This window comes from Mycobacterium sp. IS-1590, assembly GCF_001500025.1.
Classification (GTDB): Bacteria; Actinomycetota; Actinomycetes; order Mycobacteriales; family Mycobacteriaceae; genus Mycobacterium.
This window is the reverse complement of record NZ_LQIW01000045.1, coordinates 228,921-285,692: the sequence shown is the minus strand read 5'-3', so window position 1 is coordinate 285,692 and position 56,772 is coordinate 228,921. Positions and strand designations below refer to the sequence as shown.

Below are 56,772 nucleotides of genomic sequence, written 5' to 3'. Positions count from 1 at the left end.
GGTCAGGGTCTTTCCCCTGAGCAACTGGACCGAACTCGACGTGTGGCGCTATATCGAGTTGGAAGACCTCGAACTTCCGTCGATCTACTTCGCCCACGAACGTGAGGTTTTCGAGCGCGACGGCATCCTTCTCGCGGTGTCCGAGTACTCCAGACCCGTCGACGGCGAGACAGCATCCGTCGAGAGAGTCCGTTATCGGACTGTGGGCGATCTGACCATCACGGGTGCGGTGCGCTCACAAGCTGTCGACATCGAGGGTGTCATCGCCGAGATCTCAGCTGCCACGGTGTCGGAGCGCGGCGAGACGCGAGCCGACGATCGGACCTCGGCAGCCGCCATGGAAGACCGCAAGCGCGAAGGGTATTTCTGATGAGCGAATGCGCGAAAAAGCAAGGAAACCGTCGATGACGCGCCAACTCCTCCGCATCACCACCGCCGGTTCGGTCGACGACGGTAAGAGCACGCTGATCGGTCGGCTCTTGCACGACACCGACAGCCTTCCGACCGACCACCTCGACGCCGTCACCGACGAGGAGGGCATTGCCGACCTGGCGGCCCTGTCCGACGGTTTGCGCGCCGAACGCGAACAGGGCATCACGATCGACGTGGCCTACCGGTTCTTCTCGACGGAGACCCGAAGCTACATCCTCGCCGACACCCCGGGTCATGAGCGTTATACCCGCAATATGTTCACGGGAGCCTCGAACGCCCATGTCGCCGTCCTGCTCGTCGACGCCCGCGCAGGCGTGCTGCGTCAAACCAACCGACACGCGCGCATCGCGAAGTTGTTGGGAATCAAGCACTTCGTCGCAACGGTCAACAAGATCGACCTCGTCGAGTTCGACCAGTCGCGGTTCGCCGAGGTGCATACGCAGCTTCAACGGCTCTCGGCACGCCTCGGCAACATCGACATCACGGTGGTTCCGATCGCCGCCAAGCACGGCGACAACGTGGTCCACCGATCCCGCAACACACCGTGGTACGACGGGCCGACGTTGCTTGAATACCTCGACGGCATCGAACTGAGCGCACCGCACGCGCAATCGAACAAATTGCGCCTGCCCGTGCAGTGGGTGTCCCGCCCCTCTGTCGACCAACGGCGGCGCTATACCGGAAGGATCTCCGGTGGAACGCTCCAGGCGGGTGATTCGGTCGTCAGCCTGCCTGCCGGCACCCGATCGACCGTGACACTCGTCGACACTCTCGATGACGAGCGCACCGTTGCCGTTGCGCCGCTGTCCGTTTCGGTGGAGCTGGCGGACGACATCGATGTCGGACGCGGAGACGTCCTCGTCAGCGGATCCGACGACGCCGTCCTGCCCGTCCTTGCCCGCGAGCTCGATGCGACAGTGTGCTGGTTCCGGGAAACTCCGATGCGCGCGGGTGACCGGCTGGCACTCAAACAAGGTACGAAGACGGTCCGCGCGACAGTTCAGTCGCTGCACAGCCGCCTGAATCCAGAGACGCTCGATGACCTGGACAGCCCGGTCGAGTTGGTGCTCAACGACGTCGGTGAGATCACGCTTCGCACGAGCTCGGTCGTGATCGTCGACCCTTACGCCGACAACAAGGACAGCGGCGCGTTCATCCTCATCGATGAGGCCACCAACGACACCGTCGGCGCGGGCACGATCATCGAACCGCGCGCGGTCAAGCCGGGTGAGCAGACACGCAACGACATCCGATGGCACCCCTCCTCCCTGGACCGGGACTATCGGTGGTCCTCGACCGGTCAACGCGGAGCGACGATCTGGTTCACCGGCCTTCCCGCCTCGGGCAAGTCGACAATCGCGGTCGCCGTCGAACGCGCGCTCGTCGAATCCGGCGATGTGGCCTACCTTCTCGACGGTGACAACATCCGGCACGGGCTCTCCGACGACCTCGGGTTCTCTGCCGGTGATCGCGCCGAAAACATCCGCCGGGTCGGCCACCTCACAAGACTGTTCGCCGACGCCGGTGTGGTGGCGCTGGCGTCGTTGGTGTCGCCGCTGAAGTCGGATCGCGACACCGCCCGCGCCCTCAACGATGCCGCCAAACTGCCCTTCATCGAGGTGCACGTGGCCACCCCGGTCGACGAGTGCGAACGTCGTGATCCCAAGGGCCTCTACGCCCGGGCCCGCGCGGGTGAGCTCAAGGGCCTGACCGGCATCGACGCACCGTACGAACCACCCGAGAATCCCGACCTGGTGCTCGACACCACTGAAGCGAACCTCGACGACCTGGTCAAGCAGGTGATCGATTTGCTCAAGGCCAAGCGGGACGCTCAGTTCACCTGAGCCACCACGAAAACACGCCGGAACGGGAAGAACGTCGTGCCGTTCTTCCGCTTCGGATACGCCGCGTCCAGCAGCGGGATCAACTCCGCACGGAACTCGTTCCACTCGGCGTCGGTGAGCCTACTGCGCACCGGGCGTAGCGCGGTTCCCGCGATCCAGTCCAGCACCGGGTTCTCACCGGTCAACACGTGCAGGTAGGTGGTCTCCCACGCGTCAACCGTGTTGCAGCCGGCGTCGGTGAGCAGGTCTGCGTATTCGACCGGATTCTTCACCGGTGACTCCCGAAATGGAAAGTCGTGCAGTCGTTCCGCCCAGCGGTCCCGTCGGACGAGTTCTCCCACCGTGCGGTGTGACGGCGCGTCGAAGTTTCCCGGTACCTGCATCGCGATCCATGACCGTGCCGGCAACTCTGCGGCCCACCTGAGGATTAAGCGTGGATGGTCGGGAACCCAGTGCAGGGTGGCGTTGCTGATCACCACGTCGGTATCGGATTTCGGTGCCCAGTCGCCGACATCACCGACGTTCGCGTCGATTCCCCTGTCCCGCGCGGCTCGCACCATTTCCGGCGAGCTGTCCAACGCCTCTATGCGCGCCTGCGGCCAACGCCGGGCCAGGGATGCCGTCAGATTGCCCGGCCCACAACCCAGATCCGCCACCCGCCGCGGCGCATCGGCGCCGACCCTGGACAACAATTCGAAGTACGGGCGTCCACGCTCGTCGGCGAATGTCAGATATGTGTCGGGGTTCCACATGTCGACAGTTTGACATCGCCCGATCGGGATACCATGCGGAAGTGAGCCAAACGGAGGCGAACCCGGTTGATCCGCCGATACCCGTACCCGATGTCCCGGGGGCAGATGCCGGCGCAGGTCTGCCGCGACGCGCCGACCTGACTCTGCGCCAGCGGTTCATCGTCGACTCGTCGGCCGTGGCCGACCTCGCCTTGCGCACCGCGATCGCATCGCTGCTCGCGACGACGATGCTGCCGACCCTGGCCGGCGGGCTGCGCCGCTCGCAGTCGCGCGCAGAACGCGAACAGCTGCAGTTCTACGCCGAATTGGCCTCGGCGAAGGATCCCGCGCAGTCCTTCCCGGCGCCCACTTCGCCGCCGCGGGTCGCATCGCGGGCGGCCAACCCGCTGGCCGAATGGATCGCGAAGGGTCAGGTTCAGAACATTCGCTTCGACAGCAGCTTCGAAGCGGTCAATCCGGCCTTACGCAAGCAGTGCGGCGGATTCGAACGCAACAACGTCGTACATGCCCAGCACTGGCGACACGATGACGGGCCGCACCCGACGCTGTGCCTGATCCACGGATTCATGGGTTCGCCGTATCTGTTCAACGGCTTGTTCTTCTCGCTGCCGTGGTTCTTTCGTTCGGGCTACGACGTCTTGCTGTACACCTTGCCCTTTCACGGTGCCCGCGCCGAGAAGGGTTCGCCCTTCAGCGGTTACGGGTTCTTCGCCAACGGGTTCTCAGGCTTCGCCGAGGCGATGGCACAGGCGGTCCACGACTTCCGCTCGGTGATCGACTATCTGGAGTTCACCGGCGTCGACCGCATCGCGCTGACCGGGATGTCGCTCGGTGGATACACGTCGGCGCTGATCGCGGCCGTCGACGACCGCATCCAGGCCGTGATCCCCAATGTCCCTGTCGTCGCGCCCGATCAAACGGTGGACGAATGGTTCCCCGCCAACAAAGTGGTCGGACTGCGAAACCTGCTGACGGGCACCGACGCGGAACTCACCGGCGGCGCCACGCTGTTCTCCTCACCGCTGAACTACACCCCGCTGGTTCCGAAGGACCGCCGGTTGATCATCACGGGTCTCGGCGACCGCCTGGCGCCGCCGGAGCAGGCCGAGATGCTGTGGGAACACTGGGACCGCTGCGCGTTCCACTGGTTCCCCGGCAATCACATCCTGCATGTCAGTCAGCCGGACTATCTGCGCAGGATGACCCGATTCATGAAGGGTTTCATGTTCGACTGAGTTCGGCCTGGCGGCCCGCCGGCCAGCGGAGACGGGCCAGCAGATCGGCGGCTACCGGCTTACCCGGAACAGCCAGCCTGCCAACGGACTTGGGATCCAAGGCCGTCAGCAATGGTCTCTGGATCCCGCGATGCGGTGTCAGACCCGACACGGGCACCCCGCGTACCGGCTCCGGCGTCCGGAACGCGCACACGGCCGCGACCGTCGGGGTCGCCGCGCAACCACTGAACTCGACGGCGGTCCACGTCTCTGACGATTGGGACCACACCTCGTCGAGGCGTTCACCCAACCGCTCGTCGACGGGAATCCCGTAGGCGGACACGAATCCGTCATCGTCTTGGACACCGCGCCACTTCTCGCGGCCCTTTCCGGTCAACGGCGCGTCCGTGTCGTCGACGGGCACCGCATCGAGGCCCGCCTCCCGCAGGTGGTCGGCGAGCCGACGGCCGGCGATCTCAGCGGTCTCGCGCAGCGGCAACTCTGGTGAACGTGCCTGCAGAGCAGCCAGATTCGTCTCAGCATCCAGGGTCAGGGTGATCCACGTGGTAGCAACACCATCCACGTCCCGGTTCGTCACGCGAACCTTCTCGCTACGGACACCGAACCTTTCGACGTAGCCCGCCACCAGGGGCAGCGGCACACCGAATCCCGACGGGTCGTCGACCCGCAACACCACGGTGACCTGCTTCGCGCTCTGCGGCTTCGGCTTCGAGTGGTTGCGTCGAAACACCGCCAACCGCCGACCGATCATGTTCGTGACGAACTGGCCCCGCCACCAGGCGAACACGATGACAACCACGGCGACTGCGATCCCGAAGATCCACCAGTCCGTGTTCGTCTCCCACGGGTACGCCATTGCCGCCAGGACGACGGCCAACGACGCCAACGCAATTCGAACGGTCACGGTGCCTCCGCTTGGTTGTCTAGGTTCCTTCGCCGGTGGACCGCGACCGCGGCCGTGACGGCTGCAATGAGCGCCAGCACACCGGTTCCCGCGAACGCGACCACCTTCGGGGTCGCGTCGGGGGCGGCCGGTCGCGGCGGTGCGGCGACGGGTTGGGGTTCCGGTTCCCCGTTACCGGCGACGGCCGCCGTCACATCCCATGTCAAGGCGGCGACGGGGTCGACCAGTCCGGCACCGGTCAGGTTCGACGGTGCTCTCGCCGCACCCTGCGCGCCGGCAGTGAGCCGATCCCGGACCTGTTCGGCGGTCAGCTCGGGAAAACGGCTGCGCACCAGGGCCGCAACACCGGACACATACGCGGCCGCGAAACTCGAGCCGTTCAGTGGATACAGCCTGCCCCGCTCGTCGGGCAGCCCGTTGGCCAGTCCGCCGCCGTCACCGTTACCCACCGAGACGATGTCCTGGCCGGGCGCGGCTATCCCCACCCACGGCCCAGCCATGGTGAAATCCGATGGCCGTCCTGCAGTGTCGAGCGAACCGACCGAAAGCACGTATGGCTGCCACGACGACGGTATCGACACCGACGTCACACCGGCCCAGTTGCGCGGGTCCTCCGGGCGGCTGGGATCCGACAGCGGGTTGGATGGACATGCCGACCCCGGGTTCAGCCCCATCTTGTTGTTGCCCGCCGCGGCGACGATCACCGCGTCCTTGTCCACGGCGGCGTAGCGCAGGGCCGCACCGAGTTCGTTCTGGTCGACGTTCTCCGTCGCGGGCAGGCAGGTCACGGCGGAGATGTTGATGACCCTCGCGCCCAGGTCTGCCGCACGGACAACCGCACGGGCCAGGGTCGCCACGTCGAGCGCGACGCGTGCGGTGGCCGGATTACCGCCGGTCTCGCGCGGGGAGAAGCGCGACGACGTCGACCGGATCGCGAGCACGCGCGCACCGGGTGCCACCCCGGAGAATCCGTCGGCGCCCGGCTGGCCCGCGATCAGCCCGGCCACCAACGTTCCGTGGCCGTCACAATCGCTCAGACCATCGGTCGACTCGACGAAGTCTCCGCCGGGGTCCACGTTGGGCAGCCGGGGCCCGGGTGCGACGCCGGTGTCGATGACCGCCACGACCTGTCCCTCACCGCGGCTGTACTCCCACGCGCCCTCGAGGTTGAGCAGCTTCTGATTGGCGCTGGATACACGGGGTTCGCTACCGGGCAACACACCGGCGCTGACACACGGTCCACGTTGCGACTGCGGCTGGACGGGCCCGGCGGCACCCGACGGGGGCCGCACCGCCGGATCCACCTGAGGTGGCGTCATCGCCTGTGCGACCGGGGAACTCACACCGACGACGGCCACCGACGTCGTGACGGCCAGTACAGTGCGCAGCCGGTCGCGCATCACCGATGCCTCATCGGTTGAGCACCCACGCGAACAGCCCGACGAGATAGGCCAGCACCGGGATCAGCGATGCGTCGATACCGGAGGCCAGGAACCCGGTGAGGCGACGCATGGGCAGCGAGTAGGTGTCCGGCGAAGCGACTCGCGGGAACGACGCGACGATCACCCACGCCACCGTCAAGCCGACGAGCGCCACCAGCGCCCACCATGCCGCGCTGATGCGGTCATCGACGCCGAACACGACCATGAACGAGACCGCGAGCAGGAACGGCTGGCTCAACAACCACGCCTTGCACGGAGCCGAATCCCACACGCGGGCCCGCAGCACCGATCCGAGCGCCACGGCGCCCACCACGTACCACGCCCACGGCGAAACACCCTGTGGGGCAGCCAGTGTCAAGGCTCCTGCGGTGGACAGCAGCACACCTCCCGCGATGAAGCCGGTCTGGTGCGAATCGCTGATCCGAACGCGGCGCGGCAGGTCGGCGAGCACTTTCATCGGGTGCGGCGCCGGGGTCGGGTCACCGGGAGCCGGGATGACCGGCATCGGCAACCGTGCCCACAGGGCCGAAAGCTGGGCCGCCTGAACCGTGACCACCAGGGCGAGCACCACGAGGATGGACCCGACGACGAGGTGGTTCAGGTGCCAGATCGTCGCGGCGCCCGCGGTGATCAGCGCGCCGGCGCCGACGACGGTGGCGGCGGTGAACACCGCGATGGCCCGTTGGGCGACGACGATGCTGACGATGGACCAGGCTGTCACGCCCGCCGCGGCGAGCAGCACGTGTGACGGCCCGAAGTCGCCGGGCACGCCGAGCGCGAGAGCCACCGCGATGGGCGCGAGGGCCGTCACGGCCAGCGCGGTGCCGAGCCCGGGTGAACGGCCCCACGTGAGCAGTGCGGCCAGCACCGTGAGTATCGCCGCACCGCTGGCCACGGCAAGCCCGGCGAAGCCGCCGACGATTTCGCTGTGCACCGCGGCGAACGCGGTGGCGGTCACGATGAGCGCGATCACGGCAGCCGCTGCGCCTCTCGCAATATGCGCAGCGCCCCACGGCTTCTCGCGGGCGGCCGAGAAGATGACGGCTGCGTCGCCGATGTCCTCGACGATCCGCGGCGCCGCGGGCCCGGCCGGAAGTGGTTGCAGCGCCAGAAGATCACCATCGACGACACCGACGGTGTCCAGCGTCGCGTCGAGACTGAAAGGCGCACCGCCGACCGGTGCCAGCGACAGCACCACCGGGGTCGCGTCGCCGTACTCCTCGTCGGCGGGCATCGCCATCCGCCGCACGGCGGGCAGGATCTCGCGCAGGGGGAGTTCGGTCGGCAACGCCATGTCCGTGACGCGACCGCCCGCCTCACCCGCGGCGAGCACCGCGACACGAACGATCGGCATCGACCGCGACGGGGCCGGGTCGGCCAAAGACGCTGTCGCGCCGCTCAAACTGTCTGCCATTGGTGTTCCGTTCTCTGGTTGGAGTCGAAGTCTCGGGTCAATTTCAGGTCGGGGAACCAGGCCCCGTCGGGCAGCGTTGCGGTCAGCCGCTCCACCGCAGTGGCGATGGCCATCGGCGTGCCGGGCGTGAAGGTCGAGACCCATTCACCGTCGAACGCCTTCGTCGGGTGCACGAGCACCCTGCCCTCCCGGGTGTCGACGACGCTGACGCCGACATCGGTGCTCACGCGGTGGCCGTCTCGATGGTCGCCGGCCACGATCTCGACATAGCTGCGGTCCGTCGCGTAGGCCGCTTCGACGACTGCTCGAGCGCTCGGCGGGATGCCGAGGAACTCGATCACGTCGTCCAGCGTCGCGCCGTTGCGCAGTTGTTCGTCCGCGCGCGCCCCGATGCGCGCCGGAATCGCGAACTCGTCGAACTTGGCCGGCGGGCGCCCCGACAGGCCGGCGGTCAGGATGGGAACCAAGGCCTGCGGATGGTCCACCTCCAACCTGCTGAGCGTGACGAGGCCGCCGCCGCGCAGCGCGACGACGGTTTCGTCGTCGCGGCGCGCGACGTGACCGCGCAGCATCTTGCCCGAGCCGCGAACGAACCGGAGTTCGAGCCACCGCCGGGGCCGGCATGTCGCCATAACCCATTGCCGAACATGGGGTTCGACGATGCGGTCGGTGGTCATCACGCCCATCTCGACCAGTTCGGCCGACAGCCTGGCCTCAACCGCCGCCCGCTGCGCGTGGTCGCTGTAGGGCGGGATGATGGCCAGCACCCAGGGGTAGTTGCCGGCTCCTGACGCGTCGGCGACGAACCAGGCCTGCTCCGCGGTCAGCTCGACTGCGTTAACTGCCACCGTCGGTTAGCCACCCCATTTGGCGCCTTCGGCCTGGTCCCGGGCGCTCATCGTCATGGTGTTCTGCTCGTGGGTGGCGGCCATCGCACGGTATGCGCGCACGAGTTCCTCGAGAGCGAGGTTCCACTGCGCCTGCCACGCCTGGTAGGTCGTGCCGGTGTCGCCCTGCCACGCGCCGGCCAGAGCCGCCTGCTCACTGGCGATGTCGGCGCCGACGGCGTGCAGTGCGCCCGCATATCCGGCCATCTCACCCGAATGGGCCAGCATCGCCGGGTAGTTGTACATGATCTGAGACATCAGGTTCTCCCTTTTGGTTCTAGGTCAGTTCGAAGTTCAGATACCGGTGTAGGTGCTGGCCGCCGCGGCGTCCTGCGCCACGTAGGTGCCCGCCGCGTCGCCCAGGTTGACCTGCGCGATGTCGAGGAGCACGTTGACCTTCGCGGAGACCTCGAGGAAGCGCGCGTGCGCTGCCTGGAAGGCGGCGGAGGATTCGCCCATGTGGAAAGCCTGTGCCGACTGTGCTGCCTGTTCGGCCTGCGCCATGGTGCTGCGCATCAGCGCGGCCTTCGCCGAGAACGCGGCCTCGGATGACACGAGCTGGGGGATGTGAGCGTCCAGGAGGCTCATGGATGTTCCTTTCGGATTGTCGTTCGGCGGAATGTATTTCGGTCAGTTCGGTTCAGTCGTTTTCTCCCCCCTCGCGATCCCAGTCGCTGGGCAACATGGGTTCGGTGGGTCCGCCGCCGAAGGAATCACCGGCGAGTTCGGTCAGCCCACTGGCCTGCTCGGCTTCGGACTGGTTCGCTGCTCCGGTGAAACCCACTGCGCCCGCGCCCTTCTCCGATGCGGCGACATGCGGGCGCCGGACCGTTTCGCGCGGCGGGGCGGCATCCTCCGGCTCATCGGGTTCGTAATCCATGTAGGCATCGGCGTACTGACGTTGGTGGATCGGCTGCGGCTTCTTGCGGCGGGCCTTGCGTTTGGCCAGCGACGACGCGGCCGCGGCCGCGGCGGCGGACGCCGCGATGTCCGATGCGGGCGCCTTCAAGCCGGTGCCCTCGCGGAAGGTCGGGGAGACACCGTCTTCGGGGTCTGGGCCGGCGACCGCGTACGGAACCACCGGAGCCGCGGCGGGTGCCGGGGCGGCGCCGGCGGGCGCTGCGCCCGCAGCCACCGACGCGGCGGGAGCGGCCGGAGCCGCCGGAACCGTCGGCGCCACTGTGGCTATCGGCGGAAGCGACTCCGCGCGCGGCTCGGCGACGGGCCGCAGGGGCGCAGGTGCGGGGGCGGGCGCAGGCTCGGGGGCGGCGGCCGGAACCGGCTCCGGTGTCTGCGACTGGACGATGAGACCGATCAACAGCGGCAACCAGATCGGCGCGCTGAAGATCAACGACCACGTGGTCCAGCCGAGCGGCTGCGTGATCGCCTGATAGAGAACGAACAACAGGATCAGTCCCGACGACGGGTTGAAGAGCCACCCGAAGAAGCCGTTCAGGAAGTCGCTGAGGACATCCAGGACGTTGCCGAAGAACTGGCGCGCGAAGTTGAGGATCGATTCGAAGAAGTCCTCGAAGAACCTCATGATCTCGCGCAACAGGTCCGCGATGGAGTCGGCGACGTTGCGCGCCCCGCCGGAGTCGGCGGCGGTGGCCATCGCGGCTGCCTGCTGCACGTCGGCGGCCGCGGATCCCGCCTCACCCACCCCCGGCTTCAACACAAACGGCGCCGGCGGCGTGACCGGCGTCGCGGCCACCGCGGCACCCGACACCGCCTGATAAGTACTCATCGTGGTCGCGGCCTGGATCCACATCCGCACGTAGTCGGCCTCGTTCAACGCGATCGGAATCGTGTTGATACCCAGGAAGTTCGTGGCGAGCAACACAGCGTGGGTGGACTTGTTGAGCGCCAGCTCGGCCATCGTCGGCATGGTCGCCACCGCGGTGGTGTACGCCGCGGCGGCGGCGCCGTGCTGCGCCGCTGCGGCCGCGCTGTTCGCGCTGGCCTGCGCCAACCACGCGAGGTACGGCGTATGCGCGGCCGCGTACTGGGCGGCACTCGGCCCTTCCCATGCGCCGCCCTGCACCGAACCCAGCACAGCGGTCAACTCGGCTGCCGCAGAGGAGTATTCAGCCGCCAGCGACTGCCATGCCCCCGCCGCCGCCAGCAGCGAACCCGGACCGGGTCCGCTGCTCAGCATCGCCGAGTGGACCTCCGGGGGGAGAGCCATCCAGATGGGAGCCGTCACGAGTCAGCCTCCGGCGACCAGGTAACTCGCCGCGGCGGCCGCGTCACCGGTGGCATAGCTCGTACCGGACTGGCCGACGCCCACTCCGGAACGACCCAGCTCCTCCACCCCGAGGGCGGCCATCGTGTTGTGTTGTGCGCCATGGGCACTCAAGCTGACGGCGGTCTGAATCGACACCGCGTCGACGGCGGGCGGTATCACGGCGGTGACCGCGGGTGCGGCCGCGGCGTGGGCCGCCGCCAACCGGGCCGTCAACGCTTCGACGGCGGACGCCGCCGCGGCGAGGCCTTCGGGAACGACGCGAAGAGTCATCAGTTGAACTCCCTTCCACTGTTGCCGTTGTTTCCGGTATGTCCCGCCACCGCGTCCGCGAACGGGTTGACGAGTTGCAGGAACGTGGGGGCATCGCCATCGTCCAGCAGCATCGCGCGACCCGCAGGCAGACGACGGAAGCGATGTCCCCGGATCTTTCCGCTGTCCTGCGGGTTGCCCGAAAGCATGAGGATTGCCGCCTGCAACTCGTTGAGTCGCCGCAGCAGAGGTGCGGTCATCAGTGCGTGCGCAGAACCGGTGGCCCGTGCGGTCACGATGACACGCAGGCCCAGCTCGCTTGCCTGCGACAGCAATCCGATGATCCCGGTCCACGGCCGCTGGCCGACGAATGGCCCACTGACCGCGGGCGCGTCCGGAATCTGGTCGACGTCGTCGATGATCAGGTAGTGGGTGTGGCCATCCTCGCCGGACCGGTAGTTCCATCTGCTCAGCTCCTGCGGCGACAGGTCGGCAGGTGGGCGGCGCTTCTCCAGCAGGGCGGTCAGCCCCAGCATCGCCGGGGTGATCCGGTCGATGTTCGGGGTGTACTCGTTGTCCGGGAACAACGGCTCGTCGACCAGATGCAGGCGCCGGTCGATCACCGTGAACGCGACGCGGTCCGGGGTGGAGTTCTCCCGGATGGTGCGAATCACGTGACGCAGCAGCGTCGACTTGCCCGACTTGGCGTCACCGAACACCATCAACAACGGGTTCTGGTCGAACGCCATCGCCACGGACGCGAGGTCCTCCTCGCGTTGGCCGATGACCACCCGCTCCGGTGCCGGATACAGCGGGGCCACCACACTGGGAGCGAGGTCGTGCGGCAACAACCGCACCGGCGGTGCGGTGACACCGCGATGGCGGGCGTTGATCACCCTGATGTCGCGTAGCGCCGGCTCGGCGAACAGGAAGTGCTCGGCGGACATGGTCAGGCCGCGGCCGGGCTGATCGGCGGGCACCGCTTCGGCGGGCCGGCGCAGCGCGCCGGTGACCCGCACATTGCTGTCCCGTGGATCCGACAACTTCAGTTCGAGACGCAGCCCCAGGCCGTCGCGCATGGCCAACGGAACCTCGAGCCAGTTCGGTGTCGTGACGACCACGTGGATGCCGTAGGACATACCGGTGTTCACCAGCTCGGTGACCTTCGACAGCAACGGGTTTCGGGTGTTGAAGGTGTCGGTGTTGTCCCGGCTGAACGCGTAGAGGTTGTCGATGACCAGGAACACTTCGCCGTATTCGTCGCGTTGACCGTTGCCCGAGTGCCCCCGCGCCTGGCGTGCGCGGAGCAACTGCTCGAGCTCACCGAAGGTGCGCCGGATGCGCTCGGGCTCCAGCGGAGAGGCAATGCTGCCGACGTGGGCCAGGTCTTCGAGCGGGCGCAGCTGACCGCCGCCGTAATCCAGGCAGTAGAACGTCACATCGCGCGGTGAGTGCAGAGCGGCCGCGGACAGGATGAACGTCTGCAGCGCCGTGGTCTTGCCCGACTTCGGTCCACCGTGGATCAGCAGATTGGCACCGGCGGACCTGGCGTCGAAGATCAACGGATCGCGCCGCATCGAGAACGGACGGTCGATCTCGCCGAGCGGCCAACGCCATTCGCGTTCGGCCACGTCGGCACGGGCGAGCAGCTCGTCGAGTGGGATCGGCTCGTCCAGCGGGGGCAGCCACAGCGGCGGCGCCTTCGGACCATAATGGGCCAGCTGGTCACCGATGGTGGCGACGAGTTTGCGCGGCGGACGCTCCTCGTGAGCGGCGGGATCGGAAACGACGACCGTGTCGGCAGGCGCTTCGACGTGACCCGCGGTGAACGGTTGCGGCACCGGAACCGATTGCACCACAACCGACCTCTCCGCCCGAGGCGGATCGTAGATGCCGTCGACGTAGGTGCTGCGGAACTTGACCGGCATGGCGCCCGGCGCGGGCACCAGGAATCCCTCGCCCTTGTGCTCGGGTCCGGCCTCGATGTGGAACGCGTCCTCCACACCGATGATCTGGCGACTGATGGACGGGCTGGCCACCTTGAGGCCGATCCGGTACGAGGTGTTCTTGTCGATGTCCTTGATCCGGCCGACATCCAGCGTCTGCGACGCGAACAGAATGTGGATGCGGAACGAACGGCCCTTGCGCGCAACATAGTCGAACAGGTCGGCGTACTCGGGATGATCGGAGAGCATCAGCGAGAACTCGTCGGCGACCACCAGCAGCGTGGGCAGCGGCGGCAGGTCGTGACCGGCCGCGATGGCCAGCTCGTATTCGAGCACCGAGTTGAACGCACTGCCCTGGACCCGGCGGCCGGCCTCCATCAGCAGTTGCTCGCGTCGTGCCACCTCGCCGCGCAGCGTGTCGGCGAATCGGTCGGCAAGCGAGCGCTTCTCGGCCATGTTCGAGATGACGGCCACCACCTGCGGGAAGTCACGGAAGATGTCGGCTCCCGCCTCACCCTTGAAGTCGGCGTAGATCACGATCAGCCTGTCGGCCGAGTGGGTCGTCAACAGCGACAACAGGATCGACATCAACGTCTGCGACTTGCCCGAGCCGGTCATACCGATCATCAGGCCGTGCGGACCCATACCGCCTTCGGCCTCGTCCTTGAGGTCGAAGATCAGCGGCTCACCGGTGGCGGTGACGCCGATGGGCACCCGCAGTTCGTCGGCGCGTGCCCGCGGCGCCCACAGGCTCGCCACGTCCAGCGCCGCGGCGTCCGGAATGCCGAGCAGCGTTGAGAAGGTCGCGACACCGGTGCTGCCGGTGCGCGCATGGCTCGGGTTCGAATCCCACTTCGACAAGCGGCGGGCGATGTGGCGCGCGGTCGCGACGTCGAGCTGATCGGCGGCGTCGACGTAGGGCTGCCAGCCCCCGGTCTGCCAGCGCTGCAGTTTTCCGTCGGTCAGCTGCAGGGCCGGCCGTTCCGGATCGGGGTACTGCTCACGGTGCGGCGGCTCGGCGACGCGTTGGACCAGCGTCACACCGGCCAAACCGCCGCGCGGGACCAGCGCGGTGGTGTCCACGTCGGGATCGTCGACGACGATGAGCAGGTGCTTGACCTCGGCGTCGTCGTCGCTGCCGAACGGGGACCGGTCATCGAGCGCGGAGGCCAGCTGCGAGCGCAGTTCAACGATGTCGGACGACAGGTAGCGGGCGGGGCCGGCACCGTCGACCGCACCGGGAATGTCGTTGTGCGGCAGCCACTTCAGCCACGACCAGTCGTCGCTCTCGATGTCCGGCGCCAGCAGCGCGACGCCGAGCACGGCGGGGTCGTGCCAGGTGACGGCCTGGGCGATCCAGGCCCGCAGCGCGCCGCGAACCTCGTCGGGCTCGCCGAGCACCGTGATGCGCGAGACCTTGCCCAGGTCGATACCGGTCGGCGCGGCCCGCACCGTCCGCTGCACGTCGAGCAGGGCGCGTAACGCGCTGTGCGACACCGGTTCCAGGTCGACCTCGTCGGCGCTGTCCTTCACCCGCAGCGCGGCGTTCAGCGGGGCGTCGTGCAGTCCGGTGCGCACGACCAGGAAGTCGGGGTCGTGCGGATCGCGCTCCCACTGCCTGCGGGTGCCGGGCACATCGATGAGCAGGCCCGGATCCGGATGCGACCACTCCAACGACGCGCGCTGTTCGGCGGCATGTGCGCGCACGTTGTCCCGCACCACCGAGAGGTAGCGCAGATAGTCGGCCCGTTCGGCGTCGACCTCCTCGGTACGCATCTTGTTGTCGGTGCCGCGGTAGAGCGCGGTCGCGGCCAGCAACAGGACGAACGGAAAGAACAGCGTCGTCGGCGAGATCAGCCGCATTCCGGTGGCGAACAACGCCACGATCATGCCGACGATCAGGATGACGATCAGAAACGGCAGCACCCGGCGCAGCAGCGACGGCGGTATCACCCGCGGCAGCTCCGGCGGCGGTTCGATGGTGATGGTGCCTTTGCGCGTCGTCGGCACCGGGATGCGGCGGCGCGCCTCGAATATGAGCCGACTCATTACGGCGTCTCCCTCACGACAGCGGGGCGGGGGTCGGCGGCCAGGGCGTCATGGGCCAGCAACGCATCGCCTCGCGACAGCGTCGGGCCGGGCGCGAACTGGCTCAGCATCGACCATGGAATCGGAAGGGCGGGTGGGGTGAGACCCAGCGCGGAGATGGCGTTCTCGTCACCGTCGGTGTCGAGGCCGTAGCGGACCCCCACGTCGCTGAGCCAGAAGGTGGCGCCACCCACGGGTGACGTCGACGCACCGCCGCCGTCCTGCCCGACGGTCTGGACCAGGTAGCCGCGCCCGGGAGTCAGCACGACCTGGTTCGCCGTCGTGCCGGAACCCGCTCCGACCAGCGGCACGGGGCGCAGCTGATCGGGCACCGGCAACGTGACACCCGAACGCAGATCCAGTGTCGCGCTCGTGGCATCGGCGGGACGCTTCCACTGGGCGCACGTCAACGGCGCGTCCGCGGCGTCGACGAGCGAAATCGGTTCCGCGGGATAGGCATCGGTGTCGATGACGTCCGCGATGGGCAGCCGTGCGATGTCGTCGGCGCCCAATCGCGGCGGTTGGTCGAGCCCGTACGAGTTCGCATTGCGCATGATCGCGGCGATGACCGGCGAAACCGGCTGCAGCCCCTCACTGAGCACCGCGTAGTGGCGCAGGGTGTTGTCGGTGGCGAATGCGGTGACAACCGCGCCGACCGGCGCGGGCGTCGGCAAGGGGTATCGCGGTGGTTCGCCGGCGCCCGGGATGACCGGCGGGATCAGCGCGGGAGCTTCGGGTACCGCATTGAACAAGCCCGGCGCGATGGGGCGCGCGTCGGCACCTGAGGTACCCAGGCCGAGTGCACTGGTGACCGCGCGGTCGTTCATGTCGATCGAGCTTCGGCGACCGTTCCACAACAGCCAGGTGCCCGCATTGGGACCGCTCGGGTTGGAGACCAGGATCGCCTTGTCGTCGGGCAGCTGCGCCGCGCGCTCGCCGCCGTTGCTCAGCGGACCCGCGATCATCGTGACGCCGACGGCAGGACCCGAAACCCCGTCGCACACCGTCCAATCGGCGTCACGGGCGGTGTTCTGCACCATGCGCTCGGGTGCACCTGGGATCCCGATCAGGTTGCCCCGGGGGAACTGGTCGATCTCGCTGGTCTTGACCTGCGACGGGTTGTCCGCCCGGCCGGCGATCAGGCGAGCGGACGTCAGGTTCAGCACCGGGTGCAGCTGCTCACCGAGGCGGACGTAGAGCGCCGAGGTGGTGCGATCGGCCAGTATCGCGTCGTTGCCGGCGACACCACCGGGCCGGATCAGCGAGAACACGAAACAGCCTGCCATGACGGTGATCAACACCAGCGCGCCCACGAGCACCGAACGGGCTTGGGTGCGAAGCGGATCGACGAGCATGCGGGTGTCGTGCAACGCGACGCCTGATGCGATGCGCCGCATGATGAAGCGCCATCCGGTCACCTGATGGCGGGTGACGAACCCGCGGCGGTACACGACCCGGTCGGGGTTCTCGTTGTCCGGTGTGCGCGAGGCGAACGCGCGGCGATCCGAGTTGTCCGGTGTGCTCATTCGGGCACCGTCAGACCGAGGCCACGCAGCAGCGGAATGGCGGATTTGGTGACGTCTTCGTCGGTGATGGTCATCAGCTCGTCATCTGTGAAGTCTTCGGTGTCGGAGTGATCGAGTCGGTACTCGCGCTCCTCCTCGGAACGCTCGACCAGGTTGCGGACGAAACGGCCGTTGCCGGCGATGTCGAGGTTGCGCCTCTCCACGCCGGCAGCGTCCGGCGTCGTCGCCGCCGCCAATTGAGCGAACAGCGATTCCATGTGGGCGAGCGCCGCCGGTTCGAAGACGCTGTCGCGCTTCTCGGCCATCCGGACCGCGATCTCGACGAGTTCATGCGATGTGTACGAAGGGAATTCAATACTGCGCGTGAAGCGGGACCGCAGACCCTCGTTGGTGTCGAGGAACGCGTCGAGATCCTTGCGGTAGCCGGCGACGATGACGACCAACCGCTCGCGGTCGTTCTCCATGCGCGCCAGTAGCGTGTCGATCGCGACCAGGCCGAAGTCGTTCTTGGCGCCGGTCGAGACCAGCGCATAGGCCTCGTCGAGGAACAGCACACCGTCGAGCGCGCTGTCGATGATCGCGTTGGTCTTGGCCTCGGTCTCGCCGATGTGCTGACCGATCAGGTCGGCCCGGTGCACCTCGCGGACCGTCTCCTTCTTGAGAATGCCCAGACCGCAATAGATTTTGGCGACGACGCGCGCGATGGTCGTCTTACCGGTACCGGGCGGGCCCGCGAACACCAGGTGGTTGGTGCGCTGCGCCACGGTCAGGCCACGTTCTTGGCGCCGGATCGCCATCGCGACCGAACTCTTCAGTCGCGCAACCTGATACTTGACCTCTTCCAAGCCGATGAACTCGGCGAGCTCGGCCTCGGCTTCGATCAGCAGGTGCGCCTTGCGCTCCTTGGCGCCGGGGTCGACGAACTCGGACTCGCTCGGCTCGGTGGCGGGATCCCACGGATCGGAGCGGCCTTCGATGCGCGCGGCGGTGGTCGTCACGATGCCGTACGAAGTGTCCGACAGGGCGATCTCGACCTGCTCGTTTTCCGGGTTGGCGGCGTATAGCTCGGCGAGCACGTCGGCCGCGTCGAGCTCTTCACCCTGCGCGCGCAGGCACAGTGCCTTGACGAGCGTGCCGTCGACGGTGGCGACATCGACTGGGCCGGAGGGGTCTTCAAGGTACGACAGTGCGGGTGCGTACATGCCCAGGCGGGCCAGCGACGTGCCGAGCGCGACGCGTGCCGCGTGTGCGTAGGTCTGGTCCAGCCGCGTGTCGTTGACGATCGGAGTGATCAGTCGAACCACGTCCGACCAGCGCTCGGCACGGTAGTACATCGCGATCCGCACCCACCGCGCGTCCAACCAGCTGGGGCGGCGGGTGATCAACGGCTCGACGAGTTCGTCCGCGCCGACGTAGTCGCCGGCATCGCACAGCGTGACGGCGTAGGCCAGCTGGAAGTCGTCGGGTGTCGACGCCGAGAACTTCAAGTAGAGCCCGGTGTCGTAGGTGAAGGCCAGGTCACCTTCGGTCAGCTGTACGTGGCGCTGCAGGACGCCCGCCGTGGCGACGGTCTGCCAAACGGCCTCGAGCACCCTGGCGCTGGTGTCCCCCGCAGCGGCCAGGCCTGTCCACGCATCGCACTGTTCGCGAGCGATGCGAGTCAGTTCGGTGAAACCGGAGCGGGCCGCCGCCGGATCCGGCGGGCGTCGACGATCGTGCACCGAGAGCCCGAGGGCCCGGCAACACGTGGCGAACCGACTCACCACGTCGTGGTCGACGCGCGAAGTCGCAGCAAAATCGGTTTGTAGCGGCACGCGCCGTGATCTCCCCGTAGTGATGGCAGGCTAACTTTCCGCCCGAAGTTAGCATTGACTAAGCTAACTTGTACAGACGCACCGTTACCGCCCAGCGGGTGAACAAGCTCACGCCTTGACGGCGCTCACCAGGCTTATAGTCCCCGTCATCGTCGCCGCCTCCGACCCCCGCTCGGGCACCGGTCGGCCGTTTCTGCGCAACCAGTCCTCGAGGGTGACGGCCTCGGCGCGCCAGCCGCGTGCGCCGAACCACTGGGCGGCAGGTGCGTGCTGTTGGTTGTAGACGAGATTGAAGAACGCGTCCTCGTCCCCGGAGGACCGCTCTTCTTCCCTCTTCGCCTCGAAGGCAGCCGCGTCCATCGGTGCCGCCTCCTCCACGGCGGCGTGGCTGCCGGCGGCGGCCAGCGAGTCGATTCCGGTGAACAGCTCGCGCTGGGCGCCGGCCGGCAAGTAGATCAATAGGCCCTCGGCGATCCAGGCGGATGGCTCGTTCGGGTCGAACCCGTTGGCGCGCAGTGCTCGGGGCCAGTCATCACGCAGATCGACCGGGACCTCGCGGCGTTCGGCCCGCGGGATGTGCGCGTTGAGGGCCTGCCGTTTGAACTCGAGCACCCGCGGCTGGTCCAACTCGAACACCACGGTGCCGTCGGGCCAGTTCAAGCGGTACGCCCGCGAATCCAAGCCCGCGGCCAGCAGCGCGATTTGCCGGACTCCGGCGTCGGCGGCGGCGCGAACGTAGTCGTCGAAGTACTTGGTGCGGACAGCCTGGAAGTCGACGAAGGCCGCGCCGAAGTCGTCGGTTCGCAGGGGATGGTCGGGCGCCGCCCCGTCGAGCAGGTCCGCCCAGTCACCCCCCACCGCGCGACAGAAGGTCTCGGCGAAGGGGTCGACAGCGATCGGGTCGGGCTTCTGCGCCTCCAGCGCACGGGCAGCGGCGACGAACAACGCGGTGGAGCCGACACTGGTGGTGATGTCCCAGGTGTCGTCGTCGCTACGCATGCACCTCTTTGTACGCCGCGATTCTGACAGCACGCTGACAGGCCACCCCAACATTCGACGGCCTCTAGTGTGCGGTCAGATCGTCTTTTCGGTGCCTACCGCGCTGTTCTCCGATCTGAGTGCACACTAGAGCGCAATAGCCGGACTGACTACACCAGCGGGCGACCCGTGCGTACGCGCCAGTCGAGGTCTTTGAGCAGCACGTTGAACGGGAACTGCCGGACGAACCGCGGCATCACGTTGTTGATGCGGCCCAGCACGGTCATCACCCGGTTGAATCGGCGCTGTTTCGTCGCGTCCCACGGCAGTCGCATCTCGTCCCGGAATCGCTGGGGCAGGAAGCCGGTCGTGATGAAGAGGTTGAGCGCGTCGGTGCGCTTCTGCAGCCAAGCCGGAACCTTCAAATTGCCGAGCCGGCCTGCCGCGATGGGCCAGAGGTACTCCCGCACCGCGTCGTCGATGTGGACCTTGTCCAGCGACTGCTGCCAGTACTCGTCGAAGGCCTTGCGGTCGGCGGGCCACATCTGGGCAGGCACCTGCAGCGTGGTGCCCAGCGCCGCACCGTCGCGGTAGTGGCGGTCGGCCGATTCGTCGTCCATCTCGCCGACGAAGACCCGGTACACGTCGACGAAGCCCTTGTACAGGCAGGCCGCCACCCACAGCTGCAGGTCCTTGTCGAAGGCGTTGTACTCGACCGGGCTGTCCGGCAGCGAGTACACCTCGCGGTGTGACCGGTTGACCGCACGCCGGTACGTGGCCTTCTGTTCGTCGGTGCCCGCGAGGGCGACGGCGAGGTATGTGAACGTCGTGCGCGCCCGCTTGATCGGGTGTCGGTCCGCGCGGCCACTTTCGACGCGGCTGTCCTTGACGCCGTATCCGACACCGGGCCGCGAGAGTTCCATGATCACGTTGGCCGGTCCTGACAGCAGGCCGATCCCGAGCATGGCGTCCTGGGGCGCGACGTTTCGACGCAGCTTGTGCCCCGGCAGGGGTGCGTCGTTGACCGGTCTTCCGACGTGGTCGATCGCCTGGGAAGCCATCGGGGAACCCCTATCGCAAATGTGAGAACGGATGTTTCCTGATATTGCCCCCGCTCGGCGCGGGGTGTCAAGATGGCGGTCATGGCACAGGTCCGCCCCTACCGCGGCGTCGACGCGGCCCAACGCCTGGCACAGCGCCGGCTGCGCCTGCTCGACGCGGGACTCGAGCTGCTCGGCGCGGGCCCGGAGGACCTCGCGGAGTTGACGGTGCGGGCCATCTGCGCCAAGGCTGGCCTCGGTGTCCGCTACTTCTACGAGACGTTTCACGACAAGGACGACTTCGCCGCCCAGGTCTATGACTGGGTGATCGCCGATATCGCGGCGACAACCCAGGCGGCGGTCGCGGCGGCGCCACCCCGCGAGCAGCCCCGTGCGGCGATGGCGAACATCGTGCACACCATCGCCGCAGATCAGCGCGTGGGTCGCCTGGTGTTCAGCGTTCAGCTGTCGAATACGGTCATCATGCGCAAGCGTGTGGAGTCCACGGCCCTGTTCGCACAGTTGCTGCTGCAGCACGTGGGTGCGGTGGGTCCGTATGCCGCCGAACTCGACGAAGCGACGGCGCATTTCGCAGTCGGCGGCGTGGGCCAGACGATCAGCACCTGGCTGGCGGGCCGCTTGGATCTAAACGCCGACCAACTCATCGACCGACTCGCGGCCAACATCAACGCGATCTCGGGAGCGCCGACGAATGACGTCTGAGCTGCTCAGACGGTCACCCTCGGTCGGCGATCTGCTGCGGTTCTCGGCGTAGCCCTCGTGTCACTCTCGCCAAATTCCTTTGTCCAGCAGGCGAATTCGAGTGTGATGCCATCCGGGTCGAGGAAGTAGAACGACCTGACATACACACCGGGGTGCACCGTCGGCGAAACCTGGGCCTCGCTGTCGTCGTGATTGAGCACCGGACCGACCCGCACACCCTTGGCCTTGAGTCGCTGCCGGTATTCGTCGAATTTCTCGGCGGGCACGTGAAAAGCCAGATGGTTCATCGTGCTGACGGCGCTGACGATGTCCCCGATTCCCGGAATGGCCTCGGGCGAGGAGATACCCGCGACCCGGTCCGGTGCGTCGGCGAACCAGAAGAACGCGACGCAGTCGCCGTTGCCGGCGTCGAAGAAGAAGTGCTGGCCCATGCCTCCCGGCAGATCGAGCGACTTGATCAACGGCATGCCGAGGATGTTGCTGTAGAAATCGACGGTTTTCGCCATATCCGAGCACACCAGCGCGACGTGGTTGATGCCGCCGAGTTCGAACTCGGTGTTGGGATTGTCGGGCCTGATCATGGGGCGCCTCCTAGCGCGAATCTCTGGCCAGAAACGCAAATCGAATTTAGCATCAGGGGCAATCGCGAGCAATGACGAACGGACCGGCACCGCTATGACGATCGTCCCGCACGTCCCGCTGCCGGTCAGACCGATCATCAAGATCGCTGAACATCCTGCAGCCCTTACACTTTGGGCGGATGGGGGGCAGCTCGAATGAGCAGGACACCGTCGACCACCGCAACGCCGGGTGTCACTCGTGAGTTCGTCGGCCTCGACTCCCCCACGGCCCGGCGGGCGGGTGCGGGCGGACATCCGTGCCAGGGCCTCTATCACCGCGGGGTCGGTCGCAAACCGAAGATCGCGATGATCGCCGCGCACTACCAGATCGACTTCTCCGAGCATTATCTCGCCGATTACATGGCCACCCGAGGTATCGGCTTCCTCGGCTGGAACACCCGCTATCGCGGGTTCGAGAGCAGCTTCCTGCTCGACCACGCGCTGGTGGACATTGGCGTCGGGGTGCGGTGGCTGCGCGAGGTTCAGGACGTGGAAACCGTTGTGCTGTTGGGAAACTCTGGAGGTGGTTCGCTGATGGCGGCGTACCAGGCGCAGGCCGTGGACCCACACGTCACACCGCTTCCGGGAATGCGTCCCGCGGCGGGCCTGACCGACCTGCCCGCCGCCGACGGGTATGTCTCGACCGCAGCGCATCCCGGCCGCCCCGACGTGCTCACCGCCTGGATGGACGCGTCGGTTGTCGACGAAACCGACGCCGTCGCATGCGATCCCGATCTCGATCTCTTCGACGAGAAGAACGGCCCACCGTTCTCGGCCGAGTTCGTCGAACGGTACCGGGCCGCCCAGATCGCACGAAACCACGCGATCACAGACTGGGCCGAGGCCGAACTCGAACATGTGCGCAAGGCGGGTTTCTCCGACCGCCCGTTCTCGGTGTTGCGGACATGGGCAGACCCGCGCATGGTCGATCCCACCCTGGAGCCGACCAAACGACCCGCGAACATGTGTTATGCCGGAGTGCCGGTGCAGGCCAACAGATCTGCCCGCGGTATCGCCGCGGCCTGCACATTGCGCAACTGGATCGGCATGTGGAGCCTGCGATACGCCCAAACCCGCGCCGAACCGCACCTCAACCGAATCACGTGTCCGGCGCTGGTGATCAGCGCCGACCAGGACACCGGCGTGTTCCCGTCGGACGCCCAGCACATCTTCGACGCGCTTGCCGGCACGGATAAGACCCAGTCCTCGATCGATACCGACCACTACTTCACCACTCCCGGGGCCCGCAGCGAACAAGCCGATACCATCGCCAAGTGGATCGCGAAGCGGTGGCGTTAGAGGTCGAGTCGTCGCGCGGGCGCTCACCGCTGAGGGTTCTGGCACACTTCACGCCCGGCCCGAAGGCCATTGATTTCGTTGCACCGCAATCTGATTGGCTCGACATCCGCTACTGCGCGGAAGACGACGACGCAACCTTCTACCGTGAGCTCCCCGAGGCCGATGTGATCTGGCATGTGCTCCGGCCGATCTCCGGAGACGATCTCGCCACAGCAGAGCGTTGCCTGCTGGTGCACAAGATGGGCGCCGGGGTCAACACCATCGACGTGGGCAGAGCGACCGATCTGGGCATCGCGGTGGCCAACATGCCAGGGGCCAACGCACCGTCGGTCGCCGAGGGCGCGGTGTTGCTGATGCTGGCAGTCCTGCGCAGGCTGACCGAACTCGACCAAGCCACTCGCCGGGGACGGGGGTGGCCGTCCGACCCGAGCCTGGGTGAGACCGTGCGCGACATCGGGGGCTGCACGGTGGGTTTGGTCGGCTACGGCAACGTCGCAACGAGGGTCGAGCGGATCGTGCAGGCGATGGGTGCCGAGGTCCTGCACACCAGTACGCGTGACGACGGCCATCCCGGCTGGCGTGCCTTGCCCGATCTGCTGGCCGCCAGTGACATCGTCTCGCTGCATCTACCGCTGACCGACGCGACAGCGGGCTTGATCGACCCCGCCGCGCTGGACCGGATGAAGTCCGGCGCGGTCCTGGTCAACACCAGCCGCGGACCCATCGTCGACGAGCCCGCACTCGTCGAAGCGCTGCGCTCGGGGAGGCTGGCCGGCGCGGGCCTCGACGTCTTCGCCACCGAGCCCGTACCGGTCGACGACCCGCTGCTCGGACTCGACAACGTCGTGCTCACCCCACACGTCACCTGGTACACCGCCGACACCATGCGCAGGTATCTGGAGCACGGTCTGGACAACTGCCGCCGGCTGTGGGACGGCCGTGAACTGGCCAACGTCGTGAACAGTATCGTGTCTCCCAACCGACCGGTTAATAGGGACGGTCCGTCACAGTGAGGTGCAGGTATGCCCATCGCAATCAATCCTGAGCACAACGATCTGGCCGACTCGGTGCGGTCCTTCGTCGCTCGGGTGGCCCCCTCCGAGGTGCTGCACGAAGCGCTGGAGACGCCGATCCCCAATCCGCCGCCCTACTGGAAGGGCGCGGCCGATCAGGGCCTGCAAGGTGTGCACCTGTCCGAAGACGTTGGTGGCCAAGGCTTCGGGATACTCGAGTTGGCCATCGTCGCCGCGGAGTTCGGTTACGGCGCCGTGCCGGGCCCGTTTGTTCCGTCGGCCATCGCCAGCGCGCTGATCGCCGCACACGACCCCAACGCCACACAGTTGGGCGACCTGGCCTCCGGCGCGACGATCGCGACTTACGCCATCGACTCGAGCCTGACCGCCACCCGCCACGGCGAAGGCGATGCCGCCGGACTGGTCATCCGCGGTGAGGTGCGCGCCGTTCCCGCCGCCGCAGAGGCGTCGCTGCTGGTGCTGCCGGTCGCGATCGAGAGTGGCGAAGAATGGGTGATCTTCGACGCCGACCAACTGGAGATCGAACCCGTCGACAGCCTCGACCCGCTGCGCCCGCTGGCGCACGTGCGCGCGAACGCCATCGAAGTGGGCGACGATCGGGTGCTCAGCAATTTGAGCCGGCCGTTGGCTCGCGCGCTGATTTCGACGCTGTTGTCCGCGGAGTGCGTCGGCGTGGCGCGGTGGGCCACCGACACCGCGGCGGCGTACGCCAAGATCCGCGAGCAGTTCGGCAGGCCCATCGGCCAGTTCCAGGCCATCAAGCACAAGTGCGCCTCGATGATCGCCGACACCGAGCGGGCAACGGCCGCTGTCTGGGATGCGGCGCGCGCCATCGACGAGTTCACCGCGCATGTGAGAAGCGGTGAGAACCCCGAGACCGGCTCTGCCGAAACCGCATTCGAGTTCGCCGCGGCCGTGGCGGCCACGCTGGCACCCGAGGCCGCCCAACACTGCGCTCAGGACTGTATCCAGGTGCACGGCGGCATCGGGTTCACCTGGGAGCACGACACGAATGTGTACTACCGGCGTGCGCTGGTGCTGGCGGCCGGTTTCGGCAGGCATGCCGACTACCCGCAGCAGGTCGTCGACGTCGCGACCAGCACGGGTATGCGCAAGCTCAACATCGACCTCGACCCCGATACCGAGAAGCTGCGCGATGAGATCCGCGCGGAAGTGGCTGCGCTCAAAGCCATTCCACGTGAAGAGCGCAATGTCGCGATCGCCGAGGGCGGCTGGGTGCAACCGCATCTGCCCAAGCCGTGGGGACGTGCAGCAGGTCCCGTCGAGCAGATCATCATCGCCCAGGAGTTCGACAGCGGCCGGGTCAAGCGGCCGCAGATGGGCATCGCCGCCTGGATCATCCCCTCGATCGTCGCGTTCGGCACGGACGAACAGCAACAGCGTTTCCTGCCGCCCACCTTCCGCGGTGAAATGATCTGGTGTCAGCTGTTTTCCGAGCCGGGTGCGGGTTCGGACCTGGCCAGCCTGACCACCAAGGCGACCAAGGTCGACGGCGGCTGGCGGATCACCGGGCAGAAGATCTGGACCACCGGTGCGCAGTACTCACAGTGGGGCGCGCTGTTGGCGCGCACCGACCCATCGGCGCCGAAACACAATGGGATCACGTACTTCCTGCTCGACATGGCCAGCGAGGGCGTAGAGGTCAAACCGCTGCGCGAGCTGACCGGCAACGCGATGTTCAACACCGTTTTCATCGATGACGTGTTCGTGCCCGACGAGATGGTGCTCGGCGAGGTGAACCGGGGTTGGGAGGTGAGCCGCAACACGCTGACCAACGAGCGAGTGTCGATCGGCAGCAGCGAGCCGCCGTTCCTGGCCAGTTTGGCCGACTTCATCAAGTTCCTCCAGGACGGGCAGTTCGACCAGATCGAGCAGAACCACGCGGGCAGGCTCATCGCCGAAGGCCACGCCGCCAAGGTTCTCAACATGCGCTCGACGCTGCTCACCCTGGCCGGTGGCGATCCGATGCCGGCCGCGGCGATCTCCAAACTGCTGTCGATGAAGACCGGCCAGGGCTACGCGGAGTTCGCGGTGTCCTCGTTCGGCACCGACGGCGCGATCGGAGATCCGAAGCAGGAGCCCGGCCGGTGGGCGGAGTACCTGCTCGGCAGCAGGGCCACCACGATCTACGGCGGCACGACCGAGGTACAGCTCAACATCATCGCCGAGCGCCTGCTGGGGCTGCCGCGCGATCCGTAAGCGCTTGCTCACCGGCGTAGCCTGAAGTCTGCGGTTGCGTTCGAGCGGTTGGCGGTGACGATGAGCGGCCAGCAATGAGTGGCATGAGTATCCGGATCGCCCGCGTCGTTGTCGGCGCCTCGGCGATGCTGGGGCTGTTGCTGGCACCGACCGCCACTACCGCTGATCCAGCGCCACGCGACCAGGCCGCACCCTGCTATCCCGGCATCATCCCCGGGAACCCGTGGGCGACCTCGTGCAACTTCGGTAAACGTCCGCCGAAGATCCGCGGCGGTCCGCCCGACCAGACCGCGGTGATCGCCTGCCGTGACATCCCCGGATGCCTGTCGTGGTACATCAACGGCCCCTGATGGGCGTTTAACGATCGCACCGAAGGCAACACGTCAGTCATGACCAACGATGTCGAGAAGCGCTGGGACCGGCCGAAAGCGTTTCGGGCCGCCGCCACCTACACCGCAGTGGTGGTCGCGGTGGCCGCCGTCGCATTCGTCATCTACGCCCTCGTGTCGAAGACGTCAGTCATCGCCGCCTCGACGGTGCCCACAATCCTGCTGCTCGGCGGTCTGGGCGCGTTCATCAGGACCTACCGTGAGTGGAAAGCCCAGGGCGCGTGGGTGCAGTGGCAGGGTGCCGGATGGTTCCTGCTGCTACTGATGCTGGTGTGCCTGTCGATTCCCGGCGCGGCCGCGATGGCCGACTGAGGCACCCGCCGTCGCGCGGGGTGCAGCAGCGTGGCTAGTCCGACTTGTTGGCGTCCGCTTTCTCGTCCGCTTTCTCGTCAGCCTTCTCGTCGGCCTTCTTCTCAGCGCCGTCGGCCTTCCCCTTCTCGCCGCCTCCGTCGGCCTTACCTTTCTCACCGTCTCCGTCGGCCTTTGCCTTCTCGCCGTCTCCGTCGACGTCCATTTCCCGGAGCTCGCGTTTGAGGATCTTGCCGGTCGGGTTGCGTGGTAACTCGTCGAGGAATACCACCTCGCGCGGCACCTTGTAGCGCGCCAGATGCTCGCGGACGTATCCCTTGATGTCGTCCTCGCCGATCGAGGCACCGTCGGCCTTGACGACAAAGGCCCGCAACCGGTGCCCCCACTCCTTGTCCTCGACGCCCACCGCGGTGGCTTCGACGACCTCGGGATGACCGCTGATCAGGTCCTCCACCTCGGCCGGGAACACGTTCTCGCCGCCGGAGACGATCATCTCGTCGTCTCGGCCGCTGACGTAGAGCAGACCGTTCTCGTCGAAATAGCCGACGTCACCCGACGACATCAACCCGTCGATGATCTGCTTGTGGCCGCCACCGGTGTAGCCCTCGAACGGGAAGAAGTTGCCGACGAAAATCCGCCCGACCTCGCCCTGCGGCAATTCGTTTCCGTCGTCGTCGAGGATCTTGACCTTCACGCCCTTGACAACCGGTCCGACGGTCGCCGGGTTCTTCTCCAGATCCTCGGGCCGCGCGATCGTGGCGAACGCGATCTCGGTCGACCCGTACAAGTTGTAGATGACGGGTCCGAGCATCTTGAGCCCGCGCTGCGCCATCTCCGCGCCCAGCTGCGACCCGGACACGAACACGATTCGCAGCGAGGACAGATCGGGCTTGCGATCCATCTCGTCGAGCGCGTCGAGCATGCGCGACAACATCACCGGCACGACCACAACGGCGGTCACCTTGTGCTCCTCGATGTCCTCGAGCACCTTGGCGGCCTTGAACCGCCTGCGCAGCAGCAGCGTCGTACCCAACATCATCGAGATCGTCGCGTGCAGGAAGCCCAAAGCGTGAAACATCGGCGCCGGAAGTGCGGTGATCTCGCCGCCCTTGAACGGCACATGCGACAGCACCCCGCCGATAGGGGCGAGGGTGGGCGGTGTACTTCTGTTGGCGCCCTTGGGGGTTCCCGTCGTTCCACTGGTCAGGATGATCACCGACGAGTGCTTGCTCGCCTTGGGCGCAGCCTTACCCGAGTGACGCGAGACGAAGTCCTCGAGCGTCTCGTCGGTGCTGTTCGACGGTTCATCCTTGTCGGGGTTCACACCGAGCGCGCGCAGCTTGCCCAGCGGCGGATCCGCCTTGGACACGGCCTGGCAGTACTCGTCGTCATAGATGATCAGCTTGGCGCCCTCACGTTCGGACACCTCCTTGACCTGCGGCCCCGAGAACTCGCTGTTGAGCAGGATGATCCGCGCGCCTGTGCGGGCGGCGCCGTACAGCGCGACGAGGAACCACCGGTGGTTGCGGGCCAGGATCGCGATCCCGTCACCGCCCTTGACGCCCTTCTCCAGCAGGCCGTTGGCGACCGAGTGCGCGGCGTCGTCGAGTTCTTTGAAGGTCATCTCGCCGAAGTCGTCGATGATCGCGGTGCGATCGGGGGTGCGGCGCGCATTCAGTGCCGGGATCATCCCGAATTCGCCCCACCGCCGGATGTCGGCGAGCATTCCGGCGACGTTCTGCGGTGGTTCGATCTTGAACGCGCCCGCGCCGAACATCTTGGCGGCGTAATGCAGCTCAGCCGACCCGCGTTCGACGAGTTGTTGAGCCTTGGCGAACGCTTGCGACGGGAGCTCGGAGAGTCTTGCCATGTCCCCACAATATGTGACCCGCGTCGCAGTGCGGCCGGGAAACTAGCATGACGCTATGGCCGCACCCCAGTACCTGGAGGTCGAAGGTCACCGGGTGCCCATCAGCCACCCCGACAAGGTCGTCTTTCCCGATCTCGGTGTCACGAAGTCGGACCTGATGCACTACTACCTCAGCGTCGCCGACGGCGCCCTGCGCGGTGTGCGCGACCGGCCGATGATTCTCAAGCGGTTCGTCAAGGGCATCACCGAGGAGGCGGTGTTCCAGAAACGCGCCCCGAAGAAGCGGCCGGACTTCGTCGATGTCGCCGAGCTGAAGTACGCATCCGGGACGTCGGCGGCCGAAGCGGTGCTGCGCGACGCCGCCGGCCTGGTGTGGGCGGTCAACCTCGGATGCGTCGACCTCAATCCCCACCCGGTTCGGTCCGATGATCTGGCGCACCCCGACGAGCTGCGCGTCGACCTCGATCCGATGCCGGGCGTCGAGTGGCCGCAGATCATCGAGATCGCGATGGTCGCCCGTGAGGTACTCGAGGACCACGGGTTGACGGCATGGCCCAAGACGTCGGGATCGCGGGGTTTCCACATCTACGCCCGGATCCAGCGGCGGTGGCCGTTCAAGTTCGTCCGGCTCGCCGCGCAGGCGGTGGCCCGCGAGGTGGAACGTCGCGCCCCCGATGCCGCCACCGCGCGCTGGTGGAAGGAGGAGCGCGAGGGCGTCTTCGTCGATTTCAACCAGAACGCATTCGACCGGACCGTCGCGTCGGCCTATTCGGTGCGCGCGACGCCCGACGCGCGGGTGTCCACGCCGCTGCTCTGGGACGAGGTGCCCGGCTGCCGGCCGGAGGCGTTCACGATCGCGACGGTGCCGCAACGATTCGCCGAACTCGGTGACCCGTGGGAGGGCATCGACGATGCGGCGGGATCGCTGGACGCGCTGTTGGATCTCGCCGACCGGCAAGGCCCGGCGGAGAGGGCGCCGCGCGGAGCCAAACGTTCGGGCGCAGGCACCGGCCGCCGGGTCTCCTCCAAGCCGCTCATCGAGATCGCCCGCACGAAGACCAAGGACGAGGCGATGGCGGCGCTGGAGGAATGGCGCCGACGGCACCCGTCGGTGGCCGAAAAGTTGGAGCCCGCAGACATTCTGGTCGACGGTATGCGCGGACCCAGTTCGATCTGGTACCGCATCCGGATCAACCTGCAGCATGTACCCCACGACGAGCGGCCCGCGCAGGAGGAGCTGCTCGCCGACTACAGCCCGTGGGAGAACTACTCCGGGCCCCAGTGGCTGCGGCGCGACTAGGATTTGCTAGCGAACGCAAAATCTGCTTCTTACCAAAGTATTAGCCGTCGTTGGCGCTTGCCTTAATCTCGCCGCATAAGTTGGGCTCCATCGAAGCTGAATGATCGAGGAGGCGGTGATGTACGGAAATCCGACATTCGACTGCGCCGGGGCCCAGCTTCATGCGGTGTGCCGCCAGCTGGCAACGGTCGTGACGGTCGACGGCATCCTCAATGACCAGAACATTGAACGGATCACCGCGTTCGTCCGCAGATTTGTCTTGGCCGAGAAGCCGTTCATCCTCGATCTGAGCGGAGTGACTTCGTGTGCGGAGCAACTCATTTCGCTCATGTACGACGTCGATGAGTGCTGCTATCACACCGAGGTGGATTGGGCCGTGATTGCCAGTGATGAAGTGCAACGAGTGCTTCACAGTTCCGGCGTGAGCGTTCCGGTCGCCGGATCGGTACCCGATGCGCTTCATCGTTTCGCGGAGAGCATCGAGAAACGGCGTCGACTACTGCCGCTGTTGACCCAGAAGACCGCATAGCGGAAGGCGACCAGGTGCTACTCGATATTCGCTGGCTCGGTTACCTGCTTGGCCGTCGGCATCCGGCGGCCAAGCAGACCGGCCACGCCTACTGAACCGGCCCCGCCACCCGGCCGACGCCGCTCCTCGACATGTGATGCGGTGGATCGTCGACGGTATGAACGTGATCGGATCGCGCCCCGACGGCTGGTGGCGTGACCGTCATCGCGCAATGGTGACCCTGGTCGAGCGGTTGGAATCGTGGCGGTCGCACGGTGACGACGTCACCGTGGTGTTCGAACGCCCACCCGAGCCGCCGATCGACTCGTCGGCCGTCACCGTCGCCTATGCCCCGCACCCGGCCCCCAACTCGGCCGACGATGAGATTGTCCGCTTGGTCCGCGCCGACGACCGGCCGGGCGACATCAGCGTGGCCACGTCCGACCGCACGCTGGCCGAGCGGGTACGCGAAGCGGGCGCGTCCGTCGTATCGGCGGAGAGACTGCGCGAACTCATCGATCCGCGGTGACGCCTTCGGCCCGCCAGCCGGGAAATCGGCCCAGGTGGCGTAGCACCCGATCGAGGTCGCTCTCCCCCGCCTCCGGCGCCACAGCGCGGGCGAACGGAGAGTTGTCCGCGTCGCGGATCTCACCGTCGGGAACCGCCATCGCCAGTGGCAGGACCGCCGCCACCACGTCGTCGGGCAACCCGAACGGCACGTCGATGCTGCGGGCGATGTCCCACCCGTGTGCGACGTAGTCGACGAAATGAAAACCGATCGCCATGGCACCCGCAACGGCGGCGTCCTCGCCGAACTCCGGTAACGCGAACGTCGACTCGAGTACGCCCTCGACAGCGAACGCGGCCAGCACCTCTGCGGCCGCCGCGGCATAGGTCCCCCCGGGATCGGCGCGGACCTCCTCTGCGACGGTCATGGGCGCCCACATCGCAAGATCGCCGCCGGCGCCTCGAGCCGCGGCGGCAAATCCCTTGTGCTGCACGGTCATATGGGTCAGCAACTCGAAAAGGTCCCACCCCTGACACGGGGTCGGACGAGCGAGATCGTCGGCCGTCACTCGCGAGACGACATCAACGGTGGCGTTGATCGCTGTTCGGTGGAAGGGTCGCGGATCGTTTATTGTATGCATCTGCTTACGATATATGTTAGCTTATTATTGGTCAACGCTTAATATCCCTCCATGCCGCCCAAGCCGCGACGACGGGACCTCGCGGCGATGCTCGCCCCGCTACTGCGTCGGCTGATCGCCCTGGAGACCCCCGTGCTCGCCGAACACGGCGTCTCGATGTGGGGCTACAGCGTGCTGTCGGCGCTCGACGAATCCCCGGTGCGCACCCAAGCCGCGCTCGCCGAGGCCATCGGCGCCGACAAGACCCGGATCATCCCCACGCTCGACGAACTCCAGGAGCGGGGCTATATCGAGCGGAGCCCCGACCCGGCCGACCGGCGTGTGCGGCTGCTGGCGATCACCGAAACCGGCCGCGCTCTAAAGGATTCGGTGCAGGCGCAGATTCAGCGCGGAGAGGAGCGGTTGCTTTCGGTGCTGTCGCCCGCCGACCGGCGAGCGTTCCTGCGCGCCCTGCACGAGATGACGGGTGTCGAGGACACCCATAGGGTCTGAGGGATGAACCGCCTCGACCGCTTCTTCGAGATCTCGGCGCGTGGAACGACGGTCGGCGCGGAGGCCCGCGGCGGTCTCGTCACGTTCATCGCGATGGCCTACATCATCGTGCTGAACCCGATCATCCTGTCCAGTCCGGAGGATGTCACCGGCGATCGCCTGCAGTTCGCCGAGGTTTCGGCGGTGACCGCGCTGGCGGCGGGCGTGATGACGATCTTGTTCGGCCTCATCGCTCGGATGCCGTTCGCGTTCGCCGCCGGCCTCGGCATCAACTCGTTCGTCGCGACGACGCTCGTCGGCTCCCTCACCTGGGCCGAGGCCATGGGACTGGTGGTGATCAACGGGCTGATCATCGTCGTACTGGCGGCGACCGGATTGCGCCGGCTGGTATTCGACGCCGTGCCGATGCAGCTGAAGCTCGCCATCACGGCAGGTATCGGGCTTTTCATCCTGTTCATCGGCCTCGTCGATGCGGGGTTCATCGGGTCGACCGGCGTGGCCTCGCCGCCGGTCGGCCTCGGCGGCAACGGCAGCGGCTCCATCAGCACCGTGCCCACCGTCGTCTTCGCCTTCACGCTGCTGCTGACGGGCGTGATGGTGGCCCGAAAAGTGCGGGGCGGCATACTGATCGGACTCATCGCCGGTACCGTCGTCGCGGTCGTGATCGAGTCGATCTGGCACCTCGGGTCGGCCGTCGACGAACCCGGTGGGTGGAGCCTGTCGGTTCCCACCCTGTCGGGCTCACCGTTCGCCCTTCCCGACCTCTCCCTCGTCGGCGCCTTCAGCATGGACAGCTTCGGCCGTATCGGCGTGATCGCCGCGACCATGTTCGTGTTCACCCTCGTGTTCGCGAACTTCTTCGACGCGATGGGCACCTTCACGGGCCTGTCCCGCGAGGCCGGACTCGCCGACGACAAGGGCACCTTCCCCCGCCTGCGAGCGGCGCTGATCGTCGAAGGCGCGGGCGCCGTGGTGGGCGGCGCATCGTCGGCCTCGTCGAACACGGTGTTCGTCGAGTCGGGTGCGGGCATCGGCGAGGGCGCCAGGACCGGGCTGGCCAACATCGTGACCGGCGTGCTGTTCCTCGCCGCGATGTTCATCTCGCCGCTGGCGTCGGTGGTGCCGACGGAAGTGGCCGCGGCCGCGCTGGTGGTCGTCGGGGCGATGATGGTGTCGCACCTGCGCCACATCGACATCTCCGAGTTCTCGGTTGCGCTACCCGTGGTGCTGACGGTGGCGACGATGCCGTTCTCGTACTCGATCGCCAACGGCATCGGCGTCGGCTTCATCTCGTGGGTGATTCTGCGGTCGGCAGCAGGAAAAGCCCGCGAGATCAGCCCACTGTTGTGGGTGGTCGCCGCGGGCTTCCTGCTGTACTTCGCGCGAGGCTGGATCGAGTCGCTGCTCGGGATCTCGTCCTAGCTAGCGATCGGCTTGCCGTTTCTCTTTCTCGGCGTCGGCGAGGTCGTCGATCTTGTCCGCCTGGGCACGCGTCGCCGCCGCATGGACGCGCTTGTCCTGCGCATCGGCCATCTTGACGCTGGCCACCTTCGCGGCACTGCGCTCAGCCGCCTCGATCTGCTCTTCTTCGCGGCGCTCGGCGGTCTCGACGTTCTTCTTGCGTTGCTCGGCGATCTCGTCGGCCTTCTTCTTGTCCTCGACGATCTTCTTCTCGGCCTTTTCGACCGCGGCGCGCTTACGCTGCTGTGCCTCGGTGCGCGCCTGGCGGGCCTCGGCCTCGGTTTCCTCGAACGCCTCCTGCTTGTCCTGCAGCGCCTTCTCGCGGGTCACATTCAGCTCCCTGCCCGCCTGCTTGACGTTCTCGTCGGCGGCCGCGTCGAGTTCGGCCGCGCGGCGCAACGCATCGCTGCGCTCGACGAGGGTGGCGCCCCGCTTCTGCAGCTCGTGATCGCCCAGTGCGGCACCGACCGCGGTGTCCAGCATCCCCAGCGAACGCTCGTAGAACAGCCGGGCGGGCGCTTCGTCGTCCATCCGCGCGACGAACCGATCGTCGATCAACTGCAGTGGCACGCGGGCCACCTGGTACTGAAGTCTCAGCACCGCCTTCGGAATAGCGGTGAGGCTCATGGTCAAGCTCCTTTTCGTGCCCTGATCAGGCGTTGTCGTTGAGGTTGTCGGCTTGGCGGCGGATACGGGCCGCTTCGGCTTTCGCGCTCGCCGATTCCTCGACCGCTTCGCGGTGTTGTTCCAGCGCGTCGGCGAGCTGAGTGTCGGCGTCATGCACTTCGGCCCGCTGCTCGGCTTTGGCCTCACGTGCCTTGCGCTCAGCGTCGATCTCGGCCTGCGTGCGCTCCCGATCGAGCTGCTGGTGTGCGGCCGCTTCGGCGGCACGCTTCTGGGCCGCCTTCTGGTTCTCCACCGCACCCTTTTCAGCGGCCGCTTCGGCGTTCACCGCGGTGCGCTCCTTGGCGCCTTCGCGCTTGGCCTCCACGACGTCGTCGCGGGCTTCGCGTGCCTCGGCATCGGCGACCGCATCGATCGTGTTGGCTTCTTTGCGGCGTTCGGCCTCGGCCTGCTGAAGTTGGCCTTCGGCGGTCAGCGAGTCGTTTCCGGTGATCGCGCCGAAGATCTCCTTGGCCTTGCCCTTCACCGAGTCGACCAGGCCTTCGCGTGCCTGGCCGGCCTTATCGTGGTCCGTCATTCGGGCCTCCTCTCACGCGTGAAGGTTCCACGTCTGCGGGGGTCCGAAACACCTGTGGGCGGACGCACAGGCCGCACCGCTGCAATCATGTGTCGCGTGACAGCGACGACCATTCCGGCCATCGCCCTGACCGGCTATCTCGGAGCGGGTAAGACCACGCTGCTCAACCACGTGCTGCGCCAACCGGGTGCACGCGTCGGCGTCATCATCAACGACTTCGGCGAACTCAATGTCGACGCGGCGCTGGTGACCGGCCAGGTGGACGAGCCGGCCTCGATCGCGGGAGGGTGTATCTGCTGCCTCCCCGACGACGGCGGCCTCGACGATGCGCTTGCCAAACTCGCCGATCCAAAACTCGGTCTGGACGCCATCATCATCGAGGCCAGCGGCATTGCCGACCCGATCGCGATCTCGCGGATCATCCGGTTCAGCGGGGTGGACCGCGTGCGGCCGGGCGGCGTCGTCGATGTCATCGACGCGGCAACCCATTTCGACACCGTCGACGACCACCTCACCGCCCCTGCCCGCTATGCCGCGGCGTCGCTGGTGGTGGTCAACAAGCTCGACCGGATCCCCGAGGTAGACCGGCACGCGGTTCTCAAACGGATCGAAAGCCGTGTGCGCGAACGTAATCCGGATGTCCACATCGTCGGGGCCACGGCCGGGCGGGTCGACCCCGCGCTGCTGTACGACGTGGCGCAATCCGCCGAGGCCGGGGGGCAGCTCTCGCTGCGGGAGCTGCTCGTCGACATCGACGACGGACACGAACATCCCCACGCGCACGCCGATTCGGTCACCGTCACCAGCGAAGGTTGCGTCGACCCCGCGGTGCTGATCGACCTGCTGGAGCGGCCGCCCGCGGGCGTGTACCGCCTCAAGGGCCTGGTCGCGATCCGGTATCGCGAGCGCACGCACCGCTACGTGGTCAACGTGGTCGGCACATCCGTCCACATCGCGAACGCGCCGTCGTCCGCACAGGCCAACTCCCTCGTCGCGATCGGGACGCATCTCGACGTCGACGACGTGCGCGCACGCCTCCGATCGGCGATCGCCCAACACGACGGCGCCGCGTCCGCGGCAGGCGTCCGGCGGCTGCAGCGCTACCGCCGACTGTCCATCTGATCGCGGATTTCATACCTAGAGTGAAGTGGTGAACGCCGAGGAGCAGCGCGCCGGCATCGAGCTCACCAACTTGGACCAGCCGTTGACGCCGGATGCGGGCGCCACCAAGCGCGAACTGATCGATTACCTCGACGCGGTGTCCGACCGAATACTGCCCGGTCTGGCGGGGCGACCGCTCACGGTGTTGCGGGTACTGCGCGGGCGGGCGCCGTTCATGCAGAAGAACGTGCCGAAGTACACCCCGGATTGGGTCAAGACCGTCTCGATGTGGGCGGAGTCCTCCCACCGCGAAGTGCGCTATGCCCTGTGCGACGACCGGCGAACGTTGCTGTGGATGGCCAACCAGCGCGCAGTCGAATACCACCCGACGCTCGGACTGGCCGACAACATCTATCGCCCAACACATCTGGTGCTGGACCTGGACCCACCACCCGGGAGCGACTTCAACGCCGTCGCCACCGCCGCCCACCTTGTCCGGCAGGCGCTTTCCGATTGCGGGCTGACCGGCGCGGTGAAGACGAGCGGCGCCAAGGGCGTACACGTCTTTGTTCCGCTCGACGACAGCGCGCCGGTCGACGATGTCGCCGCGGCCACGCGCGCCCTGGCCGCCCGCGCCGAGTCGCTCGATCCCTCGACCGCGACAACGGCCTTCATCGTCGAGGATCGCAAGGGCAAGGTGTTCATCGACTCGACCCGCTCAGGCGGTGCGACGGTCGTGGCCGCCTACAGCCCGCGGCTGCGACCGGGGACTCCGGTGTCGTTCCCGGTCGACTGGGCGGACCTGGACCGTATCAGTCCCGCGGACTTCACCGTGCACACCGCGATCGACGCCCTCGCCGGCCGCGACCCGTGGGCCCAGGCGATGCCGGCGCCGCAGAGGTTGCCGGTAGACCTGATCGATCAGGGCCGCACCATTCCCGTGGCGCGGGTGGCCGCGATGCACGAGGGCAAGCGCCGCGCGCGAGCGCGCCGGGCGGGCCTGGATTGACCTTGTCGCGAATCGGGTATCGCCGAGCTCATCAGCGCTGATCCGGCCGAGGGGGTCCGCACATGGTGGGCTGGCTCGACCGGCTGCAGCGACGAAACCGCCGCGTCGGCTTCGTCATCGCCGTGATCTACAAATACGTCGACGACCAAGGTGGATATCTCGCGGCGCTGATCACCTACTACGCGTTCGTCTCGCTGTTTCCGCTGCTGCTGCTGTTGACCACCGCGCTCGGGGTGATTCTCATCGGACATCCCGAGCTGCAGCAACAGATTCTGCAGTCCACGCTGAGTCAGTTCCCGGTCATCGGCAGCCAGCTGCAACGGCCGGACCAACTCAGCGGCGGCGTCACCGCGGTCGTGGTCGGTATCGCCGGCGCACTGTACGGCGGTCTCGGCGTCGGGCAGGCGCTGCAGAACGCGATGGACTCGGTGTGGGCGGTGCCCCGCAACAATCGCCCGGACCCCATCCGGTCCCGGTTGCGCAGCCTGCTGCTGCTGTTCGTGCTCGGTTCGGCGGCGATCGCGGCGACGGTGCTCTCGGCGGTCACCCACGCGACCGCCGACCTGGGGTTCGTCGGAAAGGTGGGGGTGACCGTCGTGACGGTCGCGATCAACGCGGTCATCTGCCTGGTGGCGTTCCGCGTCACCACCGCCAGGTCGGTCTCGTATCGCGACGTGCTGCCCGGCGCGCTCACGGCAGCAGTGATCTGGCAGCTGCTGCAGTGGTTCGGCGCGAACTACGTCGCGCATGTCGTCAAGTCCACCAGCGCGACCAACAGCGTCTTCGCGTTGGTTCTCGGTCTGCTCGCATTCCTGTACCTGATCTCGGTGACACTGGTGATGTGCGCGGAGGTCAACGTCGTGCGGGTCGACCAGCTGTACCCGCGCTCACTGATGACCCCGTTCACCGACGACGTGGAACTGACCCCTGCCGACCGTCGCACCTACACACGTAGGGCAAAAGCCGAGCGGGCCAAGGGTTTTCAGAAGGTGAGCGTGCGCTTCGACGTGAACCGGGACGCGATGCTCGAGCGCGGTCAATCGCCTGACGGCCACGGTTGATCCCAACTGTCCACCACCGCCACCTCCGACAACGGCTTGCGGCGCACCGTGTGATGCCGGCCTACGGGCCAACCGAGGGTCACCAGCGCCGCCATCATCCAGTCATCCGGGATGCCGATCAGCGATCGTAGCTCCGTTTCACAGCTGCTGTGCCACAACGTGATCGCCGCACCCAGCCCCTGTGCGCGAGCGGACAACAGGAAGTTCTGCACCGCGGGAAAGATCGAACCCCCCTGTTGTAGCTCGGTAGCCCCCGGCTGTGGTCGAACACAGAACAGAACCAGACCCGGTGCGTCTCCGCCGATCCGCATGTGTCCGGCCATCGATCTCAGCACGCGCGATCTCGGGTCGTCGGCACGGTCGTCGGGCGCCGAGACGCCGTAGAACTGTTGCAGTTCCTCCCACGTTCGGTGTGCAGCGGCGGTAACCAGCGCTCGCGCCTTCTCGGAGCGCAAAACCACGAACCGCCACGGCTGTTGGTTGGCGCCCGACGGCGCCCAACTGGCCGCGCGCAGGCACCTTTCGAGCGTGGCGTCGTCGACGGGCTCGTCGCGATACCGCCGCACCGCGGACGCGGTTCTCATCACGGTCCAGACGTCGTTCGGGCTTGCCGATCCGCTGCTCATGACGTGGTGCCGGGTAGGACACCGCGCCAAGTGCCGCCGCGCACCGGCCCGGTGATCAACGGGAGATCCAGCGTCGACAGCACTCCGGGCGGTGCGGCCATCACGGCCGGGATGGCGTTCAACTCACGCATCACGGTGGCATACGTCAAGCCCCGCATGTTGTTTCCGCGTCCGTGCATCTCGATGTCGACGGTGTAGGTGGGCAGGCCGTCGACGATGACGCGGTAACCGCCGTGCGGGGAGGGGTGGCGTGGCCAGTCCGGGGCCGAACGCTCGCCCATGCGGGTGACGTGCTCGAGCACGACGCGTTCCTCGCCGTCGACCATGCCGGCCAGCTTGAACCGCATCCCGCCCATGGTGCCCGGCTCGATCCACCCCGATGCGACCTCGTAGCGTTCGGTGGCCAACCACTTCTCGATCGTCGTCACGACGCGATCCAACGGCAGACCGACGCCGTCGGCGACCAGATGGACCGTCGGCGCCCACAGCGCCGCGAGGCGTTCGGTGTCGAACAGCGGGGCCGGATGGTCCGGTGGGTGGCCGAAACCCATGAAGTCGAACATGATGTCGGGCTGGTTGATCGGGCCGTAGTCGAGTATCTCGAGCATCGTGATGGTGTCGACGCGGCTGCTGAATCCGGTCATCGTCAACGCGATGACGTCGTTGGCCCACCCCGGATCCACACCACTGTTGAAGAAGCTTGTGCCTCCATCTTCACACGCCGAAGCGATGAGGTCGGCGGTCTTCTTGTCGGCGGCAGGCGGGTAACACATTGGAACCAGCGAGGTGCACACCACGTTCTTGCCAGCGCGCAGACAGCGAGCGATGTCCTCGGCGGCTTCGGCATACCGGTAGTCGCCGGACGCGAAGTAGGCGACAACGTCGGCGTCCAGCGACAGCGCGGAGTCGACGTCGCGGGTGGCGATGACGCCGGTGTCCGGCATGCCGCACAGCGCACCGGCGTCCTTTCCGTCCTTGATCTCGGCGTGCACGACCACCCCCACCAGGTCCAGCCCGGGATGAGCGATCACCGCACGCAGCGCGCCGACACCGACCTGACCTGGCCCCCAGAGGATCACCCGCGGGTTACGTTGGCAGTCCGACATGTCACCCTTCCCCGCTGGGCCCCTGCGGCCCGTGAGAACATAGCTTCTCAAATATTGATATCACCATTGCCATGATGGAAGAACCGGAGGACACGATGAGCGATTACAAGTTCCTGAAATGGGAGACCTTCGACGACGGCCAGATCGTTCGGATCTCGCTGAACCGCCCGGAGCAGCGCAACGCGCAGAACCGCGGCATGCTGGTCGAACTCGACGAGGCGTTCGGCCGTGCAGAGGCCGACGACAACGTCCGCGTGGTGATCCTCGCCGGTGAGGGACCGATGTTCTCCTCGGGCCACGACATCGGTTCCAAGCAGGCGCGTGCCGAGTTCATGCCGGGGCCCGAGCAGCACCCCACGGCGGCAATCAACGGCGGAACGCGCGAGGGCGCCGAGAAGATCATGCTCCAGGAATGGCACTACTTCTTCCAGAACAACCTGCGCTGGCGCAACCTGCGCAAGATCACCATCGCGCAGGTCCACGGCGACGTGTTCTCGGCGGGCCTGATGCTGATCTGGGCATGCGACCTGATCGTGGGCAGCGAAGAGGTGCGCTTCGCCGACGTTGTGGGCACCCGGTTGGGGATGTGCGGGATGGAGTACTTCGGCCACCCGTGGGAGTTCGGCCCGCGGCGCACCAAGGAGCTGATGCTGACCGGCGACGCCATCGACATCGAAGAGGCCTACCGCCTCGGGATGGTGAGCAAGATCTTCAAGCGAGACGAATTGGCCGACCGCACACTCGAAATGGCGCGTCGGATCGCCACGGTACCGACGATGGCGGCGTTGCTCATCAAGGAATCGGTCAATCAGTCGGTCGACAACATGGGCTTCTACAACGCGCTGCAGTCCTGTTTCACGTTGCACCAGTTGAATCACTCGCACTGGGTCGGGGTCCGCGACGACAAGCGCGCGACCGCCGGTGAGGAGCAGGGCGTGCCGAACTGGCGAACCGCGCCCCCGATCGTGGTGTCGGTCAAGGACCAGGTGCGGGCCGAAGCCTGACGAGGTCCGCCGGCCGAACGTGGGTTACCGTCACACGCTCGGCGGTTTGAGCGTGCATCAACCCCACACTCCCGGAAGCGGACCGGTTCAGCCGCCGACCGCTCCGTAGCGAGCGTCTGCGACGCGGTCCAGCGCGACCGCCGGCTCGCCGTACGTCATGGTCCAGCCCCGCACCCGCCGGTAGTAGAGCTGGACGTCGCCTTCCATGCCGAAGCCGTAGCCGCCGTGGATGTGCAGGCTGCGATACGTCGCGTCGCGCGCGGTCTCGTAGGCGAAGGCGAAAGCCATCGCGGCCAGCTCGCTCACACGGTGCGCTTCATCGGAGAACGCGCACGCGGCTTCGAACGCCAGCAGGCGCGCACCGTCTGTCGCGGTGGCACTGTCTGCAAGTGGATGTGACACGGCCTGAAACGCCCCGATCGGGGTGCCAAACGCGTGCCGCTGCTTGGCGTAGTCAACGCCGATTTCAACGGCCTTCGCGGCGGCACCCACCAGAGCGGCGGCCGTGAGGGCAAGCCAGAGGTCGAGCGCGTTCGAGAAGAGCCGGCGGGCGTGCTCGCCCTCGGCGAGAACCGAGATGTCGTCGGGGACGCCCACGTCCGCCAGGGGTAACGAACCGAGGTTCTGCACGTGGAGACGGTTTCGTGTCGGCAAGGCGACGAGCCGCCCGCTGACCAACGCCACCACTGTGTCGGCCACCGCGCCGCCGGGTACGAGGCCCAGGACGTCGCCGTCACAGGCGCGCGGCGCGAAGCTGACGAGCCTGTCGCCGGACAGGGCCGAGCCCAACAGGTCATCGCCACCGCAGGCGGCCAGCAGCCGTGCAGCGATCTGCGCCTCGATGACCGGTGCCGATGCGAGGGCCCGGCCGTACTGCTCGGCGATCAGGGCCAGCTCGAGCTCGGAAGCCCCCCAGCCGCGATCGGATTCGCCGACGGCCATCTCGATGGCACCGGTCTGGACGAGAGCCTCCCACAGCTTCGGATCGAATCCCAGGGGTTCGGCCGCCCGCACCCGCTGCGACGTGGATTCGCGGGAGTACATCGCCGCGAAGGAGTCGACGAGTTGTCGTTGCTCGTCGGACAGGCTCAGGTCCACCAGGAGTTCCCTCACATGCGAATATGTCTACTCTCAGTTTTGAGAGTAACATTATCGTTCACGTTGCCCCCCAGTGCTGTGCCACAGATTGGTTACTGCTCATGCACTTTCAGTCCGACGCCGCGACCGAAGCCTTCCGCGACGGTGTCCGCGAGCATCTCGATGGCGTGCTGACCCCCGACTTCGAGGAACGGATCTACCGCACCGGTGTCGCGCACGACGACGGCTTCGCCAAAGGGCTCGTCGAAAAGGGCTACTTCGCCCCCGGCTGGCCGACGGAGCTCGGCGGGCAGGATCGCAACGCCTGGGAGGAGCAGGCACTCAACGAGGAGCTGATGCGGACGGACGCGCCGGTATACCTGTCCGAGACCACCCGGATGGTGGCGTCGATCATCCGGCAGATCGGCACGCCCGCGATGAAGGAGCGCATCCTGCCCGGCGCCTTGACCGGCGACGTCACCATCGCGCTGGGTTTCACCGAACCCGAATGCGGTTCGGATGTGGCGGCCGCGGCGACCAGGGCGGTTCAAGACGGAGACGACTGGGTCATCAACGGCTCCAAGATGTTCACGACGAACGGGCACATCGCCGATTACGTCTTCCTGCTGGCCCGCACGAGTCCCGAGAAGCCGAAACACAAGGGGCTCACGATGTTTCTCGTGCCGACGAGCGTCGACGGCTTCGAAGCGCAAGCGGTGTGGACACTCTCCGGTGAGCGCACGAACATCACCTTCTACAGCGACGTGCGCATCGGCGATGAGTGGCGCATCGGCGATGTCGACGGTGGTTGGCAGGTGCTCGGCCTGTCGCTGCAGGACGAGCACGCGTCCGGATGGGGACCGCACATCGCGCGCCTCCTGCACCACGCCGAGCAGTGGGCGTCGACCACGCGTACCGGTGACGGCTCACCCGCGATCACGAAAACCGATGTGCGGCGGCGGATCGCGCGGGTGGCGATGGAGCTCGAAGTGGCGATGCTGCTACAGCGCCGGTGCGTGTGGATGACCGAGAACGGTCAAGCCCCGATCGCCGAGGGGCCGATGTCGAAGGTGTTTTCCACCGAGGCGCTCGTGCGCGCGAGCCAGGACATCGCCGAACTCGTCGGGCCGGATGCGATGCGGTCCCTCTTCGATCCGACGGCACCCGAACGCGGCCGCTTCGAACACCTCATGCGCTTCTCGCTGGGGACCACCATCTACGCCGGCACCAGTGAGGTGCAGCGGACCATCATCGCCCAGCGGGGGCTCGGCCTACCCCGTTAGATCCTTGGGCTTGCGCGTGGCCCGCCGACGCGGCGCGGCCTTGGAGGTCACCGCCTTCTTGGGCGTGTCCGCGGGCGGTGTCAGCGCCTGCAGGCACCAGGCCCACAGCTGGTCCTCGGTGAGTTCGGCGCCCTTGACGCCCAAGTGGAACACGCCGATCTGGGCGAGCGCGATGAGCGTCGAGTTCAGCAGCGTGGTCAGCTGGGCGGGCGTCAGGTCCTTGCGGACCAACCCCGCGCGGGAACATGACGTGAGGATCTTGGTGAGCAGCTTCTGATGCGGTTCCCAGATCTTGGCGAAATCGGCGGGCCGCTCGATCTCCAGGCTCAGGTTGTAGATCGTCATCACCCGGCCGCCGATGGCCTCGGACGACTCCGCACGCGAGAGGAACCCCCGGCAGAAGGCTTCGAGCTGTTCCATCGGACCATCCGCGGCCGCCACCTCGTGCCGGATCGCTTCGATGAACTGGCTGGTGGCGTTCTCGTACAGCGCCAGCAACAGTTCTTCCTTACCCGCGAAGTGCTGATAGAAGGCACGCAGGCTGAGGTTCGAACGGTCGATGAGCGTCTGGATGGTGAAGTCGGCGCGACCGGATTCCTCGACCAACTCGAGGGCCGTGGCCAAGAACCTCGAACTGCGCGCGAGCGCACGCGCACGCGCTTGACTGAGTCGCCGTTCGATCGTCCGTTCCTGCCAGCTGCCCGGCATCTCGACCTCTGCTTCGACGAGTTCCAGATCGGCTTCCGAGTCGCGGGGGCTCCGCTTCTTAGCAGTCATGATCACCTGAGAATACGCGTTCTACTGGCCCGATTGCGATTTGTGTGCGCCCTGTCGCGCGGAGCGCTCGAAAACGCACACGGACCGCGGGACGCCGAACAGGTGCGGTACTGTTGGAAACGATCATTCTCGCTGTGCGGGAATCAGTGTTGTCGTAGCCGTTCGCAGAGGAGTGCAGCGTTGACCGCAGACATTCTGATCGTCTCGCCGGACGACCACCTGGTGGAACCGGCCGATCTGTGGACCAGCCGGTTGCCCGAGCGCTATCGGGACGTCGGACCGCGGATCGTCCGGCACCGCGGACGCATGGACCCGTCGGTCACCTCCGATGTCGCGTTCATCGAGGATGAGGACGGCCGCGACGCCGACATCTGGCACTACGAGGATTCGATCATCCCGATTCCGCTCATCAGCGCCGCTGCCGGTTACGAACTCGACGAACTGTCGACCGATCCGATCACCTACGACGAGATGCGGCCGGGCTGCTATCGCCCGGCGGACCGGCTCGCGGACATGGATGTGGCCGGCATCGAGGCCTCCGCCTGCTTCCCCAACACGCTGGTCCGGTTCTGCGGTCAGCGCTTCCTCTACGCCAAGGACAAAGAGCTCGCGTTGCTGTGCGTCCAGGCCTACAACGACTTCCAGATCGACGAGTGGGGCGGCAGTTCGAACGGCAGGCTCATCCCGCTGGGCATCATTCCGCTGTGGGACGTCGAGCTCGCGGTCAGGGAGGTCGAACGGGTGGCCGCCAAAGGCATGCCCGCCGTGTGCTTCTCGGAACTGCCCGCGCGGCTGGATCTGCCGTCCATCCACAGCGGGTACTGGGACCCGTTCTTCGCCGCCTGCGAGAGCAACGATGTCGGCATCATGCTGCACATCGGGTCCAGTTCGTCGCTGACGAAGTCCTCACCCGACTCGCCGCACGTCGTCACCAGTGCACTGATGGCGGTCAACTGCACCATCGCCCTGGTCGACTGGTTGTTCTCGGGCAAGCTGCGGCAGTTCCCCAAACTCAAGCTCGCGTTCGCCGAAGCGCAGGCCGGGTGGATCCCCTACTACCTTCAGCGCGTCGACGAGGTCTGGGAGGATCGGCGGGCGTGGGGCGGCATCCACCCGCTGCTGACCGAGCCGCCGAGCACGCAGGTGCCCGGGCGCGTGTGGTTCTCCACCTTCGGCGACCCCGTCGCGTTCCGCATCCTCGACCTGGTCGGACCCGACCAGCTGATGTTCGAGACCGACTACCCGCACAACGACACGAATTGGCCCAACAGCATGGACGTCGCCAACAAGGCGACCGAGGGTCTGGACGAGGAGACCAAGCGGAAGGTGTTGTCCACCAACGCGAAGAACTTCTTCGGCTTGGCCTAGGCACGCGTCCGCGAGACTACGGTTTCTGACGGATTCCGGGCCGATTTCGTCAGAAAGCGTCGTCTCGACGGCCCCGGCTACCGCGCTTGCCAGTCGGGCTTGCGCTTCTCCAGGAACGCTCGCGGACCTTCGATCGCGTCCTTGGTCAGGGCCACCTTCATCCGGTAGTTCTCGGCGAGCAGTTCGGCTTCGTAGATCGGAAGCGTCAACCCCTTGCGGACCGCCATCCGCGATCCCCGCACGGCAAGGGGTGCATTGGAATTCACGATCTCGGCGACCTCCCACGCCCGGTCCATGAGCGTCTCGTGGGCCACCACTTCGGTGAACACGCCGAGATCGTAGGCGCGCTGGGCGTCGAGTTGCTCGTGCTTACCCATCAGGATCAGCCGCATGGCCACCGGGAGCGGCAGGATCCGGGCCAGCCGGACCCCTTCGCGTCCGGATGTGACGCCGATGCTCACGTGCGGATCCATCAACGTCGCGCGCTCGGACGCGATCGTGATATCGGCCGTCGTGACGAGGTCCATACCCGCGCCACACGCAATGCCGTTGACCGCACAGATGATCGGCTTGGTCATCTGCAGCCACGGAGGTGTCGCCTCCTGCGGCGCATCCCATTGGCGCATGGAGCTGAGGATGGGCTCGCCCTGGTTGTCGATGCCCGCCGCGTTCTCCATGTCGTGGTCGGCCGCCTTGTTGACGTCGGCTCCAACGCACAGTGCGCGGCCGGCGCCGGTGATGATGACGGTCCAGATGTCCTGCGAACGTTCGATTTCGGCGTACACCTCGGCGAGTTCGGCGATCATCTCGTCGTTGATCGCGTTGAGCACCTCGGGCCGGTTCAACGTCACACACGCGGTGTGACCGGTGACCTCGAACGTGACAGTGTCGTAATTGCTCATCTCACTCCACAGCTGCTGTGTCACGGGCGGTCGGCCGGAAGCCCAGGATCTCTTCGAACCGGTCGCAGTAGCGCGGCCACACTTCCGGGTTGAGTAACCGCGGCGGCATGTCCCCGGCGAAAATCGTCTGCCACTGCGCGGCGGTGGCGACGGCGATGTCGCGAGCCGCCTCGACGGTGATGCCCGCGACATGTGGTGTCGCGACGACGTTGTCGAGCCGCAGCAGCGGGTTGTCGTGTCTCGGCGGTTCGTCATGGAACACGTCGAGCCCCGCCCCGGCGATGTCACCGGTGGCCAGGGCGTCATAGAGCGCCACTTCGTCGTGCACCGGACCCCGCGCGGTGGTGATGAAGTAGGCGGATAGCTTCATCGCCGCGAATTGCGCACGACCGAACAGTCCTCGCGTCTCAGCGGTCAGCGGGCACGTGACCTGAACGAAGTCCGAGCGTTCGAGCAACTCGGCGAACCCGGCGCGGACCGCACCCCTGGCGTGGACGGTCGCGTCGTCGACATAGGGATCGAAGACCAGGACCTCCATCCCGAACGGGGCGCACAACTGAACGAGCCGTCGACCGATGGCGCCCAACCCGACGACTCCGAGCGTCTTCCCGAACAACTGAGTGCCCTGCAGCCCCAACCGATCTCCGAGAGGACCGCTGCGCAGCGCTCGGTCGGCGGCGGTGATCTTCTTGGCCAGATCGAGCATCAGTCCGAGCGCATGTTCAGCGACCGCCTCGGCGCCGGGACCGGAGTTGTTGCACACCGCGATCCCCGCGCGGGTACACGCCGCGACGTCGATCACGTCATACCCCGCCCCCGCCGAACACACGGCAAGCAGCTGTCGGCAGCGGTCCACCAGCGCCTGCCCGACCAGCCACTGCGCACCATCCTCGATGGCGGCGACGTCTGTTCTGGTGGCGACCTGGTATCCGTGCGCCGATTCCAGTGCCGCCCAACCCTGTTCGTCAGGCGCTTCGAGGTCGAGTTTGACGAGCTCGATGTCGGTCCCCGCAAGGGTGTCTCCAGCGACCTGATCGGTCCATCTCTCGTAGACCAGTCGCGGGCGGGTCGTCATCGTTTGATTTTGGGCTTCGCCTGGGCCGCCTTGAACATATCGGCCAGTGCAGGGTCGACGTTCTTGTAGTCATTACGGGCGATCGCACCGTCGCGGCCCGGAACGGGGTCATAACCGAGGCGCAGATCCTTGTTCTCCATGTGGAAGTACTCCCGCCCGACGGGAAGGCGGCGATCCTCGCGCGGAACCTCCATCCACGCCCGCAGAAAGCAGCGCGCCTTCTTGGGGTCGGTGCTGCTGACGAAGTCCGAGCGCGAGTGGCACATCGCGAAGTTGTTGGCGACGGCGGCCTCCCCGGACTCCAACCGGAACTCGACCTGCTGTTCGACCAGGATGTTGCGCAACAACTCGATGGCCTCGTTCTGTTCGGGGGTGAACTCGCGGCCGAGGGTGTGCATGGCGGGCAGGATGCTGCTGTAGGTGAAGTTGATGCAGATACGACCGTCGATCTGCGAGAAGACCGGCACGTCGTAGGGGGTCACGTCCGGTTGATCGTCGGGTTGCTCGCTGCGCCGGTGGTGCGGAAAACCTTGGTAGAGCACCGGGAGCAGGTCGGGACGCTCGTTGAGAAGCCGGTTGTGCGCGGCCGGGCCGCTGGCGAACTGGCTTTCGCCACCCTCGGCCGCGGGGTACACGCAGAGCAGCGACAGAATGTCCGCCGCATCGTTGTGCATCGCGAGCTCGGCCCTGGACTTGGTGCCACGCGCCGGTTGCACGCCGTTGGGCAGCACCTCCTCCTGCACGCGCACCATGCGGTGGCCGAAGGAGTTGTTCGACACCAGGTAGCCGAGATGTGTACAGAACGCCCAGTAGATGCGTTCCAGGTCCTCGATCGGATGCTGCTCGACGGGGAAGCCGCGCACGCACGCCAGGCCCCGCCCGAACATCAGCTCCCGGTACAACCGCGCGAGGTCCTCGTCGAGATCTGGATGCCGCGCATCCTCAGGCGTGATGTCGTCGCGATCCTTGTGAGCGGTCTTGGCCAGAACGGATTCCAACGCCGCAACATTGCGTGACGACAGGTCGAAGGCGAAGTCCTCCTTGCTCCTGAAGTCTGCGCCGGTCCACGCCATGGGGTCGGTGACTTGCTCGGTGTAGATCGCGGTGGGCATCCGTCCTCCTGTGGTCGTGACGAGGCTCTTCGGTTATCGGCTCGCCGCGCGCCTCTCGAGCTCACGCAGGGCGTGCGCACGGGCGGTGGCGGCCTCGGTCATCATCCCGACGTCGGTTCCCGCCGAAATGAATCGCAGTCCCAGCCCTGCAAAGCGTTCCAGCAGGTCAACCGACTTGATTCCAGCCACTCCCAGTGCCACGCCGTGTGCACGACAGGCCGCTGCGACAGAGTCTACTGCACGATGGAAATGCTCATTCTCATATTGCCCGTGGATGCCCATCTCGGCCGTCAGATCGCTGGGCCCCACCAACACCATGTCGACCCCCTCAACGGCCGCGATCTCGTCGGACGCCGCCACGGCGTCGGGCGTCTCGATCATCACCGCCACCACGGTATGGCGCTCGAGTTCAGCCGTGAGTTCGGCGGCCGAACGAGGCGCGTAGCCGCTGACGGCGTTGGGTCCGGAGATGGACCGATGGCCGACGGGTGGGAAGCGAGCAGCGTCGACGACACCCTGCGCTTCCTGCGCCGAGTTCACGTGCGGCACAATCACTCCGACCGCTCCGGCGTCGAGAACCCTTGCGATCAGGCTGGGATCGTGCGAGGGCACCCGTACCAGAGCGGAGATACCGGCGCCGAGCGCGGCCACACAGAGCATTTCCGCCGTTTCGAGCGAGCACGAGGTGTGCTCGAGATCGACATAGACGGCGTCGTATCCGCTGGCCGCCGCGATCGCTGGGACGTCAGGTGTACGGGCACTCAACAACGCAAGACACAACACCAGGCGATCGCTCGCCAAGGCATCTCGCAGCGGTCCCGGCACCCACCCACGGTAACCGAGCGAGAACGATGATTCCACTACAGCGTTAATGCCATTATCGCCTGTGGTAACCATTACGTATGTCCGAGAACCGGGTCGCGGTCGTCGGCGCCGCGCTGTCTGATTGCGGGCGGGTGCCCGACAAGACGGCGATGGCGCTGATGGCGCAGGCCGCGCGGCGGGCCGTGGCGGATGCCGGCCTCACGAAAGACGACATCGACGGCTTCGGCGGCCACGGGACCCTGTTGCCACCCGTCGAGGTGAGCGAGTACCTGGGTCTGCGACCGACGTGGGTCGACGCCACCAACGTCGGTGGATCGTCGTGGGAGGTCATGGGGCGTCATGCCGCCGCGGCCATCGCGACGGGTGAGATCGACGTGGCCCTGTTGACCTACGGTTCAACTGCGCGCTCCGACGTCAAGCGCCGGGTCCGGACCTCGGCGGCGGCGCTCAGCACCGGCGGCGCGATGCAGTTCGAGGCACCCTACGGCGCCACGCTGATCGCCAAGTACGCCATGGCGGCCAGGCGGCACATGATCGAGTACGGGACAACCGAGGAACAACTGGCAGAGGTCGCCGTCGCCGCGCATGAGTGGGCTGCCATGAACGAGAACGCCTTTGAGCGCGACCGGATCACCGCAGCAGATGTCGCCTCGGCGCCGATGCTCGCCGATCCGTTCACGTCCAAGCACGTGTGTCTGCGAACCGACGGGGGCGGCGCAATCGTGCTCGCAAGCGAGCGGGTGGCGAAGGGCTGTGCAAAGGAACCGATCTGGATCCTCGGCGCGGCCGACGCCGCATCGCACGTGAGCATGAGCGAATGGCCCGACTTCACGACATCGGCGGCGGCACAGTCGGGTCCGCGCGCGTTCGCGCAAGCGGGGGTGACCCCGGCGGACATCGACGTCTGTCAGCTTTACGACTCGTTCACCTCGACCGTCTTGCTGACGGTCGAGGATCTCGGGTTCTGCGCCAAGGGCGAAGGTGGTCCGTTCATCGGCTCCGGCGCGCTTCGTCCTGGCGGCCCGCTGCCCACCAACACCGACGGCGGCGGGCTGGCGTCGTGTCACCCCGGGATGCGCGGGATGTTCCTGATGGTCGAAGCGGTTCGGCAACTGCGCGGCGAATGCGGTGAACGACAGGTCGAGGGTGCGCGCCTGGCATGTGTGCACGCGATGGGCGGGTTCTTCACCCACAGCGCGACGATGATCCTCGGGAGGCAGTGATGCAGTCGGCCAGCGGCCCGAACCGCCCGACCATCGACAGCGACAGCGACAGCTGGTGGGCGGCGATTCAGGATCGCGCGTTGATGATCAACGCATGCGGTTCCTGCGGCCGCAACTCGTTGTACCCCCGGCCGTTCTGCCCGCACTGCTGGAGCGAGGACGTGCGTCTCACGCCGGCGACCGGGCGGTCGCGGCTCTACACGTGGAGCGTCATCCACCAGAACGTCGCGCCGTTCGACGCCGTGCCCTACGTCGTCGCAATGGTCGACCTCGATGAGGGCCCCCGCCTGATGACCGAGATCGTCGACTGCCCGACCGAGCGGCTCAGTGCGGGTTTGGAACTGGAGATCGGCTTCCGCGAGGACGACGACGGATTCGTCGTACCGGTTTTTCGACCGGCGACTGAAAGCACAGAGAGGAACCGGAAATGAACAAGGACGACATGATCTTGATCAGCGTTGATGATCACATCGTCGAACCGCCCGACATGTTCAAGAACCATCTGCCCAGGAAGTACATCGATGAGGCGCCGCGGTTGGTGCACAACCCCGATGGTTCGGATACCTGGCAGTTCCGCGACACGGTGATTCCGAATGTGGCGCTCAACGCGGTGGCGGGACGGCCCAAGGAGGAGTACGGGCTCGAGCCGCAGGGGCTGGATGAGATCCGGCCGGGCTGCTGGCAGGTTGATGAGCGGGTCAAGGACATGAACGCCGGCGGCATCCTGGGCTCGATGTGCTTTCCGTCGTTTCCCGGTTTTGCGGGCCGGCTGTTCGCCACCGAGGATCAGGAGTTCTCGCTGGCGTTGGTGAAGGCCTACAACGATTGGCACGTCGAGGAGTGGTGTGGGGCCTATCCGGCGCGGTTCATCCCGATGACGTTGCCGGTGATCTGGGATCCGGTGGAGTGTGCCAAGGAGATCCGGCGCAACGCCGAGCGCGGTGTGCATTCGTTGACGTTCACCGAGAATCCGGCGGCCATGGGGTATCCGAGTTTCCATGATTTCGAGCATTGGAAGCCGATGTGGGATGCGCTGGTCGACACCGAGACCGTGCTCAATGTGCACATCGGTTCGTCGGGGCGGTTGGCGATCACCGCTCCGGATGCGCCGATGGACGTGATGATCACCTTGCAGCCGATGAACATCGTGCAAGCCGCGGCCGATCTGTTGTGGTCGCGCCCGATCAAGGAGTATCCGACGCTGCGGATCGCGCTGTCTGAGGGCGGTACGGGCTGGATTCCGTACTTTTTGGAGCGGGTGGATCGCACTTATGAGATGCATTCGACGTGGACGGGTCAGGACTTCGGGGGCAAGCTGCCCAGTGAGGTGTTTCGTGAGCACTTTTTGACCTGTTTCATCGCCGATCCGGTGGGGGTGGCCACCCGCAATGCGATCGGGATCGACAACATCTGCTGGGAGGCCGATTACCCGCACAGCGACTCGATGTGGCCCGGGGCTCCCGAGCAGCTCGACGAGGTACTCACCGCCAACAATGTGCCCGATGACGAGATCAACAAGATGACCTACCAGAACGCGATGCGCTGGTATCACTGGGACCCGTTCACCCACATGACACGCGAACAGGCCACCGTGGGTGCGCTGCGCAAGGCCGCCGAAGGCCACGACGTCTCCATCCAAGCCCTGTCGAAGAAAGAAAAAACCGGCGACGCGTCGGACTGGCAGGCTCAGATGAAGAAGGCCACCGCCAACGTCAGTGGCGAGACGGGCGATTGACGAAAGGCGGCCGCCTCAGCCGGCAACGGTGAGGCGGTCGGCGAGTACCCGCGGCCGTCCCTGCGAACGTGCCTCGAGGGTGTTGCGTTGCACCTTGCCATTGGCGTTGAGCGGCAGGGGTTCATCCCAGAACACCAACTCCTCGGGCAGCTTGTACTTCGGCATTCCGACCCCGACCAGAGCGTCCGCCACGTCGGCCAGCGACATCTCGACGCCGTCGTCGAGCACCATGGCCACCGCCAGCCGTTCACCGGTGGTCGCGTCGGCAACCGAGTAGGCCGCACACTCGCGCACACCCGGTATCCGCGCCACCGCCTCCTCGACCTCCGCTGCGGGGATCTTCATCCCGTTGCGGATGACGATGTCCTTGATCCGCCCCACGATGCGCACGCGGTGATCGCTGACCTCGGCCACGTCACCGGTCCGGAACCACTCCCCGTCGAACGCGTTCAGATCGTCCTCGGTGTCCGTGTATCCGAGGAAGGCATGCGGGCCCTTGATACAACACTCGCCCGGGTCGCCCGCCGATCCCACCCGAACGTCGACGTCCTGCAGTGCGACACCGTCATCTGCGTGCCGCACCGCTCTGCTCTCGGTGCGCAGCCCCGACGTGCTGACCGGCACCTCCGACGATCCGTAGGCCCGCATCACGATGATTCCGAAATCGTCCTCGACCCGTTCCACGATGCGTCTGTCGAGCATGGTGCCACCGAGATAAACCGCCCGCAGCGGCACGACGCTTCCCCTGGCGACCGCTTCGTCGAGCACCCGGTCGAGCAGCCGGTCCGGACCGCCGTACCACGTTGCGCCCGAGGACAACAGAAGATCACACGTCGCGGAGGGATCCCACCGATCCTCGAGGACCACCGGTATGGCGAGCATGGGTCCGATGAACAGCGCCTGCAGGACACCGGTCACCGAGGCGAGCGGGCTGATGAGGAAGATGCGGTCGTCCCCACCGAGTCCGGCGGCGGCGATGTAGTTGGCCGATGCCTTGGTGAGCGTGCTCAGCGAATGGATGACGCCCTTCGGTCGAGACGTCGTGCCGGAGGTGTAGAGAACGAAGGACGGCTCGTCGGCGGGCCGCTCGGGCCCGTCGCTTACCGATGCCTCCGAGGTGCGAAAGACGTCGATCCAGGCGCACGCGTCCAGCAAGGGTACGTCGCCCGCGGGAGGCCAGTTCGGGGCCAGCGCGAACCGGGCGCCGGTGCGTGCCACGATGTCGTCGACCTGTGTCGCGCCCGCGCTGCGCGGCACGAGCAGTACCACCGCGTCGACACGGATGGCGGCGTGTACGGCGATGATCGAGCCGATGTCGTTGCCGACCACGACCACGACGGGCGTCACCGCGCCGACACCGGCGTCGCGAAGCGCATAGGCCGCCCGATCGACCTGCTCATCCAGTGCCGCATAGGTGATTTCAGTAGCGCGATCGATCAGCGCCGGTCGTGTCGGATACCGCTGGGCGGCCGAGCGCACGACATCGAGCGGCCGGTCGGACCAGATGCCGGCGGCACGGTACCGGGCCCTCAGACCGCCCGCTCGCTCCCGCGCGTGTCGCAGCAGCTCGGTGGCCGGGCTCATGGTGTCCTCCGATGCAAATACCGATTCTCGTCAACGTAAATGTAACCTCTCAAGCATGGCGTCAGATCAATACTCTTCGCGCGAGCGCTCATCGACATTGACCTTCGACGATCAGGTTGCCGTTGTCACCGGTGCGGGCGGAGGGCTCGGCCGCTGTCACGCACTCGAACTCGCCCGCCGCGGTGCCCGCGTCGTGGTCAACGATCTCGGCACCGCCGTCGACGGGCAAGGCGCCTCGATCTCGGCGGCGCAAGCGGTCGTCGACGAGATCACCGCCGCGGGCGGCACCGCGATCGCCAACGGTGACTCCGTCGCGACCGAGGAGGGGGGTGCGTCCATCGTCGCGGCGGCGATGGACGCCTTCGGGCGGCTCGACATCCTCGTCAACAACGCGGGCATTCTCCGCGATGCAGCGTTCAAGAACATGACCGCCGAGCAGGTGGACGCGGTCATATCGGTTCACCTCGCAGGCGCCTTCAACGTAACCCGCGCCGCGTGGCCCGTCATGCGCGAGCAAAATTACGGGCGGATCGTGCAAACCACCTCTGGCACAGGTCTGTTCGGGAACTTCGGGCAGGCGAATTACGGAGCCGCGAAGATGGGCCTGGTGGGCATGATGCATGTGCTGGCGATCGAGGGTGCGCGAAACGGCATCGCCATCAACGCCGTCGCGCCCATCGCTCGAACCCGGATGACCGAGGACATCATGGGTGAGGCGGGCAAGGCGATGGACCCGGAGTTGGTGACACCCGTGGTGGTCTATCTGGCGCACCGGGACTGCGATCGCACCGCTCACATTTACTCGGTGGGCGCGGGCAAGGTGTCGCGGGTGTTCATCGGTGTCACCAAGGGTATCGAGAACCGCTCACTCACAGCTGAATTGGTGGCAGAGACGATCGACGAGATCGACGACAGCACGACCTTCACCATCCGTGGCGGTCCCGCGAACGGGTGACGGTCAGCGACCCTCGAACTTCGGCGGTCGGCGCTCGGCGAACGATCGCAGGCCCTCCTGCAGATCGGCGGTCCACGACACCACCTCCTGCGCCCATGCCTCCTGTTCGAAGGCCCGGTCGCGCCCCGACTCCGACGACACCGACAGCAGGCGCTTGGTCAGCGCCAACATGACGGTGGGGCCTGCGGCCAGGCGCCGGGCCAGTTCCTCGGCGACCGCATCGGTTTCCTGCGGCGCCACGACACGGTTCGCCAAGGTGAGGCGCTCGCAGGTCGCAGCGTCGACGGGTTCCCCGAGCATGAGCAGTTCGGCGGCCTTGCGTAATCCGACGATCCTGGTCAACAGGTATATCGCGCCCGCGTCCGGCAGTATGCCGCGATGCACGAACGCCTGCACCAGACGCGCCTCGGTGGACATGACGACGAGATCGCAGGCGAGTACCAGGCTGGCGCCGGCACCCGCCGCCGTGCCTTTGACCGCGGCAACGACGGGCTTGTCACAATCGAGCACCGCGGAGATCAATCGCTGATACCCCTTCTGCAGCATCAATGCGACGTCTCCGGGCTTCTTCTCCGCGGCGGGCTGTGCCGATTGCGGGCCCAGACCCGCACCCGTGCAGAAGTGCCGGTCCCCCGTCGCTCGCAGCAGCACGCTCCGCACCGAGGGGTCGTCATCGGCCTTCTCGAATGCTTGCGCGAGAGCATCACGTGCCAACGGGGACAACGCGTTTGCGGCATCGGCACGGTCGATGGTGATCCGGCAGACGCCATCGGCTCCAAACGTGCTCTCGATGCCCGACTGCTCTTGAGTCAACCCGCTCACCCCTGCGTTAACGACGTTTCCGTTTTTCGGGTATCTTAATTTCCGCCGACGTCCGCGGGACGATATGTGCCGAACTGAGGAGGCCCCAACTGAGGAGGCATGCGTGACCCAGTCCTCGGCAACGGGCCAGATCACGGATGAGGGTCTGGCCAGGTTGCGCGCCCGCATCGGCGTGGCCGTCCCGCACACTCAGCCCCCGCATTACCGCCGGCCCAACGAGGACACGTTCCGGATCGTGGCGGAAAGCTACGGCGACGCGAACCCGCTGTGGTGCGATCCCGAGTATGCGACGAAGTCGGTCTGGGGTGAACCGATCGCGCCGCCCGCGCTGATCGGCGGTGACACATTGATCGGCGAGGACGAGGTCACCGAAATCTCCCAGGAGGACCGGGAGCTGACCACCGGCGACCCGCTGCGCGGTGTTCACGCCTTCTATGGCGGGTCGTCGCGCGAGTGGTGGGCGCCGCTGCGCGCGAACCGGCGAGTCTTCCGGCGCAACGCCCTTGTCGCCGCGCTGGACAAGAGCAGTGAGTTCGCCACCCGGGCCGTGCATGAATGGTCGGCGCAGGTGTTTTCCGATGACGTCGGTGTCATCCTCGGCGGCCAGTACCGGAACATGATCCGCACCGAGCGCAGCAAGGCCAGGGGACGCAAAAAGTACGAAGACGTCGACGTCAAGACCTGGAGCGCCGACGAGATCGCCGAGATCGACGCGCGGTACGCCCGCGAGGCGCCGCGAGGCGCCGAACCGCGT

54 protein-coding genes (2 of these 54 running past the window's edge) are annotated in these 56,772 nt (G+C 66.7%); 25 read left to right on the top strand and 29 right to left on the bottom strand.

Going from position 1 to position 56,772, the window contains the following annotated elements; all coding sequences use genetic code 11:
- Together cysD and cysC are read left to right on the top strand one after the other, a co-directional pair.
- Positions 1 to 370: the end of a sulfate adenylyltransferase subunit CysD gene (cysD, locus tag AU197_RS20745; protein WP_064404957.1), read on the top strand. Its footprint begins 542 nt before the window's first position; only the last 370 of its 912 coding nucleotides appear in the window; its start codon lies beyond the left edge, outside the window; its stop codon occupies positions 368 to 370.
- A gap of 34 nt (positions 371 to 404) precedes the next feature.
- A complete protein-coding gene (gene cysC / locus AU197_RS20740; RefSeq protein WP_064404955.1) occupies positions 405 to 2,276 on the top strand; it encodes an adenylyl-sulfate kinase in 1,872 nt (623 codons plus the stop codon).
- Here the strand turns inward: cysC and AU197_RS20735 are convergent.
- On the bottom strand, positions 2,264 to 3,028 hold the full coding sequence (locus tag AU197_RS20735; protein ID WP_064404952.1) for a trans-aconitate 2-methyltransferase: 765 nt from the start codon (positions 3,026 to 3,028) through the stop codon (positions 2,264 to 2,266). The genes cysC and AU197_RS20735 overlap by 13 nt on opposite strands.
- Before the next feature lie 41 nt (positions 3,029 to 3,069).
- On the opposite strand from AU197_RS20735, the gene AU197_RS20730 reads away from it, so the two are divergent.
- Positions 3,070 to 4,263, top strand: a complete 1,194-nt coding sequence (locus tag AU197_RS20730; RefSeq protein WP_064404950.1) for an alpha/beta hydrolase family protein — start codon at positions 3,070 to 3,072, stop codon at positions 4,261 to 4,263.
- On the opposite strand, the gene eccE is transcribed toward AU197_RS20730, so the two are convergent.
- The 13 genes from eccE to AU197_RS20665 form a co-directional block, all read right to left on the bottom strand.
- Entirely contained in the window at positions 4,250 to 5,167 is a 918-nt protein-coding gene (gene eccE / locus AU197_RS20725) for a type VII secretion protein EccE (protein ID WP_064404948.1), read from the bottom strand. The genes AU197_RS20730 and eccE overlap by 14 nt on opposite strands.
- Positions 5,164 to 6,567, bottom strand: coding sequence for a type VII secretion-associated serine protease mycosin (gene mycP, locus AU197_RS20720; RefSeq protein ID WP_064404946.1), 1,404 nt, complete (start codon positions 6,565 to 6,567; stop codon positions 5,164 to 5,166). The genes eccE and mycP overlap by 4 nt, the downstream gene beginning before the upstream one ends.
- Before the next feature lie 10 nt (positions 6,568 to 6,577).
- Positions 6,578 to 8,023, bottom strand: coding sequence for a type VII secretion integral membrane protein EccD (gene eccD / locus AU197_RS20715; RefSeq protein ID WP_286145567.1), 1,446 nt, complete (start codon positions 8,021 to 8,023; stop codon positions 6,578 to 6,580).
- Positions 8,008 to 8,871, bottom strand: a complete 864-nt coding sequence (locus AU197_RS20710; protein WP_064404941.1) for an ESX secretion-associated protein EspG — start codon at positions 8,869 to 8,871, stop codon at positions 8,008 to 8,010. The genes eccD and AU197_RS20710 overlap by 16 nt, the downstream gene beginning before the upstream one ends.
- Before the next feature lie 6 nt (positions 8,872 to 8,877).
- Positions 8,878 to 9,168, bottom strand: coding sequence for a WXG100 family type VII secretion target (locus AU197_RS20705; RefSeq protein ID WP_064346860.1), 291 nt, complete (start codon positions 9,166 to 9,168; stop codon positions 8,878 to 8,880).
- A gap of 36 nt (positions 9,169 to 9,204) precedes the next feature.
- On the bottom strand, positions 9,205 to 9,498 hold the full coding sequence (gene esxG / locus AU197_RS20700; RefSeq protein ID WP_064404940.1) for a type VII secretion system protein EsxG: 294 nt from the start codon (positions 9,496 to 9,498) through the stop codon (positions 9,205 to 9,207).
- Between the two features lie 52 nt (positions 9,499 to 9,550).
- A complete protein-coding gene (locus AU197_RS20695; RefSeq protein ID WP_156434498.1) occupies positions 9,551 to 11,116 on the bottom strand; it encodes a PPE family protein in 1,566 nt (521 codons plus the stop codon).
- 3 nt (positions 11,117 to 11,119) lie between these two features.
- The gene (locus tag AU197_RS20690; RefSeq protein WP_064404938.1) at positions 11,120 to 11,428 is read right to left on the bottom strand and encodes a PE family protein; all 309 of its coding nucleotides are present in this window, start codon (positions 11,426 to 11,428) and stop codon (positions 11,120 to 11,122) included.
- A complete protein-coding gene (gene eccCa, locus AU197_RS20685) occupies positions 11,428 to 15,402 on the bottom strand; it encodes a type VII secretion protein EccCa (protein WP_064404935.1) in 3,975 nt (1,324 codons plus the stop codon). Before eccCa ends, AU197_RS20690 begins: the two co-directional genes overlap by 1 nt.
- Positions 15,402 to 16,967, bottom strand: coding sequence for a type VII secretion protein EccB (eccB, locus tag AU197_RS20680; protein WP_064404934.1), 1,566 nt, complete (start codon positions 16,965 to 16,967; stop codon positions 15,402 to 15,404). The genes eccCa and eccB overlap by 1 nt, the downstream gene beginning before the upstream one ends.
- Positions 16,964 to 18,781, bottom strand: coding sequence for a type VII secretion AAA-ATPase EccA (gene eccA, locus AU197_RS20675; RefSeq protein ID WP_286145566.1), 1,818 nt, complete (start codon positions 18,779 to 18,781; stop codon positions 16,964 to 16,966). The genes eccB and eccA overlap by 4 nt, the downstream gene beginning before the upstream one ends.
- A gap of 108 nt (positions 18,782 to 18,889) precedes the next feature.
- Complete coding sequence (locus tag AU197_RS20670) at positions 18,890 to 19,780, bottom strand: SAM-dependent methyltransferase (RefSeq protein WP_064404931.1); 891 nt, start codon at positions 19,778 to 19,780, stop codon at positions 18,890 to 18,892.
- Positions 19,781 to 19,929: 149 nt separating this feature from the next.
- Entirely contained in the window at positions 19,930 to 20,820 is an 891-nt protein-coding gene (locus AU197_RS20665; protein WP_064404928.1) for an oxygenase MpaB family protein, read from the bottom strand.
- 81 nt (positions 20,821 to 20,901) lie between these two features.
- Between AU197_RS20665 and AU197_RS20660 the strand changes: the two genes are divergently transcribed.
- Positions 20,902 to 21,522 carry a TetR/AcrR family transcriptional regulator gene (locus AU197_RS20660; protein ID WP_064405101.1) on the top strand — a complete coding sequence of 207 codons (621 nt, stop codon included), beginning with the start codon at positions 20,902 to 20,904 and terminating at the stop codon, positions 21,520 to 21,522.
- A gap of 5 nt (positions 21,523 to 21,527) precedes the next feature.
- Here the strand turns inward: AU197_RS20660 and AU197_RS20655 are convergent, their stop codons facing one another.
- A complete protein-coding gene (locus AU197_RS20655) occupies positions 21,528 to 22,103 on the bottom strand; it encodes a VOC family protein (protein WP_064404927.1) in 576 nt (191 codons plus the stop codon).
- 195 nt (positions 22,104 to 22,298) lie between these two features.
- Here AU197_RS20655 and AU197_RS20650 point away from each other — a divergent pair, with 195 nt between their 5' ends.
- The 5 genes from AU197_RS20650 to AU197_RS20630 all read left to right on the top strand — a co-directional run bounded on the left by AU197_RS20650 (position 22,299) and on the right by AU197_RS20630 (position 27,396).
- Entirely contained in the window at positions 22,299 to 23,441 is a 1,143-nt protein-coding gene (locus tag AU197_RS20650; RefSeq protein WP_064404925.1) for an alpha/beta hydrolase, read from the top strand.
- A complete protein-coding gene (locus AU197_RS20645; RefSeq protein WP_231745098.1) occupies positions 23,417 to 24,454 on the top strand; it encodes a 2-hydroxyacid dehydrogenase in 1,038 nt (345 codons plus the stop codon). The genes AU197_RS20650 and AU197_RS20645 overlap by 25 nt, the downstream gene beginning before the upstream one ends.
- 9 nt (positions 24,455 to 24,463) lie before the next feature.
- Positions 24,464 to 26,695 carry an acyl-CoA dehydrogenase family protein gene (locus AU197_RS20640; RefSeq protein ID WP_064404922.1) on the top strand — a complete coding sequence of 744 codons (2,232 nt, stop codon included), beginning with the start codon at positions 24,464 to 24,466 and terminating at the stop codon, positions 26,693 to 26,695.
- Positions 26,696 to 26,778: 83 nt separating this feature from the next.
- Positions 26,779 to 27,045 carry a hypothetical protein gene (locus AU197_RS20635; RefSeq protein WP_064404921.1) on the top strand — a complete coding sequence of 89 codons (267 nt, stop codon included), beginning with the start codon at positions 26,779 to 26,781 and terminating at the stop codon, positions 27,043 to 27,045.
- Positions 27,046 to 27,084: 39 nt separating this feature from the next.
- Positions 27,085 to 27,396 (top strand): hypothetical protein, encoded by a 312-nt coding sequence (locus tag AU197_RS20630; RefSeq protein ID WP_064404919.1) that lies wholly within the window; start codon positions 27,085 to 27,087, stop codon positions 27,394 to 27,396.
- 34 nt (positions 27,397 to 27,430) lie between these two features.
- Here AU197_RS20630 and fadD2 read toward each other — a convergent pair whose 3' ends face one another.
- Positions 27,431 to 29,263: a long-chain-fatty-acid--CoA ligase FadD2 gene (gene fadD2 / locus AU197_RS20625; RefSeq protein ID WP_082696770.1), complete on the bottom strand. Its 1,833-nt coding sequence runs from the start codon at positions 29,261 to 29,263 to the stop codon at positions 27,431 to 27,433.
- 55 nt (positions 29,264 to 29,318) lie between these two features.
- Here fadD2 and AU197_RS20620 point away from each other — a divergent pair, with 55 nt between their 5' ends.
- From AU197_RS20620 to AU197_RS20610, 3 genes are all read left to right on the top strand, one after another.
- The gene (locus AU197_RS20620) at positions 29,319 to 30,563 is read left to right on the top strand and encodes a DNA polymerase domain-containing protein (protein WP_064404917.1); all 1,245 of its coding nucleotides are present in this window, start codon (positions 29,319 to 29,321) and stop codon (positions 30,561 to 30,563) included.
- 100 nt (positions 30,564 to 30,663) lie between these two features.
- Positions 30,664 to 31,092 carry an anti-anti-sigma factor gene (locus AU197_RS20615; RefSeq protein WP_231745097.1) on the top strand — a complete coding sequence of 143 codons (429 nt, stop codon included), beginning with the start codon at positions 30,664 to 30,666 and terminating at the stop codon, positions 31,090 to 31,092.
- 136 nt (positions 31,093 to 31,228) lie between these two features.
- Positions 31,229 to 31,600, top strand: coding sequence for an NYN domain-containing protein (locus AU197_RS20610; RefSeq protein ID WP_064404915.1), 372 nt, complete (start codon positions 31,229 to 31,231; stop codon positions 31,598 to 31,600).
- Here the strand turns inward: AU197_RS20610 and AU197_RS20605 are convergent.
- Positions 31,584 to 32,219, bottom strand: coding sequence for a TIGR03086 family metal-binding protein (locus AU197_RS20605; RefSeq protein ID WP_064404914.1), 636 nt, complete (start codon positions 32,217 to 32,219; stop codon positions 31,584 to 31,586). The genes AU197_RS20610 and AU197_RS20605 overlap by 17 nt on opposite strands.
- Before the next feature lie 51 nt (positions 32,220 to 32,270).
- Between AU197_RS20605 and AU197_RS20600 the strand changes: the two genes are divergently transcribed.
- Entirely contained in the window at positions 32,271 to 32,711 is a 441-nt protein-coding gene (locus tag AU197_RS20600) for a MarR family winged helix-turn-helix transcriptional regulator (protein WP_064404913.1), read from the top strand.
- Between the two features lie 3 nt (positions 32,712 to 32,714).
- Positions 32,715 to 34,133 carry an NCS2 family permease gene (locus tag AU197_RS20595; protein ID WP_064404911.1) on the top strand — a complete coding sequence of 473 codons (1,419 nt, stop codon included), beginning with the start codon at positions 32,715 to 32,717 and terminating at the stop codon, positions 34,131 to 34,133.
- Here AU197_RS20595 and AU197_RS20590 read toward each other — a convergent pair whose 3' ends face one another.
- Together AU197_RS20590 and AU197_RS20585 are read right to left on the bottom strand one after the other, a co-directional pair.
- Entirely contained in the window at positions 34,134 to 34,799 is a 666-nt protein-coding gene (locus tag AU197_RS20590) for a hypothetical protein (protein WP_064404908.1), read from the bottom strand.
- A gap of 25 nt (positions 34,800 to 34,824) precedes the next feature.
- Positions 34,825 to 35,373, bottom strand: a complete 549-nt coding sequence (locus AU197_RS20585; RefSeq protein ID WP_064404907.1) for a CsbD family protein — start codon at positions 35,371 to 35,373, stop codon at positions 34,825 to 34,827.
- Positions 35,374 to 35,460: 87 nt separating this feature from the next.
- Between AU197_RS20585 and AU197_RS20580 the strand changes: the two genes are divergently transcribed.
- The 3 genes from AU197_RS20580 (at position 35,461) to AU197_RS20570 (ending at position 38,544) form a co-directional block, all read left to right on the top strand.
- Positions 35,461 to 36,495, top strand: coding sequence for a CobW family GTP-binding protein (locus AU197_RS20580; RefSeq protein ID WP_064404904.1), 1,035 nt, complete (start codon positions 35,461 to 35,463; stop codon positions 36,493 to 36,495).
- Positions 36,496 to 36,523: 28 nt separating this feature from the next.
- Positions 36,524 to 37,483, top strand: a complete 960-nt coding sequence (gene ligD / locus AU197_RS20575) for a non-homologous end-joining DNA ligase (RefSeq protein WP_064405095.1) — start codon at positions 36,524 to 36,526, stop codon at positions 37,481 to 37,483.
- Between the two features lie 62 nt (positions 37,484 to 37,545).
- Positions 37,546 to 38,544 carry a YihY/virulence factor BrkB family protein gene (locus AU197_RS20570; RefSeq protein WP_064404902.1) on the top strand — a complete coding sequence of 333 codons (999 nt, stop codon included), beginning with the start codon at positions 37,546 to 37,548 and terminating at the stop codon, positions 38,542 to 38,544.
- Here the strand turns inward: AU197_RS20570 and AU197_RS20565 are convergent.
- A complete protein-coding gene (locus AU197_RS20565; protein WP_064405093.1) occupies positions 38,520 to 39,128 on the bottom strand; it encodes a nitroreductase family protein in 609 nt (202 codons plus the stop codon). The genes AU197_RS20570 and AU197_RS20565 overlap by 25 nt on opposite strands.
- A gap of 38 nt (positions 39,129 to 39,166) precedes the next feature.
- Positions 39,167 to 40,249 (bottom strand): NAD(P)H-dependent amine dehydrogenase family protein, encoded by a 1,083-nt coding sequence (locus AU197_RS20560; protein ID WP_064404901.1) that lies wholly within the window; start codon positions 40,247 to 40,249, stop codon positions 39,167 to 39,169.
- 122 nt (positions 40,250 to 40,371) lie between these two features.
- On the opposite strand from AU197_RS20560, the gene AU197_RS20555 reads away from it, so the two are divergent.
- Positions 40,372 to 41,280, top strand: a complete 909-nt coding sequence (locus tag AU197_RS20555; RefSeq protein ID WP_064405091.1) for an enoyl-CoA hydratase — start codon at positions 40,372 to 40,374, stop codon at positions 41,278 to 41,280.
- 87 nt (positions 41,281 to 41,367) lie between these two features.
- Here the strand turns inward: AU197_RS20555 and AU197_RS20550 are convergent, their stop codons facing one another.
- Positions 41,368 to 42,378, bottom strand: a complete 1,011-nt coding sequence (locus AU197_RS20550; RefSeq protein ID WP_064404899.1) for an acyl-CoA dehydrogenase family protein — start codon at positions 42,376 to 42,378, stop codon at positions 41,368 to 41,370.
- A gap of 101 nt (positions 42,379 to 42,479) precedes the next feature.
- Between AU197_RS20550 and AU197_RS20545 the strand changes: the two genes are divergently transcribed.
- Positions 42,480 to 43,640 (top strand): acyl-CoA dehydrogenase family protein, encoded by a 1,161-nt coding sequence (locus AU197_RS20545; RefSeq protein ID WP_064404897.1) that lies wholly within the window; start codon positions 42,480 to 42,482, stop codon positions 43,638 to 43,640.
- Here the strand turns inward: AU197_RS20545 and AU197_RS20540 are convergent.
- Positions 43,629 to 44,417, bottom strand: a complete 789-nt coding sequence (locus AU197_RS20540; RefSeq protein ID WP_064405089.1) for a TetR/AcrR family transcriptional regulator — start codon at positions 44,415 to 44,417, stop codon at positions 43,629 to 43,631. The two genes, AU197_RS20545 and AU197_RS20540, sit on opposite strands and share 12 nt — an antisense overlap.
- 180 nt (positions 44,418 to 44,597) lie before the next feature.
- Here AU197_RS20540 and AU197_RS20535 point away from each other — a divergent pair, with 180 nt between their 5' ends.
- Entirely contained in the window at positions 44,598 to 45,785 is a 1,188-nt protein-coding gene (locus tag AU197_RS20535; RefSeq protein WP_064404895.1) for an amidohydrolase family protein, read from the top strand.
- A gap of 77 nt (positions 45,786 to 45,862) precedes the next feature.
- Here the strand turns inward: AU197_RS20535 and AU197_RS20530 are convergent, their stop codons facing one another.
- From AU197_RS20530 to AU197_RS20515, 4 genes are read right to left on the bottom strand one after another with little or no spacing between them, the layout of a single operon-like run.
- Complete coding sequence (locus AU197_RS20530; RefSeq protein WP_064404893.1) at positions 45,863 to 46,687, bottom strand: enoyl-CoA hydratase/isomerase family protein; 825 nt, start codon at positions 46,685 to 46,687, stop codon at positions 45,863 to 45,865.
- Position 46,688: 1 nt separating this feature from the next.
- Positions 46,689 to 47,762, bottom strand: coding sequence for a hydroxyacid dehydrogenase (locus tag AU197_RS20525; protein WP_064404891.1), 1,074 nt, complete (start codon positions 47,760 to 47,762; stop codon positions 46,689 to 46,691).
- A complete protein-coding gene (locus tag AU197_RS20520; RefSeq protein WP_064404889.1) occupies positions 47,759 to 48,874 on the bottom strand; it encodes a TauD/TfdA family dioxygenase in 1,116 nt (371 codons plus the stop codon). Before AU197_RS20520 ends, AU197_RS20525 begins: the two co-directional genes overlap by 4 nt.
- A 33-nt stretch (positions 48,875 to 48,907) precedes the next feature.
- A complete protein-coding gene (locus AU197_RS20515; RefSeq protein WP_197415611.1) occupies positions 48,908 to 49,771 on the bottom strand; it encodes an HpcH/HpaI aldolase family protein in 864 nt (287 codons plus the stop codon).
- A 5-nt stretch (positions 49,772 to 49,776) separates the two neighbouring features.
- Between AU197_RS20515 and AU197_RS20510 the strand changes: the two genes are divergently transcribed.
- The 3 genes from AU197_RS20510 to AU197_RS20500 are packed head-to-tail and all read left to right on the top strand — an operon-like array spanning position 49,777 to position 52,657.
- On the top strand, positions 49,777 to 50,922 hold the full coding sequence (locus AU197_RS20510) for an acetyl-CoA acetyltransferase (protein ID WP_064404886.1): 1,146 nt from the start codon (positions 49,777 to 49,779) through the stop codon (positions 50,920 to 50,922).
- Positions 50,922 to 51,353: a Zn-ribbon domain-containing OB-fold protein gene (locus AU197_RS20505; RefSeq protein WP_064404884.1), complete on the top strand. Its 432-nt coding sequence runs from the start codon at positions 50,922 to 50,924 to the stop codon at positions 51,351 to 51,353. The genes AU197_RS20510 and AU197_RS20505 overlap by 1 nt, the downstream gene beginning before the upstream one ends.
- The gene (locus AU197_RS20500; RefSeq protein ID WP_064404883.1) at positions 51,350 to 52,657 is read left to right on the top strand and encodes an amidohydrolase family protein; all 1,308 of its coding nucleotides are present in this window, start codon (positions 51,350 to 51,352) and stop codon (positions 52,655 to 52,657) included. Before AU197_RS20505 ends, AU197_RS20500 begins: the two co-directional genes overlap by 4 nt.
- Before the next feature lie 15 nt (positions 52,658 to 52,672).
- On the opposite strand, the gene AU197_RS20495 is transcribed toward AU197_RS20500, so the two are convergent.
- Positions 52,673 to 54,241, bottom strand: a complete 1,569-nt coding sequence (locus AU197_RS20495) for a class I adenylate-forming enzyme family protein (protein ID WP_064404880.1) — start codon at positions 54,239 to 54,241, stop codon at positions 52,673 to 52,675.
- A 55-nt stretch (positions 54,242 to 54,296) separates the two neighbouring features.
- Between AU197_RS20495 and AU197_RS20490 the strand changes: the two genes are divergently transcribed.
- Complete coding sequence (locus AU197_RS20490) at positions 54,297 to 55,196, top strand: SDR family oxidoreductase (protein ID WP_064404879.1); 900 nt, start codon at positions 54,297 to 54,299, stop codon at positions 55,194 to 55,196.
- 3 nt (positions 55,197 to 55,199) lie between these two features.
- Here AU197_RS20490 and AU197_RS20485 read toward each other — a convergent pair whose 3' ends face one another.
- Positions 55,200 to 56,009, bottom strand: coding sequence for an enoyl-CoA hydratase/isomerase family protein (locus AU197_RS20485; RefSeq protein WP_502687894.1), 810 nt, complete (start codon positions 56,007 to 56,009; stop codon positions 55,200 to 55,202).
- A gap of 112 nt (positions 56,010 to 56,121) precedes the next feature.
- Between AU197_RS20485 and AU197_RS20480 the strand changes: the two genes are divergently transcribed.
- Positions 56,122 to 56,772, top strand: partial view of a hotdog family protein gene (locus AU197_RS20480; protein WP_231745095.1) — the 5' portion only. The gene runs 609 nt beyond the window's last position; the window shows 651 of its 1,260 coding nt (coding positions 1-651); its start codon is at positions 56,122 to 56,124; the stop codon falls past the right edge of the window.

Bases quoted from the DNA above. Each gene is read 5' to 3' on its own strand.
- mycP (WP_064404946.1), bottom strand. From the start codon at position 6,567: ATGCGCGACCGGCTGCGCACTGTACTGGCCGTCACGACGTCGGTGGCC.
- AU197_RS20660 (WP_064405101.1), top strand. From the start codon at position 20,902: ATGGCACAGGTCCGCCCCTACCGCGGCGTCGACGCGGCCCAACGCCTG.
- cysC (WP_064404955.1), top strand. From the start codon at position 405: ATGACGCGCCAACTCCTCCGCATCACCACCGCCGGTTCGGTCGACGAC.
- AU197_RS20510 (WP_064404886.1), top strand. From the start codon at position 49,777: ATGTCCGAGAACCGGGTCGCGGTCGTCGGCGCCGCGCTGTCTGATTGC.
- AU197_RS20610 (WP_064404915.1), top strand. From the start codon at position 31,229: ATGCGGTGGATCGTCGACGGTATGAACGTGATCGGATCGCGCCCCGAC.
- AU197_RS20640 (WP_064404922.1), top strand. From the start codon at position 24,464: ATGCCCATCGCAATCAATCCTGAGCACAACGATCTGGCCGACTCGGTG.
- AU197_RS20590 (WP_064404908.1), bottom strand. From the start codon at position 34,799: ATGAGCCTCACCGCTATTCCGAAGGCGGTGCTGAGACTTCAGTACCAG.
- AU197_RS20635 (WP_064404921.1), top strand. From the start codon at position 26,779: ATGAGTATCCGGATCGCCCGCGTCGTTGTCGGCGCCTCGGCGATGCTG.
- AU197_RS20600 (WP_064404913.1), top strand. From the start codon at position 32,271: ATGCCGCCCAAGCCGCGACGACGGGACCTCGCGGCGATGCTCGCCCCG.
- AU197_RS20500 (WP_064404883.1), top strand. From the start codon at position 51,350: ATGAACAAGGACGACATGATCTTGATCAGCGTTGATGATCACATCGTC.
- AU197_RS20525 (WP_064404891.1), bottom strand. From the start codon at position 47,762: ATGACGACCCGCCCGCGACTGGTCTACGAGAGATGGACCGATCAGGTC.
- AU197_RS20570 (WP_064404902.1), top strand. From the start codon at position 37,546: ATGGTGGGCTGGCTCGACCGGCTGCAGCGACGAAACCGCCGCGTCGGC.
- AU197_RS20545 (WP_064404897.1), top strand. From the start codon at position 42,480: ATGCACTTTCAGTCCGACGCCGCGACCGAAGCCTTCCGCGACGGTGTC.
- AU197_RS20665 (WP_064404928.1), bottom strand. From the start codon at position 20,820: ATGGCTTCCCAGGCGATCGACCACGTCGGAAGACCGGTCAACGACGCA.
- AU197_RS20555 (WP_064405091.1), top strand. From the start codon at position 40,372: ATGAGCGATTACAAGTTCCTGAAATGGGAGACCTTCGACGACGGCCAG.
- AU197_RS20615 (WP_231745097.1), top strand. From the start codon at position 30,664: ATGATCGAGGAGGCGGTGATGTACGGAAATCCGACATTCGACTGCGCC.
- AU197_RS20505 (WP_064404884.1), top strand. From the start codon at position 50,922: ATGCAGTCGGCCAGCGGCCCGAACCGCCCGACCATCGACAGCGACAGC.
- AU197_RS20690 (WP_064404938.1), bottom strand. From the start codon at position 11,428: ATGACTCTTCGCGTCGTTCCCGAAGGCCTCGCCGCGGCGGCGTCCGCC.
- AU197_RS20490 (WP_064404879.1), top strand. From the start codon at position 54,297: ATGGCGTCAGATCAATACTCTTCGCGCGAGCGCTCATCGACATTGACC.
- AU197_RS20670 (WP_064404931.1), bottom strand. From the start codon at position 19,780: ATGCGTAGCGACGACGACACCTGGGACATCACCACCAGTGTCGGCTCC.
- eccD (WP_286145567.1), bottom strand. From the start codon at position 8,023: ATGGCAGACAGTTTGAGCGGCGCGACAGCGTCTTTGGCCGACCCGGCC.
- AU197_RS20540 (WP_064405089.1), bottom strand. From the start codon at position 44,417: ATGACTGCTAAGAAGCGGAGCCCCCGCGACTCGGAAGCCGATCTGGAA.
- AU197_RS20530 (WP_064404893.1), bottom strand. From the start codon at position 46,687: ATGAGCAATTACGACACTGTCACGTTCGAGGTCACCGGTCACACCGCG.
- AU197_RS20735 (WP_064404952.1), bottom strand. From the start codon at position 3,028: ATGTGGAACCCCGACACATATCTGACATTCGCCGACGAGCGTGGACGC.
- AU197_RS20620 (WP_064404917.1), top strand. From the start codon at position 29,319: ATGGCCGCACCCCAGTACCTGGAGGTCGAAGGTCACCGGGTGCCCATC.
- AU197_RS20595 (WP_064404911.1), top strand. From the start codon at position 32,715: ATGAACCGCCTCGACCGCTTCTTCGAGATCTCGGCGCGTGGAACGACG.
- AU197_RS20655 (WP_064404927.1), bottom strand. From the start codon at position 22,103: ATGATCAGGCCCGACAATCCCAACACCGAGTTCGAACTCGGCGGCATC.
- AU197_RS20605 (WP_064404914.1), bottom strand. From the start codon at position 32,219: ATGCATACAATAAACGATCCGCGACCCTTCCACCGAACAGCGATCAAC.
- eccCa (WP_064404935.1), bottom strand. From the start codon at position 15,402: ATGAGTCGGCTCATATTCGAGGCGCGCCGCCGCATCCCGGTGCCGACG.
- AU197_RS20630 (WP_064404919.1), top strand. From the start codon at position 27,085: ATGACCAACGATGTCGAGAAGCGCTGGGACCGGCCGAAAGCGTTTCGG.
- AU197_RS20585 (WP_064404907.1), bottom strand. From the start codon at position 35,373: ATGACGGACCACGATAAGGCCGGCCAGGCACGCGAAGGCCTGGTCGAC.
- eccB (WP_064404934.1), bottom strand. From the start codon at position 16,967: ATGAGCACACCGGACAACTCGGATCGCCGCGCGTTCGCCTCGCGCACA.
- fadD2 (WP_082696770.1), bottom strand. From the start codon at position 29,263: ATGGCAAGACTCTCCGAGCTCCCGTCGCAAGCGTTCGCCAAGGCTCAA.
- AU197_RS20495 (WP_064404880.1), bottom strand. From the start codon at position 54,241: ATGAGCCCGGCCACCGAGCTGCTGCGACACGCGCGGGAGCGAGCGGGC.
- AU197_RS20705 (WP_064346860.1), bottom strand. From the start codon at position 9,168: ATGTCTCAGATCATGTACAACTACCCGGCGATGCTGGCCCATTCGGGT.
- AU197_RS20565 (WP_064405093.1), bottom strand. From the start codon at position 39,128: ATGAGAACCGCGTCCGCGGTGCGGCGGTATCGCGACGAGCCCGTCGAC.
- AU197_RS20580 (WP_064404904.1), top strand. From the start codon at position 35,461: ATGTGTCGCGTGACAGCGACGACCATTCCGGCCATCGCCCTGACCGGC.
- AU197_RS20515 (WP_197415611.1), bottom strand. From the start codon at position 49,771: ATGGTTACCACAGGCGATAATGGCATTAACGCTGTAGTGGAATCATCG.
- AU197_RS20650 (WP_064404925.1), top strand. From the start codon at position 22,299: ATGAGCAGGACACCGTCGACCACCGCAACGCCGGGTGTCACTCGTGAG.
- esxG (WP_064404940.1), bottom strand. From the start codon at position 9,498: ATGAGCCTCCTGGACGCTCACATCCCCCAGCTCGTGTCATCCGAGGCC.
- AU197_RS20520 (WP_064404889.1), bottom strand. From the start codon at position 48,874: ATGCCCACCGCGATCTACACCGAGCAAGTCACCGACCCCATGGCGTGG.